At 62.8% G+C, this 42,362-nt stretch carries 44 protein-coding genes and 1 pseudogene; 22 read left to right on the forward strand and 23 right to left on the reverse strand.

Annotation, left to right across the window (positions count from 1 at the left end; genetic code table 11):
* On the reverse strand, nt 1–590 hold a 590-nt coding region (locus E5W70_RS06415; protein ID WP_366509673.1), incomplete at its 3' end, for an endonuclease/exonuclease/phosphatase family protein.
* A 133-nt stretch (nt 591–723) separates the two neighbouring features.
* On the opposite strand from E5W70_RS06415, the gene E5W70_RS06420 reads away from it, so the two are divergent.
* Together E5W70_RS06420 and E5W70_RS06425 are read left to right on the forward strand one after the other, a co-directional pair.
* On the forward strand, nt 724–1,626 hold the full coding sequence (locus E5W70_RS06420) for an alpha/beta hydrolase (protein WP_292655425.1): 903 nt from the start codon (nt 724–726) through the stop codon (nt 1,624–1,626).
* Nucleotides 1,627–1,689: 63 nt separating this feature from the next.
* Nucleotides 1,690–2,100, forward strand: a complete 411-nt coding sequence (locus tag E5W70_RS06425; RefSeq protein ID WP_292655427.1) for a DUF427 domain-containing protein — start codon at nt 1,690–1,692, stop codon at nt 2,098–2,100.
* A 31-nt stretch (nt 2,101–2,131) separates the two neighbouring features.
* Here the strand turns inward: E5W70_RS06425 and E5W70_RS06430 are convergent, their stop codons facing one another.
* The 4 genes from E5W70_RS06430 to E5W70_RS06445 form a co-directional block, all read right to left on the reverse strand.
* On the reverse strand, nt 2,132–2,548 hold the full coding sequence (locus tag E5W70_RS06430; protein ID WP_023677074.1) for an HD domain-containing protein: 417 nt from the start codon (nt 2,546–2,548) through the stop codon (nt 2,132–2,134).
* 106 nt (nt 2,549–2,654) lie between these two features.
* Nucleotides 2,655–3,026, reverse strand: coding sequence for an avidin/streptavidin family protein (locus E5W70_RS06435; protein ID WP_292655431.1), 372 nt, complete (start codon nt 3,024–3,026; stop codon nt 2,655–2,657).
* Nucleotides 3,027–3,101: 75 nt separating this feature from the next.
* Nucleotides 3,102–4,502 (reverse strand): PAS domain S-box protein, encoded by a 1,401-nt coding sequence (locus E5W70_RS06440; RefSeq protein ID WP_292655434.1) that lies wholly within the window; start codon nt 4,500–4,502, stop codon nt 3,102–3,104.
* 94 nt (nt 4,503–4,596) lie between these two features.
* Nucleotides 4,597–5,430, reverse strand: a complete 834-nt coding sequence (locus E5W70_RS06445) for a Ku protein (protein WP_292655437.1) — start codon at nt 5,428–5,430, stop codon at nt 4,597–4,599.
* Between the two features lie 125 nt (nt 5,431–5,555).
* Here E5W70_RS06445 and E5W70_RS06450 point away from each other — a divergent pair, with 125 nt between their 5' ends.
* On the forward strand, nt 5,556–6,020 hold the full coding sequence (locus tag E5W70_RS06450) for an NUDIX domain-containing protein (protein ID WP_292655438.1): 465 nt from the start codon (nt 5,556–5,558) through the stop codon (nt 6,018–6,020).
* Between the two features lie 54 nt (nt 6,021–6,074).
* Here E5W70_RS06450 and E5W70_RS06455 read toward each other — a convergent pair whose 3' ends face one another.
* Nucleotides 6,075–6,677: an alpha-ketoglutarate-dependent dioxygenase AlkB gene (locus E5W70_RS06455; protein ID WP_292655439.1), complete on the reverse strand. Its 603-nt coding sequence runs from the start codon at nt 6,675–6,677 to the stop codon at nt 6,075–6,077.
* Nucleotides 6,678–6,805: 128 nt separating this feature from the next.
* Between E5W70_RS06455 and E5W70_RS06460 the strand changes: the two genes are divergently transcribed.
* Nucleotides 6,806–7,021, forward strand: a complete 216-nt coding sequence (locus tag E5W70_RS06460; RefSeq protein ID WP_292655442.1) for a KTSC domain-containing protein — start codon at nt 6,806–6,808, stop codon at nt 7,019–7,021.
* A gap of 79 nt (nt 7,022–7,100) precedes the next feature.
* Nucleotides 7,101–7,388, forward strand: a pseudogene (locus tag E5W70_RS06465) (ATP-binding protein); the annotation flags it as partial.
* Between the two features lie 23 nt (nt 7,389–7,411).
* Here the strand turns inward: E5W70_RS06465 and E5W70_RS06470 are convergent.
* Together E5W70_RS06470 and E5W70_RS06475 are read right to left on the reverse strand one after the other, a co-directional pair.
* Nucleotides 7,412–8,593, reverse strand: a complete 1,182-nt coding sequence (locus E5W70_RS06470) for an acetate/propionate family kinase (protein WP_292655444.1) — start codon at nt 8,591–8,593, stop codon at nt 7,412–7,414.
* Nucleotides 8,593–11,004 (reverse strand): phosphoketolase, encoded by a 2,412-nt coding sequence (locus E5W70_RS06475; RefSeq protein ID WP_292655446.1) that lies wholly within the window; start codon nt 11,002–11,004, stop codon nt 8,593–8,595. Before E5W70_RS06475 ends, E5W70_RS06470 begins: the two co-directional genes overlap by 1 nt.
* Nucleotides 11,005–11,280: 276 nt before the next feature.
* Between E5W70_RS06475 and E5W70_RS06480 the strand changes: the two genes are divergently transcribed.
* Both E5W70_RS06480 and E5W70_RS06485 read left to right on the forward strand, forming a co-directional pair.
* Nucleotides 11,281–13,281 (forward strand): protein-L-isoaspartate(D-aspartate) O-methyltransferase, encoded by a 2,001-nt coding sequence (locus E5W70_RS06480; RefSeq protein WP_292655448.1) that lies wholly within the window; start codon nt 11,281–11,283, stop codon nt 13,279–13,281.
* A 44-nt stretch (nt 13,282–13,325) separates the two neighbouring features.
* Nucleotides 13,326–13,571: a hypothetical protein gene (locus tag E5W70_RS06485; protein WP_292655450.1), complete on the forward strand. Its 246-nt coding sequence runs from the start codon at nt 13,326–13,328 to the stop codon at nt 13,569–13,571.
* A 119-nt stretch (nt 13,572–13,690) separates the two neighbouring features.
* Here E5W70_RS06485 and E5W70_RS06490 read toward each other — a convergent pair whose 3' ends face one another.
* From E5W70_RS06490 to E5W70_RS06505, 4 genes are all read right to left on the reverse strand, one after another.
* Complete coding sequence (locus E5W70_RS06490) at nt 13,691–14,182, reverse strand: DUF1772 domain-containing protein (RefSeq protein ID WP_292655453.1); 492 nt, start codon at nt 14,180–14,182, stop codon at nt 13,691–13,693.
* Nucleotides 14,183–14,280: 98 nt separating this feature from the next.
* Nucleotides 14,281–15,819 (reverse strand): SpoVR family protein, encoded by a 1,539-nt coding sequence (locus E5W70_RS06495; protein WP_292655456.1) that lies wholly within the window; start codon nt 15,817–15,819, stop codon nt 14,281–14,283.
* Entirely contained in the window at nt 15,819–17,141 is a 1,323-nt protein-coding gene (locus E5W70_RS06500) for a YeaH/YhbH family protein (RefSeq protein ID WP_292655459.1), read from the reverse strand. The genes E5W70_RS06495 and E5W70_RS06500 overlap by 1 nt, the downstream gene beginning before the upstream one ends.
* A gap of 19 nt (nt 17,142–17,160) precedes the next feature.
* The gene (locus E5W70_RS06505; protein ID WP_292655462.1) at nt 17,161–19,110 is read right to left on the reverse strand and encodes a PrkA family serine protein kinase; all 1,950 of its coding nucleotides are present in this window, start codon (nt 19,108–19,110) and stop codon (nt 17,161–17,163) included.
* A gap of 269 nt (nt 19,111–19,379) precedes the next feature.
* On the opposite strand from E5W70_RS06505, the gene E5W70_RS06510 reads away from it, so the two are divergent.
* On the forward strand, nt 19,380–19,541 hold the full coding sequence (locus E5W70_RS06510) for a hypothetical protein (protein WP_292655465.1): 162 nt from the start codon (nt 19,380–19,382) through the stop codon (nt 19,539–19,541).
* Between the two features lie 16 nt (nt 19,542–19,557).
* Here the strand turns inward: E5W70_RS06510 and E5W70_RS06515 are convergent, their stop codons facing one another.
* Together E5W70_RS06515 and rocF are read right to left on the reverse strand one after the other, a co-directional pair.
* Nucleotides 19,558–20,625: an ornithine cyclodeaminase gene (locus E5W70_RS06515; RefSeq protein ID WP_292655467.1), complete on the reverse strand. Its 1,068-nt coding sequence runs from the start codon at nt 20,623–20,625 to the stop codon at nt 19,558–19,560.
* Between the two features lie 3 nt (nt 20,626–20,628).
* A complete protein-coding gene (gene rocF, locus E5W70_RS06520) occupies nt 20,629–21,549 on the reverse strand; it encodes an arginase (protein WP_292655469.1) in 921 nt (306 codons plus the stop codon).
* Between the two features lie 128 nt (nt 21,550–21,677).
* Between rocF and E5W70_RS06525 the strand changes: the two genes are divergently transcribed.
* Together E5W70_RS06525 and E5W70_RS06530 are read left to right on the forward strand one after the other, a co-directional pair.
* The gene (locus E5W70_RS06525; protein ID WP_292655471.1) at nt 21,678–22,115 is read left to right on the forward strand and encodes an Lrp/AsnC family transcriptional regulator; all 438 of its coding nucleotides are present in this window, start codon (nt 21,678–21,680) and stop codon (nt 22,113–22,115) included.
* Nucleotides 22,116–22,319: 204 nt separating this feature from the next.
* Nucleotides 22,320–22,643 carry a hypothetical protein gene (locus tag E5W70_RS06530; RefSeq protein WP_292655473.1) on the forward strand — a complete coding sequence of 108 codons (324 nt, stop codon included), beginning with the start codon at nt 22,320–22,322 and terminating at the stop codon, nt 22,641–22,643.
* 35 nt (nt 22,644–22,678) lie between these two features.
* Here E5W70_RS06530 and E5W70_RS06535 read toward each other — a convergent pair whose 3' ends face one another.
* The 7 genes from E5W70_RS06535 to cyoA form a co-directional block, all read right to left on the reverse strand.
* Nucleotides 22,679–22,900, reverse strand: coding sequence for a hypothetical protein (locus E5W70_RS06535; RefSeq protein ID WP_254815792.1), 222 nt, complete (start codon nt 22,898–22,900; stop codon nt 22,679–22,681).
* A 35-nt stretch (nt 22,901–22,935) separates the two neighbouring features.
* Nucleotides 22,936–23,307 carry an STAS/SEC14 domain-containing protein gene (locus E5W70_RS06540; RefSeq protein ID WP_292655478.1) on the reverse strand — a complete coding sequence of 124 codons (372 nt, stop codon included), beginning with the start codon at nt 23,305–23,307 and terminating at the stop codon, nt 22,936–22,938.
* Between the two features lie 101 nt (nt 23,308–23,408).
* A complete protein-coding gene (locus tag E5W70_RS06545; RefSeq protein ID WP_292655481.1) occupies nt 23,409–24,602 on the reverse strand; it encodes a DUF3182 family protein in 1,194 nt (397 codons plus the stop codon).
* 257 nt (nt 24,603–24,859) lie between these two features.
* Nucleotides 24,860–25,288, reverse strand: coding sequence for a cytochrome o ubiquinol oxidase subunit IV (cyoD, locus tag E5W70_RS06550; RefSeq protein WP_292655484.1), 429 nt, complete (start codon nt 25,286–25,288; stop codon nt 24,860–24,862).
* Nucleotides 25,285–25,938 carry a cytochrome o ubiquinol oxidase subunit III gene (cyoC, locus tag E5W70_RS06555; protein ID WP_292655487.1) on the reverse strand — a complete coding sequence of 218 codons (654 nt, stop codon included), beginning with the start codon at nt 25,936–25,938 and terminating at the stop codon, nt 25,285–25,287. Before cyoC ends, cyoD begins: the two co-directional genes overlap by 4 nt.
* On the reverse strand, nt 25,935–27,941 hold the full coding sequence (gene cyoB / locus E5W70_RS06560) for a cytochrome o ubiquinol oxidase subunit I (RefSeq protein ID WP_292655489.1): 2,007 nt from the start codon (nt 27,939–27,941) through the stop codon (nt 25,935–25,937). The genes cyoC and cyoB overlap by 4 nt, the downstream gene beginning before the upstream one ends.
* Nucleotides 27,942–27,943: 2 nt before the next feature.
* The gene (cyoA, locus tag E5W70_RS06565) at nt 27,944–28,867 is read right to left on the reverse strand and encodes a ubiquinol oxidase subunit II (RefSeq protein ID WP_292655491.1); all 924 of its coding nucleotides are present in this window, start codon (nt 28,865–28,867) and stop codon (nt 27,944–27,946) included.
* 300 nt (nt 28,868–29,167) lie between these two features.
* Between cyoA and E5W70_RS06570 the strand changes: the two genes are divergently transcribed.
* From E5W70_RS06570 to E5W70_RS06625, 12 genes are all read left to right on the forward strand, one after another.
* Nucleotides 29,168–29,419, forward strand: a complete 252-nt coding sequence (locus tag E5W70_RS06570; protein ID WP_292655495.1) for a hypothetical protein — start codon at nt 29,168–29,170, stop codon at nt 29,417–29,419.
* Nucleotides 29,420–29,467: 48 nt separating this feature from the next.
* Nucleotides 29,468–30,610, forward strand: a complete 1,143-nt coding sequence (locus E5W70_RS06575; RefSeq protein WP_292655498.1) for an extracellular solute-binding protein — start codon at nt 29,468–29,470, stop codon at nt 30,608–30,610.
* On the forward strand, nt 30,610–31,461 hold the full coding sequence (locus E5W70_RS06580) for an IclR family transcriptional regulator (RefSeq protein ID WP_292655501.1): 852 nt from the start codon (nt 30,610–30,612) through the stop codon (nt 31,459–31,461). The genes E5W70_RS06575 and E5W70_RS06580 overlap by 1 nt, the downstream gene beginning before the upstream one ends.
* Nucleotides 31,462–31,484: 23 nt before the next feature.
* Complete coding sequence (locus E5W70_RS06585) at nt 31,485–32,516, forward strand: sugar ABC transporter substrate-binding protein (RefSeq protein WP_292655503.1); 1,032 nt, start codon at nt 31,485–31,487, stop codon at nt 32,514–32,516.
* Nucleotides 32,517–32,654: 138 nt separating this feature from the next.
* The gene (locus E5W70_RS06590) at nt 32,655–33,638 is read left to right on the forward strand and encodes an ABC transporter permease (RefSeq protein WP_292655506.1); all 984 of its coding nucleotides are present in this window, start codon (nt 32,655–32,657) and stop codon (nt 33,636–33,638) included.
* Nucleotides 33,628–35,160, forward strand: a complete 1,533-nt coding sequence (locus tag E5W70_RS06595) for a sugar ABC transporter ATP-binding protein (RefSeq protein WP_292655508.1) — start codon at nt 33,628–33,630, stop codon at nt 35,158–35,160. Before E5W70_RS06590 ends, E5W70_RS06595 begins: the two co-directional genes overlap by 11 nt.
* 59 nt (nt 35,161–35,219) lie before the next feature.
* Nucleotides 35,220–36,215, forward strand: a complete 996-nt coding sequence (locus E5W70_RS06600) for an ABC transporter permease (RefSeq protein ID WP_292655510.1) — start codon at nt 35,220–35,222, stop codon at nt 36,213–36,215.
* 1 nt (nt 36,216) lies between these two features.
* Entirely contained in the window at nt 36,217–37,002 is a 786-nt protein-coding gene (locus E5W70_RS06605) for an SDR family NAD(P)-dependent oxidoreductase (RefSeq protein ID WP_292655512.1), read from the forward strand.
* Between the two features lie 17 nt (nt 37,003–37,019).
* A complete protein-coding gene (locus E5W70_RS06610) occupies nt 37,020–38,225 on the forward strand; it encodes a CaiB/BaiF CoA-transferase family protein (protein ID WP_292655515.1) in 1,206 nt (401 codons plus the stop codon).
* Between the two features lie 2 nt (nt 38,226–38,227).
* A complete protein-coding gene (locus E5W70_RS06615; protein ID WP_292655518.1) occupies nt 38,228–39,013 on the forward strand; it encodes an enoyl-CoA hydratase/isomerase family protein in 786 nt (261 codons plus the stop codon).
* Nucleotides 39,010–40,785, forward strand: coding sequence for a CoA-transferase (locus E5W70_RS06620; RefSeq protein WP_292655520.1), 1,776 nt, complete (start codon nt 39,010–39,012; stop codon nt 40,783–40,785). Before E5W70_RS06615 ends, E5W70_RS06620 begins: the two co-directional genes overlap by 4 nt.
* Before the next feature lie 14 nt (nt 40,786–40,799).
* Nucleotides 40,800–41,633 (forward strand): SMP-30/gluconolactonase/LRE family protein, encoded by an 834-nt coding sequence (locus E5W70_RS06625; RefSeq protein WP_292655523.1) that lies wholly within the window; start codon nt 40,800–40,802, stop codon nt 41,631–41,633.
* Between the two features lie 32 nt (nt 41,634–41,665).
* Here the strand turns inward: E5W70_RS06625 and E5W70_RS06630 are convergent, their stop codons facing one another.
* Both E5W70_RS06630 and E5W70_RS06635 read right to left on the reverse strand, forming a co-directional pair.
* Complete coding sequence (locus E5W70_RS06630) at nt 41,666–42,007, reverse strand: hypothetical protein (protein ID WP_292655526.1); 342 nt, start codon at nt 42,005–42,007, stop codon at nt 41,666–41,668.
* Between the two features lie 148 nt (nt 42,008–42,155).
* Nucleotides 42,156–42,362: EF-hand domain-containing protein (locus E5W70_RS06635; RefSeq protein WP_292655528.1), on the reverse strand; the 207-nt coding region annotated here is incomplete at its 5' end.

Raw genomic sequence — 42,362 nt, forward strand, 5'->3', positions numbered from 1 at the left:
CGCCGCAGCAAGCCAAAATGTGCGGCTATGATCCTGAGGGAGACGCCCTTCAGTTCCAGGTCCACGATGACCGCACCGCGCGGCTCGAGGCCGGGCAGCCGGATCTGGTTCACGCTTTCGACCACGCCGCGGCGTGCCAGGATCAGATTTCCATGCCAGCCATGGCTGCGGCGGTTTTCCGGGATATGTGTGGGGACGAGGTCGCTGTCCCGCTCGAGCGCCGCGAGATCCAGCAATCCCTGCCTGCTTCCGGTTCTTTCGTCGGCCTCCTGCAAAGCAATGATATCGGCGTCGAGTTCCCTAACCACGGCTGCGACCCGCTCCGGATCGAACCTGCCGTCGGTGCCGACGCATTTATGCACATTGTAGGATGCGACCGTGGTGCACGAAATTTCATTGCCGGGTACCGTAAACCGCGGCACTTCCCTTCTTAGCGCAGCGCCAAGCGACCTTGGAAGGGTAGGCGATCGATCCAGCATGTGATCCATTTGCTGTTGAGTCGGCGAGTGGCGGCCATTGCGATTATGGCGCGTGCGGAGGTCTGAAACAACGACGACCTTGCAAAACCGTTCCCGTCGGTCTTCTTCCATCGGGAACAGCGGTGAGGTTCCATTGGCAGTCTGCCTCTCTCATGGAACAATCGCAGCCGCGCGAGGTTCAGCAAACTTGCGCCGAAGACGATCTGACGCCATTCGGCGTGATCGAAACGGGATGGCCGGATCCATGGAAACACCCGCCTTCTGCACCACGCCCTTACTGCGCATCGCGTACATCGCCGGTGGCCCTGAGGCCGGCGCGCCCGTTCTGCTTCTCCACGGCTGGCCGGACGACGCAACCACCTTCACGCGCATTGCGCCTGTCCTGCACCGTGCCGGCTTCCGCACCTTTGCGCCGTGGCTGCGTGGGTTCGGCAACACCGCCTTCCTGTCGGACGACACCATGCGATCCGGTGAAATTGCCGCCATGGCCCAGGATGCGATCGATTTCGCCGACGCACTTGGCCTCGGACATTTTGCGGTCGTCGGCCACGATTGGGGCGCTCGTATCGCTTACCTGCTCGCCTCGGTATTTCCCGAAAGGATACGGTGCTGCTCGGCATTGTCGCTTGGCTGGCAGCCGGGCGAACTCGCGACGCCGCCGCTGGGCCAGGTCAGGGCATTCTGGTACCAATGGTTCATGGCAACGGATCGCGGCGCCGAGATCGTTCGCCAGCAAGGCAAGGCGTTCGCGCATTTCCAATGGGAAAGCTGGAGCCCGCCCGGCTGGTTCGAGGAAGAGCTTTTTGACAGCGTTGCCGCTTCCTTCGAAAATCCCGATTGGGCCGACGTGACATTGCACTCCTACAGGGTTCGCTGGGGTGAAGCCGATCCCGATCCGCGCTACACCGATCTTGCCCGGCGCCAGATTTCCGCCAAGTCTATTCCCGCGCCTACTCTGACGATCCACGGCGATGCCGACCGCGTTGTCCTGCCGCAATCGTCCGAAGGCAAGGAACGGCACTTCACGGCCCATTACGAGCGCCAGCTTCTGGCTGGCATCGGCCACTTTCCGACGCGCGAAGCACCCGAGCGCGTTGCCGATCACCTTGCCGGGTTCCTCGACAGGTTCGGAAGAGGAGAGGCGTAGAGCTGGAACTCTGACGGGCAACAGCACGTTTCGGGAGGGCAGCGCAGTCAACGGAGAAGTCGAATGCAGTCCTTAGCCGCAAATTCCGCCCCCCGCCCAGGCCCGCTCAGCATTGTCCCGTTCGATGGAACCGTAACCGTTCGGTTCTCCGACGCCATCATTGCGTCGAGCGAGCGGGCAAAGCTGCTCTACGAAGACGGTCATGATCCTGTCTTCTACATACCCTTCGAGGACATCTATTTCGACCTTCTGGAGAAGACGAACACAACGAGCCACAGCCCGCTGAAAGGCACGGCAAGCTATTGGCGTGTTCATGCGGTCGGTTCGTCGGCAGAAGACTTCATGTGGGCCTACGAGACGCCCGACACCCCGGCATTGGCGATCGCCCGCCACGGCGCGTTCGATCCCGGCCGGGCGCGGATCGAGGCCGATCCCGCGGAGGACAAGCGGCATACGCCGCACGTCACCGAGTAAACTCATATCGGCGACAGGCGCTAGCTTTCCGTCAGCTCGCGAATTCTTCTCTGAGAATGCGCAGGCCGTCTTCGTATTTCGCTGTCGAGGCCCCGATCTGCCGTGCCTGCCACAGATTGTCGGCGAGATCGGCGCGCTTGACCGGCAATGCCAGCGGGTTGGCCGCGGCCCTGCGAACGAAAGCGGCATCGTCCTCGTTCGGCAGCCGCGTCATGGCATCGACGGCAGACACGATGGACGGCCCGAATCCGGCCGCCTCAAGCCGGTCGCGGTTCCAGCCGTCGCCTTTTTCGATGACGTCGTGAAGATAGGCGATGGCTTTCTGGTCGAGCGTTTCGACGGCATCGACGACCCGGCGGCAATGTTCGATATAAGGCCGCCCTGTCTTGTCCGTCTGCCCGGCATGGGCCTGTTCGGCGATTTTCGCTGCGCGATAAAGCACGCTCATTGGTTCGGTCCCGTAACGAACAGCGCATGTCCTGATGCACCAACGCGCCATCGTCAGCGCCAGTTCCGATGCACTGCCTCACTCGCGAGCTGAATGCCCGCGACAGTCAGGAGACGCGTTCAAAACTGTCGAGGCTGGTTCCAAAAGCGCGCCAGGCGGGGAGTTGCCTGGCTCGGGCCGGGGCACCTTCCTTTTCAGCCGACAAAGCGGCATCCGCAACGGTGTGCCACAGCATCTCCAGCTTCCCATCCCTGAGGATGCCGGTATAGCTCACCGCCGCGGCTCCGACCCGCCCTTCGGCCGCGCAGGTGAATCCGATCACGTCTCCATGGCAGGCACCGAACAGCGGCACCGTCATGCCGAAGAAGGCGCTGTCCTCCAGTGCCGTCCTGAAGGTTCCGCTGATCCGTCCGCCCTCTTCGCTGGTCAGTTCGACCACCGACCCGTACTGATTCCGCCAAGTGCCCAGCCAACTCATAGCTGCTCCTCCTGATTGTCTCCAAAGGGATTGCGTTGCCACACGGCCGCCAAGCCGCGGCCGAGATAGCGGCCTTCAATCAGCCGAAATGCCAGCCATCGACATCTGAACGAAGCGCAGCGGCGCTTCCAGCGTCCAGGTGATGCCATGCCTCTCAAATTCCAGGCGGCCGGTGCCGCTGAGCGCCTGCGGGGTGACGCGTTTGAGCACGACCGTTCCGAAACCGCGTCGCGTGTTTTCATCGACCAATGGTCCGTCCAGTTCCCGCCAGACAAGGCGGAAGCCATCGCTGCCATCGGCGGCTGGCGTCACGGTCCATTCGACCTCGACCCGTCCGTCAAGGCGCGACAGCGCTCCGTGCTTTACCGAATTGGTGGCCAGCTCGTGAAAGGCAATGCCGAGATATTGCACCGCGTTCGGCTGCAGCATGATCATCGGCCCGCTCATCGACAGCCTGGCCTGTGTCGCGAAGGCCTTGGTCTGGGCATGGATTAATTCGCCGATAGTCGCGCCACGCCATTCGGCATCGACTAGCAGATCGTGTGATTCCGAAAGTGCCATGATGCGTTCCCGGACCTGGGAAAGGAAAGCCTCTGGCGTACCCGCCAGCTTGCTGGTCTCGCGGATCATCGAGACGATCACCGAATATTGGTTTTTGACGCGATGATTGACTTCGCGCATGAGGGTGCGGATGCGCCGTTCACTCTCCTTGTGCGGGCTGATGTCGCGCGCGATCTTGGAGGCCCCGACGATACGCCCGATGCCGTCGCGTATCGGCGAAATGGTGAGCGAAACCGGGACCAGGGTGCCGTCCTTGCGCTGCCGGATAGTCTCGTAGGAAGGAATCCGTTCGCCGGCGCGAATGCGGCTGATGATCATGGCTTCCTCATCCAGGTGGTCGGGCGGGATGAGGATCGTCACCGGGCGGCCGATCGCCTCGGCGGGCGTGTAGCCGAACAGGCGTTGTGCCGCGTCGTTCCAGCTGGTGATAATGCCGTTCAGGTCTTTCGACACGATCGCGTCCATCGAGGATTCGACGATGGCAGCGAGCCTTATGCCGGCGTCGTCAGCCAGCGCCTGGGTGCGCAGGTCGAGCAGGGTGTTGATGGCGCCGACGACCTCACCGCGCACATTGCGAAGCAGGACCGGGTGCGCGCTGAACGGGATGAACTGACCGTCCGGCCGCTCGGCGATCGCCCGGCCCCCACGAACGTCCCGCTCCTCCAGCAAGGCAACGGCCATCGGACATTCATCGTGCGCCATCGGTCGCCCATCAAGGTGGCGAAGCTTCCATGATCCGCACCAGCGGTCCTGGCCAACCATCGGACGATGTCCCCAGAGATCGGCAGCGGCTTCGTTGAAGAAGGTGATGTAGCCTTGTTTGTCGGTGGTGTAGACGGCGACAGGCAACGCCTGCATCAGATCGGCGGAGGAAACTTGCGGGATCCCGCCAGTCCTTAGTTCAACGACGTCCACCAGTCCCCCGCTCCGCTTAGCTTTGCCGACGGATTGCTACGTCATCTAAATGCGCGCGAGTGTTTTCGGTTCCGTTCGATCTGCTTTCGGACATTCAGGCCGATTTGCGTTTCGCCGTCGCCCTCGGACTTTTGTTCGGAGCCTTGCCGCCCTCCTGCGCCAGGCTCTTGCGCAGAACATCGGCGAGATTGACGACGTTCGTCCTCGGCTCGGGTGCCGGCTTGGGCGGTTTCTTGCCCTTGCGCTTGGCTTCGATCATCGCAACCAGCGCCTGTTCATAAGTGTCTTCGAACTTCGACGGGTCGAATTTGGCCGGCTTCTTGCCGATCAGCAATTGCGCGATTTCCAGCATCTCGGGATCGACCTTGCGAGCCTTCAGCCCTTCGAACACCGCGTCCGCCGCGACCACTTCATTGTGGTTGCGTAGTTCAGTCATCACCATGCCCTTGCCCAGCGGCTGGATCAGCACCTCTCGGCCACGCTGGTACAGCACGACGCAGGAGCGGGCTGCCACTTTCTTCCTGGCCATGGCGTCCCGGATCACCGCGAAAGCCTCCGTGGAGGGCACATCGGCCGGGACCAGATAATAGGGCTTTTCGAGGTAGCGTGCATCGATTTCGGCGGTGGGCACAAACTCGCCGATCTCGAGCGTATGCTGCGATACCATCTTAAGTTTCTTAATTTCGTCCGGCTCTATGCGGATGAATTCGCCCTTCGCCACCTCATAGCCCTTTACCTGCTCGGCAGCCTCCACCGCGTCGCCGGTCTCCTCGTCGACATAAGCGCTCTTGACCGGGAGACCGTCCTTGCGGTTCAGGATCCTGAAATGCACTTTCTCGGCCTCGCTGACGGCGCCGATGATCTTGACGCCACAGGAAACCGATCCGACTTTCATAAAGCCCTTCCAGGCAGCTCGCGGCGTCGCCATGTCAATCACTCATTTGCCGAACGGACGGAACGGCTGCGAGCGGAAATCGTTCCGCCGTGGCAGGCTGCTCCATAGGCCGGCCCGGACGAGAACGTTCGTTTCATTTTCGTCAGGGGAATAGCGGAATGGCCAAACGCAGCGCGGGGTTGCTCATTTATCGCCAAAGCAGAGGTTCACTTCAGGTGTTGCTGGTGCATCCGGGCGGACCATTCTGGGCGAAGAAGGACGACGGCGCATGGTCGATCCCGAAGGGTCTGGTCGACGAGAACGAGGACGAGCTGGCGGCGGCAAAACGCGAGGCCGAAGAGGAACTCGGCGTCGCCATCGATGGAGTTTTCGAACACCTTGGCAGCTACCGGCAGCCGGGCGGCAAGCTCGTCGTCGCATGGTGCGTCGAAGCGGACTTCGACAGCAACGCCATAAGCAGTAACACCTTCGTCATGGAATGGCCGCCAAGGTCCGGCTCGATGAAGGAATTTGCCGAAGTCGACAGAGCGGGCTGGTTCTCCCTGCCTGAAGCCAACCTCAAGATCCTGAAAGGCCAGCGCGCCATGTTGGCGGACTTTGCCGGTCGGCATGGCGACGGATGAACTTGTTTCAGCCTGGTCCTTAGGGCATCGCTTGGGCTTCCCCACCGCCCTGCTTTAAGCGCGTTGCGGTCGCAGCGTGCGCAAGGTGATCGAATAGCGGTGCTCGGCGACCGGCGGAATGCTGTGCTCCCATTCGTTGCGCGCAGCGCCCGTCATCAGATAGGCCGATCTTGGCTCGACGGTGACCGTCTTGCGATCCCATCGCGTGCCGTTTTTCCGGCGCAGGCGAAAGCTGCAGGCGGCCAGCAGCGAAACGCCGGCGACCGCTTCGAAATGAGGCTTGTCGCGGTGCCAGCCGATACCGGCGCCCGGCAGGTACTCGTTGATCAGCACCTGCACGAAGGTTTCGGCCGGCAGGCGGGCAAAGGCTGCAACCTTTCCCCTGAGCGGCAGCAGAAAGCCGGGTATCGGCGGTGCCTCGACGACTTCGAGCCGATCGTAGTCGTAACGCAGCCCGAAGCCGACCACCCGACGGTTTGCCAGATGGCCGTGAAAGTCGAAGGCCTGAAAAGGCAGGGTTGCGAGCTGGCTTGCCAACGCTGCTTCTTCGTCCGGCGTGATCAGTTCAGGCTGGTAGTGAAATCCTTCCGGCAGGTCGTCGGTGGCGGCAAAGAGATCGCCCTGGCGGGCTGCAGCCGATGTCTTGAGCGGTGGCATCAACCGTATTTGGTGAAGCCGGCCCGTAGCGGCAAGGCTGCTTCGGCAGGAAGGAACCTCGCTCTCCGTGCAGGGTTATTCACACGATTGCCTGGATTGGAGCACTGCCGAGCATTGGACCTGTCGAGATGCCTTCAACTGCGATCAGAAGCATCGATTACCAGCCGGTGACGAGGGTACTCTCCGTATGGTTCGTCCCGAGCGGAAACCGCTATGACTACGAGGACGTGCCGCCGCAGGTCCACGCGGCATTCCGCAAAGCCTCGTCGAAGGGCCGGTTCTTCAACACGCATATTCGCGACCGGTATAAATACCATCTGGTCGAGCAGAGCCATTCGAGCTGAGCCTTCAGGCGCTTCCCACCCATCATCTCGGCTCTCCGCCATGCGTGGCCGCGCCGGGACTTCGCAGTTGGCGAGTGACCTCAATGAGCTTTTGACGAACGTGCTGAAGCACGCCTTTCTGGGTCGCGAAGGCGGCACGATCACGCTGCGCAGCGTCGTCGATGGCGACGGTTTTCGCATCGTAGTCGGCGATGATGGCATCGGCCTGCCCGAAGGCGAGACCTGGCCGAGACCCGGCAAGCTCGGAGCGCTGATCGCTCAATCGCTGACCGAAAATGCCAAAGCGCGGTTCGAGGTGGATTCGACCCCTGGCAACGGAACGCGGGTGACCATTGTGTTCAACAGATCGGCCGCGCTCGCGACGTAGCCGGTCGAGCAAGGCCATCCGCATCAGCCGGGCTCCTCCATTACCTTGCGCGTGTGGCGGGCGATGACACCTTCTTCGTCGGTTGCGACGACGCGGACTTCGACCTTGCTGTCCGCCTGGCTTATGAGCGCTTCATGGGATTTGTTGGCGGCTTCGTCGATCGCCACGCCGAGCCAGCCAAGCCTCTCACAAATCGCTTTTCGGGCCGGGGCAGAGTGCTCGCCGATGCCGCCGGTGAACACCAGGCATTCCAGCCCGCCCAGCGTGTTGGCGAGGGCGGCAACTTCCCTGGCGGCGCGGAAGGCGAAAAGCTCCACCGCTTCGCGAGCCCGGCGGTCGTCGCTGGCCTCCAGCGTGCGCATGTCGCCGGAAATGCCGGACACGCCGAGCAGGCCGGATTCCTCGTAGAGCATGTCTTGCAGCGCCTCTCCCGAAACGCCTCTTTCCAACAACAGGTACAAAAGCACGCCCGGATCGATGGCGCCGCAGCGTGTGCCCATGACCAGGCCGTCAAGCGCTGAAAAGCCCATCGTCGTATCGACGCTTCGCCCGTCGCGCATGGCGCACAGGCTCGCCCCGTTGCCGAGATGCGCGACGATGGTTCTTTTCGCCGCCAGATCGGGCGATATCTGCTTGAGCCGGCCGGCGACATATTCGTAGGAAAGCCCGTGAAAGCCGTAGCGGTGGATGCCGTCTGCCTCATAGCGGCGCGGCAGCGCGAAACGGCTGACCAGAGGCTCGATGGTCCGATGAAAGGCCGTGTCGAAACATCCGACCTGCGGCAGGTCCGGCCGCAGCGCAGCAAGCGCCCGGATTGGTGCGAGACTGCGCGGCTGGTGCAGTGGCGCAAGCGGGGTCAGCCTGTCGAGAGCCTCGATAACTGTCGGCATCAGGCGGACAGGTTCGACGAACTCGCGTCCGCCATGGACGATGCGATGGCCGGCGGCGATCAGTTTCCTTCCGCCAAGTTCCTTCTCGATCCATTGCAGCATCTGGCCGATGCCCATGTCGCGTGATGCGTCTGCGGCAAGTGGCCGATCGCACTGCAGCTCCCCATCGGCGGCTTTCGCGGTCAGCCTTGGCGCATCGCCCAGATCCAGTGAACCGCGCGAGGCAAGATCCAGCTCGGCGGACGCTGCAAGATCGTAAAGTCGGAACTTGATGCTCGACGAGCCGGCATTCAACGCAAGGATCGATCGTCGCATCAATCGCCGGCCTTCGTCGCGCCGTCCTGCGGCCAGGACCATTTCTGGATCTCGGGCATGTCCTCGCCATGTTCGCGGACATAGGCCGTGTGCTCAGCCAATTTCCCATGCAGCGCCGCGGCAATATCCTTCGCCCGCTCGGCCAGCCCCGGCACGCGGGCGATCGCGGCGAGCGCCAGATGATAGCGGTCGAGCTGGTTGAGCACCACCATATCGAACGGCGTCGTCGTCGTGCCTTCCTCGCGAAAGCCATGCACATGCATGTTGTCGTGGTTGGCGCGCCGGTAGGTCAGACGGTGAATAAGATAGGGGTAGCCGTGATAGGCGAAGATGACCGGCTTGGCCTTGGTGAACAGTGCGTCGAATCTGTCGTCGGCAAAGCCATGCGGATGCTCGGAATTCGACTGCAAAATCATCAGGTCGACGACATTGACGACGCGGATCTGCAGGTCCGGAATGCCCGAGCGCAGGATGTCGGCTGCGGCAAGCGTCTCCAGTGTCGGCACGTCGCCGGCGCAAGCCAGGACCACATCCGGATCTTCGCCCTTGGCAACCGTCCCGGCCCATTCCCAGATGCCCGCGCCGACCCTGCAGAGCGCTTCCGCGTCTTCGGCGGACAGCCATTGCGGCGCCGGCTGCTTGCCGGCGACGATGACGTTGATGCGGTTGTAGGTTTTCAGGCAATGGTCGGTGATCCACAGCAGCGTGTTGGCATCCGGCGGGAAATAGAGCCTTACCGTGTCGGCCTTCTTGTTGGCGACGAAATCGGCAAAGCCCGGATCCTGATGGCTGAAGCCGTTGTGATCCTGCCGCCAGACATGCGAGGTCAGCAGGTAGTTGAGCGAGGCGATCGGCTTGCGCCAGGCAAGTTCGCCGGAGGTCTTCAGCCATTTGGCGTGCTGGTTGACCATGGAATCGACAATGTGGACGAACGCCTCGTAGCACGAGAACAGGCCGTGGCGGCCGGTCAGCAGATAGCCCTCCAGCCAGCCTTGGCAAAGGTGCTCGCTGAGCACTTCCATGACGCGGCCGTCGCGGGAAAGATGGACGTCGTAGGGCTCGATCCGCTCCATCCAGACCCGGTCCGTAACCTCGAACACGTCGTCGAGGCGGTTGGAGGACGTCTCGTCCGGTCCCATCAGCCGGAAATTCCTGGCATCGGCGTTCAAGCGGATCACATCGCGAAGATAGCTTCCGACGGTCCGCGTCGCCTCTCCGACGGTACCGCCCGGACGCGGTACGTCGAGCGCCAGGCCTTTCCAATCCGGAAGCACGAGGTCTTGTTTCAGCAGGCCGCCATTGGCGTAGGGGATTGCGCCCATGCGTCTTGACCCCGTAGGCGCCAGCGCCGCGAGTGCCGCCAGGAGATGCCCGCCTTTATCGAACAGTTTTTCCGGCTCGTAACTGCGCATCCAGTCTTCGAGGATCTGTCGGTGCACCGCGTCGCCGCGTGCGTTCGACACCGGTACCTGGTGCGAACGCCAGAAATCCTCGACCTTCTTGCCGTCGACCTCTTTCGGCCCGGTCCAGCCCTTGGGGCTGCGCAGCACGATCATCGGCCACAGCGGCCGCTCTCCCTTCCAGCCCGCGGCTCGTGCAGGCTCCTGGATGGAGTGGATCCGGTCGAGCACGGTATCGAGCGTGCGGGCCATCTCCCGATGCATCGGGGCAGGCTCATGGCCTTCGACGAAGAAGGTTTCGTAGCCATAGCCGAGGAACAGGCTGCGCAACGCCTCGTCTTCCATGCGGCCGAGGATCGTCGGGCTGGCGATCTTGTAGCCATTGAGATGCAGGATCGGCAGGACGGCACCGTCGGATGCCGGGTTCAGGAACTTGTTGGAATGCCAGGCCGCGGCGAGCGGGCCGGTCTCGGCTTCGCCGTCGCCGACGACGCAGGCAACGACAAGGTTCGGATTGTCGAAGGCGGCGCCGAAGGCATGAACCAGCGCATAGCCGAGTTCTCCGCCTTCGTGGATCGAGCCGGGCGTCTCCGGAGCCGCGTGGCTCGGCACTCCGCCGGGAAACGAGAACTGCCGGAACAGCTTTCGCAGGCCGTCTTCGTCCCCGCCGACCTCGGGATAGATCTCGCTGTAGGTGCCCTCGAGCCAGGTGTTGGCGACCATTGCCGGGCCGCCGTGACCCGGCCCGCAGATGAACAGAACATCGAGACCACGTTCACGGATGATCCGGTTCAGATGCACATAGATGAAATTGAGGCCGGGCGTCGTGCCCCAATGGCCGAGCAGCCGCGGCTTGATGTGCTCGGGCCGCAAAGGCTCGCGCAAGAGCGGATTGTCGAGCAGATAGATCTGGCCAACCGAGATGTAGTTCGCGGCGCGCCAGTAGCGGTCCATCAGATCGATCTGGTCAAGGCCGGTTGTCTGCGCAGTGGTGCGGGCCTCGTCGTTCATGGAAATGCCTCCGGAATACCCTGGTCCGTCGGTATCTGGAGTGGCGTCGCCTCGGAGAAAGGATTTGCCTCGAAATAAGTTTGGGCGGGCGCTGCCCCTCGCCAGCAAAAGCCGGTCGGTCACTTGGGAACCTCGAGGCTCGCCAACGGTTAGAGAGACGTACGGAATCCAGGAATTCACGGGACCGCAATTCCAGGGACGTACGGGACATGAACCTAGTTGCCCTTGAGGACGCTTGGTTCATTGGGGCGGAGGGGTCTGCAAAAGGAGCAAAAAATGCTCGATCTCTCCGATGCCCGTGATCGTATGGTGGACGTCCACCTAAGCCGCCGTGGCATTCGCGACCGCAATGTCCTGCAGGCGATGCGGGAGGTTCCGCGCGAGGCTTTCGTCGATCCGGGCTTCGAAGAGTTCGCTTATGAGGATGGGCCGCTGCCGATCGCCGAAGGTCAGACGATATCGCAGCCCTTTATCGTTGCGTTCATGATCGAAATGGCGGAGATCGGAGCTGGGGACCATGTTCTCGAGGTCGGCACCGGCTCCGGCTATGCGGCTGCCGTAATGAGCCGCGTCGTCGAACGCGTCTACACGATCGAGCGCCACGCCGCGTTGGCTGAAACGGCAAGGCAACGGTTCAAAAAGCTTGGCTACGACAATATCGAAGTCCGCACTGGCGACGGCACCAAGGGCTGGCCCGAAGCGGCGCCCTTCGATGCGATCCTGGTTGCCGCCGCTGGACCCGGCGCACCGCTCGCTCTGCAAGAACAGCTCGACGTCGCCGGCCGGCTTATCATCCCGGTCGGCGACGAATTCGACGCGCAGCGCCTGCTCAAGGTCACCCGGACCGGCGCAGCAACTTACACCGAGGAGGATTTCGGCGGCGTGCGGTTTGTTCCGCTGATCGGCGAGCAAGGCTGGGGCGAGCCAGGCAGCGACAGCCAAATAGCGGCCGATCTTCCGCACCGGCATCAGCGCAGGAGCAGCCTGCCGCAGATGATAGCGGCAGCAGCCGAACCGCTTCCGGATTTCGACGATCCGGCCTTCGGTGCGCTGTTCGACCGGTTTGCCGACCGCCGCGTCGTCTTGCTCGGCGAAGCCAGTCACGGTACGTCGGAGTTCTACCGTGCGCGCGCCGCGATCACTCGCAGGCTGATCGAGAAGCATGGCTTCACCATCGTCGCGGTCGAGGCCGACTGGCCCGATGCCGCGGCGATCGACCGTTACGTCCGCCATCGGCAGCCGCGGCCGGGCGCCGCGCCGCCGTTCCAGCGCTTTCCCACCTGGATGTGGCGCAACACAGACGTCGCGGCGTTCGTCGACTGGATGCGAGAGCATAATGAGCGGATCAGGATATCCTCCCGGCGGGTCGGGTTCTATGGCCTCGACATCTACAATATGGGCGGATCGATCGCGGCGGTCCTGCAATATCTCGACCGGGTCGATCCGCAGGCGGCAAGGATCGCACGCGAACGCTACGGCTGCCTGACCCCGTGGCAGAACGACCCGGCCACCTATGGCCGTGTCGCACTCACCTCCGGCTACCAGAAATGCGAGAAGGCCGTGCTCGAGCAATGCCGGGAACTGCTTTCCAGAGAGCTCGACTATGCGCAGCAGGACGGTATCGATTTCCTCGACGCCACCCAGAACGCCCGCCTGGTCGCCTCCGCCGAGCGCTATTACCGCACCATGTATTACGGCGGCGCGCAATCCTGGAACCTGCGCGACACCCACATGTTCGAAACGCTGGAGCACCTGCTGCAGGCCCGCGGCCCGAATGCCAAGGCGGTGGTGTGGGCACATAATTCCCATATCGGCGATGCCCGCTACACCGAGATGGGGATCGTCAGGGACGAAGTGAACATCGGCCAACTCTGCCGCCAGCGTCTTGGCGACGAGGTTGCCTTGATTGGGCTCAGTACGCATTCCGGGACGGTGGCCGCCGCCACCGACTGGGACGGCGACATGGAAGTGAAACCGGTTCGGCCTTCCCACAACGACAGCTATGAGCGGCTTTGCCATGACAGCCGCGTCTCGCCTTTCCTGCTCGATTTCGAGCGCGACGACACGCTGCGCCAACGGCTTCTGGAGCGCCGGCTGGAACGCTTTATCGGCGTCATCTACCGGCCCGAGACCGAGCTCCACAGCCACTATGCGGACGCCTCGCTCGCCCGCCAATTCGATGCTTTCGTCTGGTTCGATGAAACCAGTGCCGTGACGCCGCTTGGGCCGGAACATGCGGGGACAGGCCTTCCCGAGACCTATCCTTTCGGGCTCTAGCAGATTGGACCTGGGAAGCGGAAATAGAAAGAAGGAGGTCACCGATGGCCGGAAGAAAGACTCATGAGCAGCAGTTGCGCATCATCGAAGAGCGCGAGAACACGAAAAACGCCGGCAAGGATTTCGACGCCGAAGCGGATTTGAAAAAGACCAGGCAAGAGCGCGAGGCGTTCCGGCGCGGTGCCGAGCTCAGATCGGACCCGAAGGACATTGCCGATCCCGACGACCGCAACATCATCCGCGGCGAGCACCAGGAAAGCGCCCACAACAAGCATCGCGCCAACCGCTGAACGGCCGGATCGCTTGACGTCAAGACAATACGGCGCCGGGTCCGTTCCCTGATCTGACGGATGCAGCGTTCGTAGCCCGCAAATTGGCAAACGAGGACGCCGTCTTGATCTCCTCGGCGCTATTCGGCAAAAAATGTCGCGGCGACAGCAATTGAGACGAGGCTCAGCATCGCCAGGCCTGCCCTGGCGATATGCGAAGCCTCCCAGACGTTGCGCAAATCTCTCCAGTCGCCGGTCTGCTTTCGAGAGAACATAGAAAAAAACGTCGCGGCTGATTTCGGCATGGCAGTGTCTTGCACCCAGAAATTATTGACGGGATGCGTGACCAACCAATAGGTCGCATGCTGCGCCAGCAAGAAGACAAGCGCCGCCAAGGTCCACCAGAATCGGGCGCTTGGATAGGGCGTCAGGTAAAGCAGGACGGCGAGTGCAATGATGCCGCCGATCTCGGCGAACCCGCCGATCGTGAAGCCGGGATAGTAGATCGCCTGCACTGATCTGTAGGTGGCCTCCTTGAGGCGCAACTTGCCGGGCAATTCCAGTGCGTGCGCGAGCGAGAGCGCCATCGAGACGGCGACCAGAAGAAGGGTGGCGATCATCAATGCGCGCATGTTCCTGCTCCCGACCATGCCAATGTGCGCGCGTAGATAGGGCCATTGGTGATCCGGTAAAGGCTATGACACCCGACGTCGCCGGCAAGCCGGTCGGGTCATTCCCCGATTTGGCTGGTAGACCGTTCGTGGAGCGTGGCGCCGGTCTGCGCGTCGACCGCGACCATGCTGACCTCGTAGCCCCAGAGCTTGCGGATGTGGCGCAGCGTGGCGTCGCGGCTGCCGCCTTCCAGCACGATGCCGTCCTTGACCTTGTGCTGCAGGCGCAGATGCCGGTCGCCGAGCAGGTCCACATCCACCACCTGGATGTCGGGCCGGCTGGCGCCGATGTCGTAGCTGTGGGCGAGTGCTGCGCGGACGCTCTGGTAGCCGCGCTCATTGTGTATCGAGGCGACTTCGTAATGGGGGTCGTTGGCAGCATCGGCAAGCACGAAGAACCGCCATTTCCGTATCAGGGTAGGGCTCAGATATTGGCGGATGAAGGACTCGTCTCGATGGTTGGCCCAGGCGTCAAGCAAGGTCTGGCGCCAGTCGCCGTTGCCGGCGATATCGGGGAACCAGTCGCGGTCCTCGGCCGTCGGCGCGGTCGAGATGCGCTGGATGTCCTGCATCATGTCGAGACCCAGCGCGTAAGGGTTGATACCGGAAAAGCGCGGATCGTCGAACCCTGGCTGGAAGATCACGTTCGAATGGTTGCGCAGGATTTCCAGCATGGCACCTTCGCCGATCAGGCCGCGATCGAACAAAAGGTTCATCAGCGTGTAATGCACGAAGGTGGCGCAGCCCTCGTTCATCACCTGCGTTTGCCGCTGGGGATAGAAATACTGCGCGATCACGCGGACGATCCGGATGACCTCACGCTGCCACGGTTCCAGGATCAGGCTGTTCTTCTCCAGGAAATAAAGCAGGTTCTCCTCGGGCAGCTTGAGCGATTTCTTGCGCTCCGCCATGGTGTCCGTCTCGCGGACCTTGGTGCCGTCCTTGGACGGCGGCAGCGTGCGCCACAGATCGTTGTAGGAACGCTCCTCGTATTCCAGGCGCTCGCGAAGGCCCTCGCGCTGCTTTTCCGACGACAGCTTCGGCGGCCGGTGATATCTGAACACGCCCTGTTCCATCAGCGCATGTGCGGCATCGAGGATCTCTTCCACCGCATCGACACCATGCCGCTCCTCGCAGCGGGCAATATAGCCCTTGGCGAAGTCGAGATAGCTGAGGATGGCGCCGGCGTCCGTCCACTGCCGGAAAAGATAATTGTTCTTGAAGAAATGGTTATGCCCGAGTGCTGCGTGCGCCGTCACCAGGGCCTGGAGGGCCATGGTGTTTTCTTCCATCAGATAGACGATGCAGGGATTGGAATTGATGACGAGTTCATAGGCGAGCCCTCGCCCGCCTTTGCGATAAAGCAATTCCTGGTAGAGGTAGTGCTTGCCGAAGGACCAGTGCCGGTACATCAGCGGCATGCCGACCGAGGAATAGGCGTCGAGCATCTGTTCGGACGAGATGATCTCCATCTGCACCGGATAGACATCGAGGTGGAGCTCTTCGGTGGCGATCGCCTCGATGGTCTCGTAGGCGCGCGACAGCGTCCTGAAATCCCAGTCGGAACCGGAAAACAGCAGCCCGGATATGCTCGCCATCAGCCCCCTCTTTCACCGCTCTTTTGATAGCCCGGCTGTCTGGCGAAGAGCCGGCGGAAAACCGGATAGATGTCGGCCGGGGTCGCGATGCGGCTCATCTGGAAGTTCGACCATCTCAGCTTGACCGCACTGTAGGCACGCCACAGCGACGTGCCGTTGTCGGTAGCGCCGAAGATGTGGCTCTCGCGTTCGTCGAGGATCTCGACATAGGCGAAATACTGGCAGAGCCGCATGATCTGTTCGTCGAGCAGGGCGATGCAGCGCTCGGAATCGGTGACGAAATTGTCGCCGTCCGAAGCCTGGGCGACATAGATGTTCCATTCGCGGCTGGGATAGCGTTGCTCGACGATGCGGTGCATCTCCTCGAGCGCCGTGGAAACTACCGTGCCGCCGCTCTGGGTGTTGTAGAAGAAGGTTTCCTCGTCCACCTCCTGCGCCTCATGCGTGTGGCGGATGAAGACGACCTCGGTCCGGTCATAGCGCCGTTTCAGGAACAGGTGCAGCAGCACGAAGAAGCGCTTGGCCAGATCCTTCTCGCGTTCGCCCATCGAACCGGACACGTCCATCAGGCAGAACATCACTGCATTGGCGTTCGGCACCGGCTGGGCGTCGAAGCGGTTGAAGCGAATATCGACCGGATCGACAAAGGCGATCCGCTTGCGGCGGCGCTCCAGCCGCTCAAGCTCTTCCTGCAGCGCCACGATGCGCTGGCGCATCTCGGCGTTTTGGGGCTTCGCCTCCAGCGACGCAATCTCCTGCGCGACCGCGTCGAGTTCCTCCTGCTTGGGGCGCCTGAGCGCTATGCGGCGGCCGTGGCTGTTGCGCATCGTGCGCCCGACATTGATGTTGGTCGGCGAGCCGGTCGCGGCGAAGCCGGCCCGGCGCGGCTTGAAGGCGAGGATCTCCTTCAGGTTGAGCTTGACCATATCAGGCAGTTCGAGGTCTTCGAAAAAGAGGTCGAGCACCTCTTCGCGCGACAGCACGAAACGGAAATCGTCTTCCGATTCGGTTCTCCCCGGGGCGGACCCCATGCCGCCGCCCTGGCCGGGCTTGGGCAGCCGGTCGCCTGGGGCGAAATGCTTGTTGCCGGGCAGGACGTGCCGGCGGCTGCCGCTGTTCCTGGCATCGTTGAAGCTCGGCTCGCCGGTGCCCCGCGCCGGCATCGAAACGGCATGCTCGGCGTCCACGTCGGCGATCTTTCCGGTGCGGATCTGATCGCGGATGGTGCGCTTCAACTCTTCGCGAGCCCGCCGCAGGAAACGCTGCCGATTGCCGAGGCTTTTGTCCTTCGGGTTCAGTCGGCGATCTATGAAGATCGGCATATGTTACCCCGGGCTGGCTTCAACCCGCCTTGTTCACCCGCATGTACCAGTCCACCAGCCGGCGGACCTGGCGTTCGGTGTAACCGCGCTGGATCATCCGCTGCACGAATTCGGTATGCCGCTTCTCCGTCACGCTGTCCTGCTTGGAGCCGAAGCTGATCACCGGCAGCAGATCCTCGACCTGCCCGAACATCCGCTTCTCGATGACTTCGCGCAGCTTTTCATAGCTTGTCCATGAGGGGTTGCGGCCATGGTTTCTGGCCCGCGCGCGCAGCGTGAACTTCACCACTTCGTTGCGGAAGTCCTTGGGATTAGCGATGCCGGCCGGCTTTTCGACCTGCGACAGTTCGTTGTCCAAAACCTCGCGATTGAGGATCTGGCCGGTATCGGTATCCTTGTAGTCCTGATCCTCGATCCAGGCATCGGCATAGGCGATGTAGCGGTCGAACAGGTTCTGGCCGTATTCGCTGTAGGATTCCAGATAGGCCTTCTGGATCTCGTGGCCGATGAACTCGGCATAACGGGTGGCCAACTCCGATTTGATGAAATCGAGATAGTCCGCCTCTGTTTCCTTCGGGAACTGCTCGCGCTTGATCGCCTCTTCCAGGATGTACATCAGATGCACCGGATCGGCGGCGACCTCTTCGGTGTCGTAGTTGAAGGTCTGCGACAGGATCTTGAAGGCGAAGCGGGTGCTGACGCCGGTCATGCCTTCGTCGACACCGGCCGCGTTTCGGTACTCCTGGACCGACTTCGCCTTGGGATCGGTTTCCTTGAGGTTCTCGCCGTCATAGACGCGCATCTTGGTGTAGAGCGGCGAATTGTCGTGTTCGGCCAGGCGGGTCGAAACGGTGAACCGGCTGAGGATATCGAGCACTTCCGGAGCGCAGGGGCTGTTAGCCAGTTCGCTTTCGCGCAACAGCTTCTCGTAGATCTGCCGCTCTTCGGTGACGCGCAGGCAATACGGCACCTTGACCACCAGAATGCGGTCGAGGAACGCCTCGTTGTTCTTGTTGTTCTTGAACTGCAGCCATTCCGATTCGTTGGAATGGGCAACGATGATGCCCTGATAGGGGAAAGCGCCGAAATTCTCGGTGCCGTTGTAGCTGCCTTCCTGGGTCGCGGTCAGCAGCGGATGCAGCACCTTGATCGGGGCCTTGAACATCTCGACGAATTCGAGCAGTCCTTGCGTGGTCCGGTTCAGCCCGCCGCTATAGGAGTAGGCGTCCGGATCGGACTGGCTGAAGTTCTCCAGCTGCCTGATGTCGACCTTGCCGACCAGGGCCGACACGTCCTGGTTGTTCTCGTCGCCCGGCTCGGTCTTGGCGATGCCGATCTGGCGCAGCCTGGACGGGATCAGCTTGACGACGCTGAATTTGGAGATGTCGCCGGACAATTCGTCGAGGCGCTTGGCCGCCCAGGGCGAGATCAGGCCGTTCAGCCGCCGCCGGGCGATGCCATATTTGTCCTCCAAAAGGTCGCCCATGCGGTCGGGATCGAACAGCCCGAGCGGGGATTCGAAGACCGGGCTGACCTGGCCGCCGACCTTCAGCGTATAGATCGGACGCTGCTCCATCAGCCTTTTCAGCTGCTCCGCAAGCGAGGACTTGCCGCCGCCGACCGGGCCGAGGAGATAGAGGATCTGCTTGCGTTCCTCGAGCCCTTGCGAGGCATAGCGGAAATAACCGGCGATACGCTCGATCGTATCCTCCATGCCGTAAAAGTCGGCGAAGGTTGGATAGATCTTGATCGTCCGGTTCGAAAAAATACGGCCGAGCCGCTCGTCCTTGCTGGTATCGACAAAGGTCGGCTCGCCGATCGCCTCGACCATCCGCTCGGGTGCCGAGGCGTACATCGACTTGTCCTCGCGGCAGGCAAGCAGATATTGCTGGAGGCTTATCTCCTCCTGCGCCGCATTCTTGTAGACCTCGGAAAACAGATCGAAGACGTCGGATTGATTCTCACGCATGGTATTCCTAGCCCCGGAGCCGGTGTGGCTGCACGTTTGTCTCTTGAACAACCAAATGTTGGAAAGCCCTTGTGGTTCCCTTCACTTTGCAGAGAGTGCATGTGACCGAATGATAAGAGTTAGATAAGCGCGTCCTGAGTGCAGACAAGGCGTGGACCGTCCTGCTCGAGGCACAAAATCCTGAATCGCACCACGTCCTGCGGGCGACATCCAACAAGACGGAGGAACGGTTCGGGTCCTTTCCGGTTGTGAGGGAAAGGAGACGGTCGATGTCTGGGAATAGTTTGTGGTTGCTCGTTGTTGCAGGCGGTCCACTGCTTCTGGCAATTCTGATCGCCTACGCCCTGCTCACGCAGCGCCGTCGCGGCCCGGCGGAGCGCAGGGAAAGCGAGCGTGCGACCGAGCGCCTGTATCAGGAAAAGAAGGACTGACCGACGGGATCGCCGCTCAGCTGCCGGCAACCGCCAGCCCGGTCGCTTTTTCGGCGCGCAGCAGCATGCCAAACAGGTCGCGCGGCTCATCGGGATCGGCCAGAAGGTCTAGTTCCTCGTAAAGGCCGGTCCGCTGCAGCTGATCGCGGACGTAGCGCAGCGCGGAAAAATCCTCGATCGCAAAGCCGACGGAGTCAAACAATGTGATCTGTCGGGCGTCCGTGCGGCCTGCTGCCTTTCCTGTCATCACCTGCCACAATTCGGTGATCGGATGGTCCGCATCGAGCTGCTGGCTCTCGCCTTCGATGCGCGTTTGTGGCGGATATTCGACGAAAATGTCCGAGCGCAGCAGTATGTCGCGATGCAGCTCGGTCTTGCCCGGGCAGTCGCCTCCCACCGCGTTGATGTGCACGCCGGATCCGACCATATTGTCGGTCAGGATTGTTGCCGACCGCTTGTCGGCGGTAACCGTGGTGATGATCTCTGCACCTTCAACGGCTTCCTGCGCCGACGCGCAGAGCTTGATGTCGAAACCCATGCCGGCAAGGTTCTTCATGCATTTCGTCGAGGCCGCCGGGTCGATATCGTAGAGCCGCAGCCTGTCAACGCCAAGCAGCGCCTTGAACGCAATCGCCTGGAATTCCGATTGCGCGCCATTGCCGATGATCGCCATGCACCTGGCGGCCTCGGGAGCGAGGTATTTCGCCGCGACGGCCGAGCTTGCGGCGGTTCTGAGCGCGGTCAGGATGGTCATTTCCGAAAGCAGCATCGGATAGCCGTTGCCGACATCGGCAAGCACGCCGAAAGCGGTCACGGTCTGGCGGCCGTCACGCGTATTCTTCGGATGCCCGTTGACGTATTTGAAGCCGTAAAGCTGCCCGTCGCTAGTCGGCATCAGCTCGATGACGCCGTCAACGCTGTGCGAGGCGACGCGCGGCGTCTTGTCGAACAGCTCCCAGCGCCTGAAATCCTCTTCGATATAGGCGGCAAGCTCGACCAGGAAGCGCTCGATGCCGATGGCAAGCACCAGCTTCATCATGCGGTCGACGCTGACGAACGGGACAATGTTCAAATTCACCGTCATGGCTCAGAACCCCCTCGTCGGGCGATCCATGATCCGCCGGCCCATCAGGCTCGCGGTCAGGTCGACCAAAAGCGTGGCGGTGCGGCCGCGTTCGTCGAGAAAAGGGTTGAGCTCGACCAGGTCGAGACTGGTGACGAGGCCGCTGTCATGCAGCATTTCCATTGCCAGATGCGCCTCGCGGAAGGTGGCGCCGCCGGGAACGGTGGTGCCGACCGCCGGGGCGATCGACGGGTCGAGAAAATCGACGTCGAGGCTGACGTGCAGCATGCCGTTGGCGGCGCTCACCCGTTCGAGAAAGGCGCGAAGCAGTTGCGCAATGCCGTGCTCGTCGATCGAACGCATGTCATGGACCGTCACGCCGGCTCTGCGCAACGCTTCCCTTTCCGCCAGGTCCACGCTGCGGATACCCAGCGCGCATATGCGAGCCGGGTCCACCTGCGCTGCAAGGCGGGGGAAATAGCCCTCGAATCCGGGCTGCCCGCTGGCATAGGCCAGCGGCACACCATGCAAATTGCCGCTGGTCGTCGTGTCAAGCGTATGAAAATCGGGGTGGGCGTCGAGCCACAGCACGAAGAGCGGCCGGCCGGCATTCGCCGCCCGGCGGGCAATGCCGGCGAGCGTGCCGGCCGAAATGCTGTGGTCGCCGCCGAGAAAGATTGGCATCGCGTCGGCGCTCGCGGCGTAGGCCGTTTCGCTGATTGCTGCCGTCCAGGCGGCAATTTCCGGCAGCGCCTTCACCGCCGCGTTGCCATGTACGACAGGACGCATATCGGCAGGAACGATGGTTCCGAGGTCGGTCAGCGTGTGGCCGAGTTCGGTCAGCGCACCGGCCAGGCCGGCCGTGCGCAGCGCACTCGGCCCCATCTCGCAGCCCATGCGGCCCGAACCCGCCTGGATCGGCGCCCCAATGATCGTGCAATGCATGCTCATGCCCCACCAAATTACGATACCTTATTGAAGCCGGCATTGCTGGCAGAATGAACATGTCAAATTGGCAAATTTGTCAAAGTGTCTTACCATACTGGCATCATCTACTTCCGTTGTGAGCAATCATGGACCAGCTCGACGAGCAGATCATCACCTCTTTGCGGCACGACGCCCGGCGCAGCATTTCCGATCTTGCCATCAGCCTGGGTGTCTCCCGGGCAACGGTAAGGTCCCGGATCGAGCGACTTGAAAGGGACGGCGTCATCGTCGGCTACACCGTCATTCTGCGCGCCGATGCGGTCGATCAGCGCGTGCGTGGCATCATGATGATCGAGATCGAAGGCCACGCCGCCGATCGCGTCATCCGGGCGCTGGGCGGCTTCTCCGAGGTCTCGACCATCCACACCACCAATGGCCGCTGGGATCTGGTGATAGAACTCGGAACGCAGACCCTGAGCGAGTTCGACGCGGTGCTGAGACGTATCCGCCTGATCCCCGGAATTACCGGCAGTGAAACAAGCCTGCTCCTGGCAACGCCGCGCACCACCAAGGCGCGGCTGTGATCTTCGCCCTTGACCTGTAGCGGTAACGAAATCCGAAGCCACGGAACCTTCAATTGCCGCCGCGGTTAGAGCAATTCCAGGAAAAGTGTGGAACGGTTTTCCGTTCGGAATTGCGTCAAAACAAAGAGATTGAGCGGTTCAGCGTTTCCGCGAAACGACGAACCGTTCCAGGCCCGGACAGGCCTTCTTCGAGGGAGAACAAGCATGGCTCACGCCCAGCAGGAACTCGTCGAATTCGTTATCAGCAAAGCCTTCAATCCGGTCATGCGGGCCAAACCCGACGGAAAATCCGATGCTGAGCGCAAGACGCTCGAACATGTCCAGCAGGCCACGAAGACCGAGATCGAACGCTATCGCCGTTACGGCTCGGCCGAGGAGGTCGCGACCAATTTCAAGCGCGACCTGAATTCCGACGCTGCCAAAAAGTTGCACGCCCAGCTGCGGCGACTGCATCTGCCGACGATCGAGGACATTCGTGACGACTTCGAGGACAAGGCCCGCAAGCTCGGGGTCAAGACCTCGTCGTAGATCCGCGACCGGTCGCCTCGGTGACGTCCCTCAGGTCACAATCCGTCCTTGGTCGGAGGCCACCCTGACCGAGCTGTCTCGGGGATGTTGTCGGACGTCAGCTCGCCGCGATTGAGCTTTTCAATCGCTTCATCGGCTTCGCTTTCGTCGAGACCGGAAAGCGGCAACCCATCAACCACGACGGCTTCGTCGCTCTCGCTGTCATAGACTTCCCAGAGGCCTTCCGGATCCTGTCGTTTGTCGTAAACGGTTGGCATGGCCATTTCCGTAACCACTCCTGCAGACAAGATAGCTATTGCACGCCCGCCACCCATTTCAGGGCCTTGGCTTTTTCGTCCTCCGGGAACACCCGCGCCTCGATTTGCGGAAACAGCGCGTCCGTCATTTCCGTGGCGGCCTTGATCCACTGCTTGTCGGAAATCGCCGCGGCACGTTTGAAGCGGTGGAGCTCGCCAAGTTTGCTCAGCCCATACTGCAGGTCGCGCCGCAAGGCGCCAGCCGTCATGTCCTCGAAATCGGTAAGATCGGTCAGGACGCCGATGTCCTTATGATCGCTCAGTTTCGCTTCGATTGCCGGGATGACTTTGTCGTAGTCGTCCGCCGTCACGGTGCCGGCGACACGAAAGGCGGCTACGCTCCGGGGGGCGGAAATAATCTCGATCATTTTTTTCCTCCGGTCTCTGACTTGCTGCCCTGCCCGAGACAAACTCGGGCCATTCGCGGATGTTCCCGGCCGGGGGCGTGTTTCGCCCCGACCTGACATGGCTAAGATGACGATCGCCCGGCTTCCCCGATCGGCCCTCGGATCGCCTGGGTGACGACGGTATAACGCGTGATCTGACCCTCCTCGGGGTCCTCCCCGTGGAAATGGATTTCTGCGTTCAGCGGCAGCGGCGCAGTGCTGCCGAACTGCTTGACGGCGGAGACATGCATGATCTGCATGTAGGGGTCGCGATTCATGGCGTCCATTGCTGCCAGCTCGGCGCTGCTGCTGCCACCGATCCGCCAACTGGCTTCCAGCACACCCGATCGCCAGATGCCCAAGGAATCGACACCTTGGCCGATGTCGTAGTTGCGTCGCGAGGCGAAGAATCCGGGATAACCATCCATCGCTGCGTCATAGGTTCTCGCCTGCGCCACGGCCAAACCCAGCGCCGGAGATAGCCGCAGCTCATCCAGCGCCTCCCATCCGCCGCGCACGACAACCAGATCGGATCCGCCGTAAACGGGCTGTCCGTCGTTGTCGGTCGTCGTCCGCTGGGTGCCGTAATAGCTGACCGACAATTCGTCGATCGTGGTTCTGCCAACGCTCAGCGTAACGATGTCGCGAAGCTGCGTTTCGAGAACAAGGCCGTATTCGCTTAGGTCAGAGGATGGATATTGGTCCAGCAGCCTTTCGAGATCGCCGACCGTCGCGGCGGTGTGCTGGTCGCGGCCCCGCGAAGCGCGGGGTGGCTTGAACCGGACCAGCCCGAGCTCCAGCAGACGTTGCGCTGCGCGCAGCGCGTCATGGCGTGAAAATGCAGTGTAGCCGGGCAGTACGGCCGCGGCGACGGCGCTGCCGAAGCCGGCGGGCCATTCTTTTGGCCGTGCCGCCGACCCGTCCACCAGCTCGTGGGTTATGGCCTTGGTGGTTGCGAGGCGCCAGGGCACCACGCCGCCGAAGAGGTCGTCGGGCCCGTTGATGCCCAGTTGGGCCGCATCGGCAGCAAGCAGGCTGTCGTCCGGCACGAAATACAGCCCGCCGCTGTCACCGCCGCCATCGCGCAGGCCCTGGCGGAAGGAAAATCCCTTCAACGCTGCGATCGTGCGCGCGACGGCAGCGACGGTTTCCCATTCGTGCGCGTAGATGGCTTCGCCGCCCGGCGCGGAGAATGCGACCACAACACCTTTCGTCCCGCTTGGTTGCTTACCGCTTAGCCCGGTCATGTCGCGCCCTTCGTCCATTGCCGAGCCCATCGCCGTTTCCGCGGCGATGCGTCCGAACCGAAAAACCCGCTTCCTCGGCGAATGTTCCGGGCAACGGCGCGCTATCCGGTTTGACCGAGTTGCGGCGATCGGAACATCGGCGGCTCATGGTTTTTATGCGGGAGCCTCAGACAGGGAGATGGATGTGCTCAAGGAGGCCGCGCCGCGCGCCCTGGGAGAGGCCGAGGTCGTCCGCTCGAGACCGAGCTCGCTGTCGCATGAACTGCGGCCAACGGCCGGAATAATCCCTAGCGGTTCATGTCCATGTTCGCGTTCATCGGCATCAAATTGTGGTCGAGATTGGCCATGATCCAGATCGAGCCGCCGATCACCAGCACAACGATCAGCACGCCGAAGGCAAGTGCCAGGGCGTTGTTCGTGTTGTCCGGCCCCGTCGTGATGTGCAGGAAGAAGACGAGATGCACGCCCATCTGGGCGATCGCAAGCACGACCAGCGCCACCGGAATGCCGGGTGCCCATATCAGGTTCGTTCCGGGCAACCAGAATGAGGCGATGGTCAGCAGCGTTGCCAGCCCGAGGCCGATCACATAGCCGCGGAGCCCGGATCCGACCTCGGCGTCGCCGAGGTATTCGTCACCCGGCGCCGTATCGATGTCGTAGCGCTCCAGGCCATCGATGTCGCGCCGTTGCGCGTGGCGATCGTCCGCATTGCTCATCGACTTGCTCCCAGGAGATAGACCACCGTGAACAGGGCGACCCAGATGATGTCGAGGGCGTGCCAGAACAGGCTGAAGCACATGAAACGCCGAAGAATATCGTCGCGGAATCCCTTGGCGAAGATCTGCGCCATCATCGTGAGCAGCCACAGCAGCCCCGCCGTGACGTGAAGGCCGTGGCATCCCACCAGCGTGAAGAACGCCGACAGGAAAGCGCTGCGCGTCGGTCCGGCACCGCTGGCAACCATATGCGCGAACTCGCGCAACTCGAGCAGGATGAAGGTGGCGCCGAGCACGAAGGTGACAGCCATCGCGACATAGAACCAGGAGCTTCGTCGCGCTGTCACGGCGAGGCTGGCGAGACCGCAGGTAAAGCTCGACAAAAGCAAAGCGGCAGTCTCGATCGCGACGTTGCGCAGGTCGAACAGCTCGGCTCCGCTTGGTCCGCCCGCCGTCTTGCCCGCCAGCACGGCGTAGGCCGCGAAGAAGGCCGAGAACATCACGATGTCGCTCAGAAGGAAGATCCAGAAGCCGTAGCCCACGACGATCCGGATCGGTGCCGGGCCGCTGTCGCCGTGGCCGGGTGCATGGCCGTGGCTGCGATGGCCGAGGCGGTAAGGGTCACGCTCTCGAACGTCGATCGCGGTCATGGCCTTGGCCCCGTCTGAGTGGCCAGCGCCTCGCGGCGGGCACTTCGGTTGGCGCGGTCGATCCGGGCGACTTCGGCGGCAGGAATGACGTATTCGGGGATGTCGCGCCACGCGAATACGACGAAGGTGGCGAAAGCACCGAGCGCGCCGAGCGCCACCATCCACCAGATGTGCCAGATGAGGGCGAAGCCCATCACGGTCGCAAAGAAGGCGCAGATGAACCCGGTGGGACTGTTGCGCGGCATCTCGATCGGCTCGTATTCAGGCTCGTCGCGCAGCCGGTTTTGCTCGCGTGCCCGCTGCTTGATGTTCCAGTAGGGCTCTTCGCCCTCGACATGCGGAAGCGCGGCGAAGTTGAAGACCGGCGGCGGCGAGGGCGTGGCCCATTCCAGCGAGCGCCCGTCCCAGGGATCCCCGGTGGCATCTCGAAGCGCCGCACGCTGCCGGATGCTGACGACGAGTTGTATGATCTGCGCGACCACGCCGGCGGCGGTGATTAACATGCCGGCGCCGGCAACCAGCACCCAGGGATACCAGGCCGGCACGTCGAAATGCTGCATGCGGCGGGTCATGCCGAGCAGGCCGACAGCGTAGAGCGGCACGAAGGTGGCGTAGAACCCGATCAGCGTCAGCCAGAAGGCCAGCTTGCCCCAGCCCTCGTGCAGCCGGAAGCCGAATGCCTTGGGAAACCAGTAGGTATATCCCGCGAAGGCGCCGAACAGCACACCGCCGATGATGACGTTATGGAAATGCGCCACCAGGAACAGGCTGTTGTGGAGCAGGAAATCGGCCGGCGGCACGGCCAGCAACACGCCCGTCATGCCGCCGATGACGAACGTCACCATGAAGCCCAGCGACCACAGCATTGGCGTCGCAAAGCGGATGCGGCCGCCATACATGGTGAACATCCAGTTGTAGATCTTCACGCCGGTACCGACAGCGATAATGCTGGTGGCGATGCCGAACGCGGCGTTGACGTCGGCGCCGGCGCCCATGGTGAAGAAGTGGTGCAGCCACACCATGAAGGAGACGATGCAGATGAAGAGCGTCGCGGCCACCATCGAGCGGTAGCCGAACAGCGGCTTGCTGGAAAACGTGGAGATGACCTCCGAGAAGATGCCGAACGCCGGCAGGACAAGGATGTAGACCTCGGGATGGCCCCAGGCCCAGATCAGGTTCACGAACATCAGCATGTTGCCGCCGGCTTCATTGGTGAAGAAATGAAAGCCGAAATAGCGGTCGAGCGTCAGCATCGCGAGCGTCGCGGTGAGGACCGGGAACGCGGCGACGATGAGCAGGCTGGCGGCGAGTGAGGTCCAGCAGAACATCGACATCCTGAGGTAACTCATGCCGGGCGCCCGCATCTTCAGGATCGTGGTGACGAAATTGATGCCGGTGAGCAGCGTTCCGACGCCCGCTATCTGCACTGCCCACAGATAATAATCGACGCCGACGCCCGGCGAGTAGGCGGTCTCGCTGAGCGGCGGATAGGGCAGCCATCCGGTGCGCGCGAATTCGCCGATCACCAGCGAGATGTTGACCAGCAGCGCACCGGTGGCGGTGAGCCAGAAACTCACCGAGTTGAGCGTTGGAAAGGCAACGTCGCGGACGCCGAGCTGCAGCGGCACGACCAGGTTCATCAGGCCGATGACGAACGGCATCGCCCCGAAAAAGATCATGATGGTGCCGTGGGCGGAAAAGACCTGGTTGAAGTGGTCGGGCGGCAGATAGCCGGGCGCCTGGAAGGCGAGGGCCTGCTGGGACCGCATCATGATGGCGTCGCTGAAGCCGCGCAGCAGCATCAGCAGCGCCAGCAGCGTGTACATCACGCCAATCCGCTTGTGATCGACGCTGGTGATCCATTCGCGCCACAGATAGGGGAAATGGCCTGCCAGGAACACCCAGGCCAGCACGCCGAGGATTGCCAGGGCGACGACCGCCGAGGCGATCATCGGCAGAGGCTGATCGAACGGAATGACGTCCCAGCTCAATTTTCCGAGCATTGTCAGCCTCCTGTCTTGGGCAATACGCTCGGCTCGGGGCGACCGGCCTGGGGGCCGGGCGCGGGCGGAACGCCCTGCGTCGCGATTTCATGGAAAAGGTCCGGCTCGACCGAGCGATAGGTCGAAGGCGGCACGTCCAGGCTCTGTCTGGCCAGTTCCTGGTAGCTGGCCTTGTCGAGTGCCTGTCCCTGGTTTCGCGCCGAATTGACGAATGCATCGAAGGCGTCCGCCGCGACGGCATGCAGCACGAATTGCATGCCTGGAAAACCGTCGCCGCTGAAATGGGCCGACCGCCCATAGAATTCGCCCTGCTGATCCGCCTGCAGGTGAAGCTGCGTCGTCATGCCGTTCATCGTGTAGATCATGCCGCCGAGCTGAGGCACGAAGAACGCGTTCATGACGCTTGCCGAGGTGAGCGAGAAATGCACCGGCCTGCCCGCCGGCACCACAAGCTGGTTGATGCTCGCGACATTCTGCTCGGGGTAGATGAACAGCCATTTCCAGTCGAGCGAGACGACCTGCACCTCAAGCGGCTTTTGCTGGGAATCCAGCGGCTTCATTGGATCGAGGTCATGTGACCCGATCCAGATGATGCCGCTCAGAAACAGGATGACGAGGATGGGGATCGACCAGACGACCAGTTCGATGCGTCCGGAATAGGCCCATTCCGGCAGATACCGCGCTCTTGTGTTGGTCTCACGGAACCACCAGGCAAAACCGAGCGTCGCCACGATCGTCGGGACGACGATGGCCAGCATGATGGCGACCGAATTGAGCAGGATCGTGCGCTGCGCCGCGCCGACGGGCCCTTGCGGGTCGAGCACGCCGCCCTGGCAGCCGGCAAGCAGCCCGGCAAGAAGCATCGTCGCACCGACGCGGCCAAGACGGATGACGGCACAATTTCGAGCGATCGCCCTCAGCAACATGAGATCTCGCCATTTCCTGAAAACCGATTGGAACGTTGCAGGCAGCGTGGCTGCCAACCCCGAATGTGCGCGCCGGTGTGCTCCTGGCGACAGTTTCGTCACGCATGCGGCTCCGGCTGGCAGAACCACATGCGGCGGACGTCATCGTTAAGCGGTCGACCTGTCGAGAACCCCTCCAAATCCTAACGAACCAGTGGCAAATCCCAAGAGACCAGAGCCAAATTCTAAGAAACCAGAAACAGGACCCAGATCGAAGTTATCGCCAGAAACGTGGCGAATGCCAAGGCGGTAAACCGGTTCATGGCCGCGCCCACGGTTGGTCCATTTGGCCCGCTCTCTGCGACGTGGCTATTAATTCCAGTGATGCTGCTCAAGATGGTTGCGCCAACCGAACGAATGTTCGTCGCGAAAGTTCCAAAAAGCCAGACCCGTCGCAGCCTTTGGTTGCAGGCCGGCGGCAACGCGATGCGCAACCAGCGGCCGTTGGGAGGCTTTCCTGCCAAACGGAAAAGCGAGGCGTTTTGCGTATGTAAAAATTACTTGTCTAGGTGAAAATACTTGCTACTAATCGGCTGGGCCGGTTCAGGGAGGAATTTCGGCATGACAAGACTGCGCGGCCTCGCGTGGGATCACCGACGCTGCTGGGGTCCGCTCGACGCCAGCATCGGGCCGTACTGTGCCGCCAATCCCGCTCTTGAGATCGAATGGGACCGCCGCAGCCTCTACGAGTTCGGCGAGGGCGCGCTTGGTCCGGTGCTCGGCGCCTATGATCTTGTCGTGTTCGATCATCCGTTCATCGGCGATATTGCCGAAGGCGGGCTGATGGTGCCGTTCGATTTGTCGGCTGAGCAGCGCCGCGGCTTCGAACGGGATTCGGTCGGCGCATCCTGGCAATCCTACGCAAGGGACGGGCGCCAATGGGCGTTGCCGATCGATGCTGCCTGTCAGGTTGCCTCGTATCGCCCCGATCTCATGGAGCGCTACGGACCGCTGCCGCGCAGCCATGACGAGGTGCTGGAGCTCGGCCGGCGCGTCTTGAAGGACGGCAAATGGCTTGGGCTGCCGTTGGTGCCGACTGACGCCATGTGCCTGCTTTTGACGCTCAGTGAGCCCAGCGAAAGCGACGACGAGTTCATCGCTGGGGAAAAAATCGAGCAGGCCGTCCGGCAGTTGCGCCAGCTTGCGGCGCTGTCGCATCCGAACTCGCCGAAATGGAACCCGATCCGCTGCTACGATCATATGATCGCGCATGACGACGTGGTCTACGTGCCGTTCGCCTTCGGCTATGTGAACTATGCCTCCAAGGCAGACAGGCCGTATCTGCGCTTCGCCGACGTGCCGACGCCGCGATCCGCCGGCGCCTTGCTCGGTGGCGCCGGCATCGGCGTCAGCGCCCAATCGAAACACAAGCAGGCAGCCATCGATTACGCGCTGTTTCTGTGCTCGCCCGGCTATCAGCGCGGCGACTATGTGAAATCCGGCGGACAGCCGGGATCGCTGGCGGCATGGCAAGATGGCGAGGTCAACGCTCTCTCAGGCGGCTTCTTCGCCTCGACGCTGGCGACGATCGAAGCCTCCTATCTGCGCCCGACCCATCCGGGCTTCATCAGCTTCTTCCGCCAATGCGCCCCTCATGCCGCGGCGGCCATCGCCGGCGAATTGCCGGCGGCGGAGCTCGCGGACCGGCTGAACCGGCTCTATCGCGAGACCAGGCATGGCCAGCCGCAAAGGAGCGTCGCGTAATGGCCACCGATATTGCCCAGATCGTCGACGAAGGCGAAAGCGGCCGCAACGGCTACCGCGTGCCTGCGGTGGAGAAGGCGCTCGACATCCTGGAATTCATGGCTGCCAGCGGCGAGCCGCTGACCCAGACCGAGATCGCCACGGGAATGGGGCGCTCCATTCACGAGATCTACCGCATCCTGCTGCTGCTGGAGAAGCGCGGCTACATTTTCCGGACGCAATCGGACCGCTTTCGCCTGTCGCTGAAGCTGTTCGAACTGGCGCATATGCATCCGCCGGTAAACCGCCTGGTCGAATGTGCGCTGCCGGTGATGCGCGGCCTCGCCGCCAATGCCGACCAGAGCTGCCATCTGGTCGTGCGCGAAGGCGAGAGCGCACTGGTCGTGCTGCAGATCGATTCGCCTTTGCCGATGCGATATTCGGTTGCCCTCGGCTCGCATTTCCCGATCCTCGAAACGAGTTCCGGCGCGGTGCTGCTGGCGCATTCGAGCCGCGCCGAGCGCGACCGCATCGTCGAGCGGATCGTCGCTGCAGGCGAAGGCCAAGGCAGCCGGGTGGAAATCGAAGCGCGGCTGAACGAAGTCGCAAGGCTCGGCTATGAAATGCGCGCCTCGCTGGCTGTCGAGGGCTGCACCAACATCTCGATGCCGGTGCGCGACCATACCGGCGCCGTCATTGCCGCGCTCACCGTCCCCTTCCTGCCGCAGAAGGCCGCCCGCTTCGATCGCAACACCGTCTTCGAGCGGACGAAGGCGGCGGCCGAGACGATATCGGCGGCGCTGGGCGCGGGCGAAGCTGCCGCCTCTTCACATGCCGACCCGGAACGGCGGGACTATCCGTTCAGCAACTGACAAGAAATACAGGGAGAAGAAACATGAACTGGTCCAAATCGATGCTGTTTGCCTCGGCGGCCGCGCTGGCTCTGAGCGCCGCCGCAGCACACGCCGAAAACATGCCTAAGCGCATCGGCTACGTCACCAATTATGCCACGCACGAGTGGTATCAGAACGTCATCAAGGGCATGCAGGCCCGCGCCAAGGAACTCGGCATCGAGCTCGAGGTGCAGGACGCCAATCTCGACATCGCCAAGGAGGTTTCCGCCGCCGAAGACTTCATGGCCAAGGGCGTCGACGTGCTGATTGTCACGCCCGTCAACGAGGAGGGCGTGGTGCCGCTGCTGCGCCAAGCGAAATCCAACAACGTTCCGGTCGTGCTCGAAGGCAATCCGGTCAAGGGCATGACCACAATGGTCGCGATCTGCGACTACGACACCGGCTACACCGCCGGCGCCGAAGCCGGCAAATACGCCAAGGAAAAGCTCGAAGGCAAAGCCAAGGTGATGAATGTCGGCCTGCCGCTGCTGTCCGCCACGGTGCTGCGGTCGCAGGGTTTCATGGACGGCCTGAAGACCATCATCCCCGACGCGGTCATGGTCCACGACCTCGATGGCGGTGGCAATCCCGATCGCGCGCTCGAGGTCTCTTCGGCGGCACTTGCCAAGAACGCCGACATCAACATCATCTACGGCATCAACGATTCCTCGTCGCTCGGCGGCCTTCAGGCCTGGAAAGCGGCCGGCAAGTCGCAGGACAGCCTGTTGACGGTCGGCACCGGCGGCGAAGGCCTCGCCTTCATCAATGCCATGCAGAACGAGCCGTCCTATCGAATCGAGGCCGCGATGTTCCCGGAAAAGGAAGGCTACACCGCCATCGATGCAGCGGTTAAGCTCTTCAACGGCGAAGAGGTGCCGGAACACATCGTCAGCCCGACCGCGCCGATGAACGGCGACGACTGGAAGAAGTTCTACGACTACGACGGCACCACACGAACGATCAAATGGGACGCCGTCAATGCGCTTCAGCCGCCGGAAAAATGCATGAAAACTTCCGCCGACCTGAAGAAGTAAGGAGTCCGGGTAGCCCTTCCCGCACGGCGGGAAGGGCATCGGATCGGATGCAGACGGCAAAACAGGTCAACCGCCCTGTTTTGGCCGGCAGTTTCCAAACGGCGACGGCACCCGATGCGGCCCCGAAATGAAATGGACATGAGCGAGCTTACGCAATCCTCCGCGCCAAGCCGTTTCATCGGCGGCCAGCTGCTGGGCAGCAGCCAGCTGGTGCTCGGCGTGATCCTGGCCGTGCTCTGCATCGCCATCTCGATTGCGGCGCCGCAATTCTACTCCGAGGCCAACATCATCGCCATCCTGCGCCAATGCGCGCTGGTGCTGATCGTTGCCTCCGGCATGACGATGCTGATCATCACCGCGGAGGTCGATCTGTCGGTCGGTGCATCGCTGGCTTTTGTCGGCTGCATCGGCATGGCCGTGCTCAATTCGACGCACAGCCTGACGCTCGGGCTGCTGGCGGCGCTCGCCTTTTCCGGTGCGGTCGGCCTGTTCAACGGCCTGGTTGTCACCAGGCTCAAGGTGAACTCGCTGATCGCCACCATCGGCACCATGATGATGCTGCAGGGCGGCGTCTATCTGTTCACCCGCGAAGCGGTGCAGAACCACCACCGGCTTGCAAGCTTCACCGATCTCGGCGCCGGCTATATCGGCGCGATCCCGCTGCCCGTGGTCATTGCCGCGCTGATTTTCGCGCTGGCCGCGGCAACGCTGCGCTTCACCACGCTCGGCCGCTATCTCTACGCTGTCGGCGCCAATGAGCGCGCGGTTCGTCTCTCCGGCGTGCGTTCGGAACGGCTGAAACTGTTCGCCTTCGTCGTTACCGGCCTTTGCGTCGGCGTGGCCGGCATGATCCTGTCGTCGCTGATGAATGCCGGCCAGCCGACCGCCGGCCGTGGCTTCGAGCTGACGGTGATTGCCGCCGTCATCCTCGGCGGCACCAGCCTGCTTGGCGGCCGCGGCTCGCTGCTCGGCACGCTGCTTGGAGTGCTGGTGCTGAAGGTCATCGACAACGGCATCATCATCCTCGGCTGGAACCAGGACCTGCAGATGGTGGTGCCGGGCATCGTCATCATCCTGGCGACCTATCTCGACATCGTGCGGAACAGAGCCAATGTCGGTTGATTTCCTTCACCCCGGCGAAACCGTGGCTATCGACAAAAGCGTGCCGGCGCTGGAGATGCGCGGCATCGGCAAGCGCTTTCCCGGCGTGGTGGCGCTGGACAATGTCGACCTCACCCTGGAGCCGGGCAAGATCCACGCTTTGATGGGCGAGAACGGCGCCGGCAAGTCGACGCTGATCAAGATCATGGCCGGGGTCTACGGCAAGGATGCCGGCACCGTCCGCCTGCGCGGCCGCGAGGCCGATATCAAGTCGCCGCGCGACAGCCTGAAAGAGGGCATCAAGGTGGTGTTCCAGGAGATCGCTCTGATCGCCGAATTCAGCGTCGCCGAAAACATCTTCCTGGAGGGCTATCCGACCGGCAAAGGCGGCTCGATCGACTGGAAGAAGATCCGTGCCGATGCGGCCGCTCTGTTCAAGCGCATCGGCTTCAACGTCGACCCGGCGGCGCGCACGGGATCGCTGCCGGTCAGCCAGCAGCAGATGGTCGAGATTGCCCGCGCGCTCGCCCACGAAGCCCGCGTCGTGGTGATGGACGAGCCCACCTCCTCGCTGACGCCGAACGAGGTCTCGCTGCTGTTCACCGTCATTCGCCGGCTGGCCGCGCTCGGCATCGCCGTGCTCTATGTCAGCCACAAGCTCGACGAGGTCTTCGAGATCGCCGACACCGTGACCGTCCTGCGCGACGGCCGCCATGTCTCGACCAGGCCGATCGGCGAACACACCAACGACACGCTGATCCAGGACATGATCGGCCGGCGCATCGAAAACCTGTTCCCGCGCAAGCGCGGCGCGCCGGGCAGCAAGGTCGCGCTTTCCGTTGAAGGGCTCAGCACCGCCAAGAAGCTGAAGGATGTGTCGTTCGAGGCGCATGCCGGCGAGGTCCTCGGCTTCTTCGGCCTGATGGGGGCCGGCCGGACCGAGCTCGCCAAGGCCATCGTCGGCTACGACCCGATCACTTCCGGCACCATAGCGGTCGATGGCAGCCGGCTGCTGCCGCATGACACCCACACCGGCGTCCGGCTCGGCATCGGCCTGCTCACCGAGGACCGCAAGAGCGAGGGGCTGATGGGCGAGTTGCCGGTCTACCAGAATGCCAGCCTCGCCTCACTCAGCGCCTTCGCCAGAATGGGCTTCGTCGACAAGGCCAGCGAACGCAAGGCGGTGCAGGATTATGTCGACCGTTTCCGCATCCGGACGCCCAGCCTGTTCCAGCAGGTCAAGAACCTGTCCGGCGGTAACCAGCAGAAGGTGCTGATCTCGCGCTGGCTGATGCGAGGTCTCAAGGTGATCGTCGTCGATGAACCGACCCGCGGCATCGACGTCGGCGCGAAGTCGGAGATTTTTGCGCTCATCGACCGGCTCGCCGGCGAAGGCCTGGCGGTCGTCATGATGACGTCCGAAATGCCCGAGCTGCTGGGGCTTGCCGACCGCATCGCGGTGATATGCGAAGGCCGCCTCACCGCGATCATGCCTCGCGACAAGGCCACGCAGGAGAACATCCTCAATGCGGCGATCGGATAGATGATGCTTCGCGACAGCATTCCCTGTCATTCGGCCGACGCTTTCGAAGGGACCAAGCGATGAGCCTGGTAAGCACCGACACCATGAAACCTGGGCCGTCCATGCTGGCGCGGCTCGTCGCGCGGCAGGAATTGGCATTGCTCCTCTGCCTCATCCTGGTGATCGCGTTCTTTTCCTTCACCGCCGAGAATTTCTTCTCGGTGCGCAACATCACCAATGTGCTCGGTCAGGCTTCGCTGGCGCTGACCGCCGGCATCGGCTGCGCCATCGTCTTCATGTCCGGCGAGGTCGACATCTCGATAGGCTCGCTGCTGGCGACCATCGCGCTGCCGCTGATCATCATCATGAACGACACGAATTCGCTTGTGCTCGGCATCGGCGGTGCGCTGCTGTTCGGGCTGATCATCGGCGTTGTGAACGGCTATCTGACTGCCTATGCCGGCATCAACTCGCTGATCGTGACCCTGGGCACGATGTTCATCATGCGCGGCGGCGTTTATCTCTATACCGGCCAGCGCGCCATTCCAGACGATGCCGCGCTCGACAGCTTCATCGCGCTGTCGGACGGCCGCCTGTTCAATATCATTCCCTATTCGGCGGTTATCGCCATCGTCCTGCTCGCCGTCTTCGCCTACATGATGCAGCACCGGCCGTTCGGACGACAGATCTATGCCGTCGGCGGCAATCCGGAAGTGGCACGGCTGGCAGGTTACGACGTGCGCCGCGTCAAGTTCATCTGCTTCATCATCAGCGCGCTGCTGGCAACGGTAGCCGGCATCATCCTGGCAGCCCGCGTCGGTTCGGCGCAGCATACGGCCGGGCTGAATTTCGAGTTCCAGGTCGTCGCCGCCACCGTGCTCGGCGGGGTGAGCCTTGCCGGCGGCATCGGCAGCCTGACCGGCATGGCGCTCGGCGTGCTGATCCTGCAGTTCCTGTCCAACGGGCTGCGCGGTCTCGGCCTGCCGACCGAGTGGCAACTGGTCATCACCGGCATGATCATCATTGCCGCCGTCGCCTTCGACGAAGCAAAGCGCCGGCGCGCCATTGGAGGCTGATATGGATCGTCTCAAAGGGAAAACCGCAATCGTTACCGGCGCCGCCGACGGCATCGGCCATGCGATCAGCGAGGCGATGGCAAGGGAAGGCGCGCACGTCTTCCTCGGCGACATCGCCGACGAGAAGGGTGAAAAATTCGCCGCGGAACTGCGCACCGCCGGCCATCGCGCCGACTACGTCCATTGCGACGTGGCGGAGGAGGCCGACATCGCCGCCCTGATCGACGCAGCCGTCGGCAAGACCGGCCATCTCGATATTCTCGTCAACAATGCCGCCATCGCCATCGGCGGCATGCCGGTTCACGAAATGAGCGACGAGCAGTGGCACCGGCTGATCGCGGTCAACCTGACCAGCGTGTTCCGCGGCTGCAAATATGCGCTGCCGCACATGATCGCGCAGAAATCGGGCTCGATCGTCAACATGGCCTCGGCACAAGGGCATATAGGGCTCGACGGCTGGACCGCCTATGCCGGCGCCAAGGGTGCGGTGATGGCGATGACGCGCCAGATGGCGGTCGAGTTCGGCCCGCTCAACATCCGCGTCAACTCGATCTCGCCCGGCACCATCAACACGCCGATGAACGACAAGTTGGTCAAGGAGATCGGCGGCAATCTCGCCAAGGCCTGGGTCAAGATGCACCCGCTCGGCCGCATCGGCAAACCGTCCGAAGTGGCCGAAGCCGCCGTCTATCTGGCCTCCGACGCTGCCGGCTTCACCACCGGCACCGACCTGCGCGTCGACGGCGGCCTCACCGCAGCACCCCGCTACGTACCCGACCTACTTTGACAACCAACGAGACAAAAATGAACAAGGCCCTCGAAGGCGTCCGCATTCTCGATTTCAGCCATCTGCTGCAAGGGCCGTTCGCCACGCAGCTGCTCGGCGACATGGGCGCCGACATCATCAAGATCGAGCGTGCCGGCGCCGGCGACATGTTCCGCGGCATGACTTTCTTCGCCAAATGGGTCGGCGGCTCCGAAAGCCCGAATTTCCTCGCCTGGAACCGCAACAAGCGCTCCATCGCGCTCAACCTGAAAAGCCGCAAGGTGCATGCCATCATCATGGACATGGCCAAGAAGGCGGATGTGGTGGTGCAGAATTTCCGCCCCGGCGTGCTCGCCAGGCTCGGCTATGGCTACGAGGATTTCAGGGCGGTCAATCCCGGCATCATCTATTGCTCGGGCTCCGGCTATGGCGAGGAAGGCCCCTATGTCGAGCGTCCCGGTCAGGACATGCTGATCCAGGGACTGTCCGGGCTGATCTCCAACAGCGGCCGCGGCGATCAGGCTCCTGTTCCGGCCGGCGCCGGCCTGGCCGACCAGATCGGCGCCATGAACATGGTCTACGGCATCCTGTCGGCGCTCTACTATCGCGAGAAGACCGGCAAGGGCCAGAAGATCGAGGTCAATCTGCTCGCCGGCATGCTGGCGCATCTCAATCAGGAATATGTCGCCGTGCTCAATCTCGGCGAGGATTTCGTGCGCCCGAATTCAGGCATCGGCCACCCCGGCATGCAGGCGCCGTTCGGTATCTACGAAGCGAAGGACGGCGGCTATGTGTCGATCGCCATGAGCCCGTTCAAGACGCTGTATGAAGTGCTGGAGGCGCCGCAGCTTGCCGTCTACGACGATCTGAAGACGCTGTTCGACAAACGCGACGAGGTGTTCGACAAGGTCAACGCCGAGACCAGGAAGTTTGCGACGCAAGACCTGCTGGCGCGGCTGCTGGCGGCCGACATCTGGTGTGCCGAGGTGAAGGACATCCGCCGCGCAGCCGAGGACCCGCAGGTCAAGCACCTGGGCATGATCACCAGCTACGATCATCCGCGCGGCGGCAAGGTCAGGGTGGTCGCACCGGCAGTCAAGATGAGCGAGACGCCGGCCACCATAGAGCGGCCGGCGCCGCTGGTCGGCCAGCATGGCCGCGAGATACTGGCCGAGTTCGGCCTCTCCAGCGGCGAGATTGCAGCACTTGAGGCGTCCGGCGACATGACCGTGGATGCTGCCTGACGATGAGCGTTTACCAGACACTCACCTTGGAGATATCCGGGCGCGTCGCAGTCGTCACCTTCCGGCGCGCCGATCAGCTCAACGCCATGAACCGGCTGATGCAAAGCGAGATCACCGAGGTTTTCGAGGCGCTGTCGCGGGATGACGGGGTCGGCGCGATCGTGGTGACTGGCGAGGGGCGCGGCTTCATGGCCGGCGCCGACATCAAGGAATATGCCGCCCAGACAGCTATCGAGTTCGACGCCTTCCAGATGGCGGGCACGCGCATGTATGCGGCGGTCGAGAACAACCGCAAGCCGGTCATCGCCGCGGTCAACGGCTTTGCGCTCGGCGGTGGCATGGAGCTGGTGCTGTGCTGCGACATCGTCATCGCCAACCAGTTCGCGAAGCTCGGCCTGCCCGAGATCAAGCTCGGGCTGGTCCCCGGCGGCGGCGGCACGCAGCGCAGCGTCCAAAAGCTCGGCCGCAACCGCGCCAATTTGCTGCTGATGACCGGCGCCATCGTGCCGGCTTCCGAGTTCGTCGGCGCCGGGCTGGTCAACGAGATCGTCGATGCCGAAAGGCTGATGCCGCGGGCGCTGGAACTCGCCGAGATGATCGCCGCCGAACCGGCCGCAGCGATCGAGGGGCTGAAAGCGCTGACAGCGCATGCCGTGTCGGGCGATCTGGCCGGCGGTCTTGCCATGGAGCGCGATGTCCTGGGTGGCCTGTACCGCAGTGAGATCGGCCAGCGTCGCGTCAAGGAATTTGCTGAAAAGAGCGCGGCGCGGCCGAAGGCTGCGAAATGACGTCCCTGGTCAAGCCGAACCGGCCGCGCTTCACCGATGTCGAGGGCCTGGCTGCGATGGTCGGCGGCGGCGACGTCTTCGGTGTCGGTGGCCATCATTTTGCCCGGCTGCCGATCGCCTTGTTGCGGGCCATCGCCCGCTCGGGCGTCAAGCACCTTCGCTATGTCTGCTGGGCCGGCGGCCTGCCACTCGAACTGCTTCTCGAAGCGAATGCCGTGGCGGAGGTCGATATCTGCTTTTCGAGCCTCGATATTTTTGGCTTGCCGCCGCGCTTCCGCGCGGCTGCCGAGACCAATGCCGTGCCGGTCCGCGACTGGACGGCGCTGGCCATGATCCAGGCGTTGCGGGCCGCGCAGCAGAACCTGCCGTCGCTGCCGTTTCAGCTTCCGGAGGGTTCGGGCATGCTGGCGCGCGTGCCCGGCGCGATCGCCGTGCCCGATCCGATCGCGGGAATCACGACCGGGATCATCCCGGCCTTGCGGCTCGATACGTTCGTCGTCCATGCCCAGCGTGCCGACGAGAGCGGCAATGTCCAGATCATCGGGCCACGAGCGCTGGATTTCGCCATGGCCGGCGCGGCGCGCCAGGTGCTGGTCACGGTCGAGGAAATCGTCCCGGTCGGAGCGCTGCGGCATGACGGCCGGCAGAGCATTTTGACCCGCAATCAGGTGTCGGCCATAGCGCTGGCGCCAGGCGGCGCCTATCCCGCCTCCTGCCTGCCATTCTACGTGACGGATTATCAAGCGTTGGCGGGGGCGTTCGCGGCCAAGGAAATACCTTTGTCGGACAGCCTGAGTATGCCTTCGGAAGGCATGCCGGAGCGGGTTCAAGACGCTGCAAAAGTCCGCGCTGAAACAGTCCTCGCAATGCCCGGGCTCATGCACGGCGAAAAGGAGCCGTCCATCGACGAGATCATCGCCGCCCGCATCGCTGCCGAGCTCGACAATGAGAGCTTTGCCAGTGCCGGCGCGGTGTCGCCGCTGGCCAATGTCGCCTACCGGCTGGCCAAGGCGACGCACGCGCCGGACATGATCATCGCCACCATGAGTTGCGGCCATCTCGACATAGCGCCGAGCCCGATGATCCTGTCGCTGATCGAAAGCCTAGATTGCGAGACGGCGGTGGCCCATGCCGGCGGCGACGACACCTATTCGACCTATTACCAGGCCGGCGCAGTGACGCATGAGATTGTCGGTGCCGCACAGGTCGACCGCCGTGGGCGCGTCAACACCATTGCGCTGCGCAAGCGCGACGGCAGCCTCATCCGGCTGCCCGGGCAAGGCGGCATGGCCGATGTCGCCAACATGCATCGCGATTATCTGCTCTACGTCCCCCGCCATTCCGTGCAGTCGCTGGTCGAGGCGGTCGAGATTGCCAGCTCGGCGCGCGGCCTGCTGACACAAGCCGAACGCGAGCCGATGGGCTATCGGACCGGCGCGGCATTGGTGTTCACCGACCTTTGCATCTTTCGGCTCGACCGGCAGAGCCGGCAATTGGCCGTCATCGAGACCATGCCGGGCGTGACGCGCCAGCAGGTCCAGGATGCCACCGGCTTTGCCCTGACATTCGATGCCGATTGCCGCGAGGTTGCGCTGCCCTCGAACGAGACGCTCGACATCCTGCGAAACCGCATCGACCCGCTCGGCCTGCGGCGCCTCGAATTCGTCAGCGCCAAGGAGCGCGGCGCGCTGATTGCCGAGATCCTGGCGGCCGACCGGCTGATGGTCGAGCGCTGTATTGCCGCGCAGCGGTCGCATACCGCAACAGGCTGAAGAGGGGGCGGCGCATGGCAAAGCCGTTGCTCGAAATGTCGGCCGCGAAGGTCTTCTTCGATGGCATCTTCACCAGCCCGCGCGTCGCCCATCCGGAAGGCGTGGCCATCCATCGCGACGGCTCGATCTGGTGCGGCACCGAAACCGGCGACCTGCTGCGCCTCGCCGCCGATGGCAGCTCGGTCGAACGCATGGGCGGCACGGAGGGCTTTCTGCTCGGCATCGCCTTCGATAGCGCGGGAAACTGTTTTGCCTGCGATTTGAGACATTCGGCGATCTTTCGCTGGAATGCCGGAACGGGTCATATGGAACGCTTCGCCTCGGCTGGCATCCGCGTGCCGAACTATCCGATCGTCGACGAGACACGAGGCTGGCTCTACGTGTCGGACAGCGTAGGCGAAGACAACCGCTCCGGCATTTTTCGCTTCGATTTGAAGGCCGGCGAAGGCGGCCTGTGGTGTAGCGAGACCATGGCTTTCGCCAACGGCATGGCGATGGCGCCGGGTGGCAATGGGCTTTACCTCGTGGAAAGCCATGCAGCCTGCGTCAGCTATGTGCCGATCCGTGCCGACGGCACGGCAGGACCTCGCCAGCTCGTCGTGGACCGCGTGAATAACGTCCCCGATGGCGTCGCCGTCGGGCCGGACGGGTCGCTGTTCATCTCGTGCTACGAGCCGAGCCGCATCTATCGTTGGCGAAAAGATAGCGGGCTCGAGGTGCTGATCGAGGATCCGGCGGCAACGACGCTCGCCCATCCCACCAACATCGCCTTCAAGGGCGACAAGCTGTACACCGCAAATCTCGGCCGCTGGCACATCACCGAGATCGACTTGAGGGCGATTTCCTAGATCGGGCCGAAGCGGGCGGCGCTCGCCATGGGCTATTGCAGGCGACCGTGACTGGAGCGGATGCGCAACACCTGCACCCGCGACGGCAGCTCGATCAGGAACTCTTCGTCCCGCTCCAGATGGTGGATTTTCGTCGGATCGCCGCCGGTGAACGCCGCCATCGCCTCGACGTTTTCCCAATAGGAAATCGTCACGAATTCCGAATGGGTCGGCGTGTCCTCGCGAAAGGTCTGCACGCCCAGGGCCTTCTCGATCAGCGGCTTGATGCCGGCCTCGTAATTGTAACTCTCGTAGGCATTCGCCTTTTCAGGCACGGTTCTGCCGCGCCAGATACGAGCGATGGTCGGGGTTTTCTCAGTAGTTCTCTCTGTCATGGCCAACGAATCCCTGCTGGTCTGATTGGTCCGCCGGCGTTCGAGGGCCAGCCAAGGAACGCATCTCCCCGGCTGGCAGCCTGGTATCCAGTTGCCAGCGCTTTTCACCCTCCACGGCCGACAGGCCTCCTGCCGACCGGCAGGAGACTTACTCCTGATCCTCGGCGCCTGCTCCGTGGAAGAAGGACCGGATTTCCTGCATGTCGACGCTGCCGTCACCGTCCTCATCGACCGCGTTGAATATCCGCCCGACGAAATCCTGGACTTCGCTTTGAGAAAGCGCGCCATCGCCGTCCTCATCTACTATGGCGAACATCATTCGCATCTTCGCGCCATGCATCCCGCGTGCAATGCC

The organism is Mesorhizobium sp. (assembly GCF_005063415.1).
In the GTDB taxonomy this organism is placed as follows: Bacteria; Pseudomonadota; Alphaproteobacteria; order Rhizobiales; family Rhizobiaceae; genus Mesorhizobium.

Coding starts and splice junctions, on each gene's coding strand:
- E5W70_RS06510 (WP_292655465.1), top strand. CDS start 19,380: ATGTCTGGGAATAGTTTGTGGTTGCTCGTTGTTGCAGGCGGTCCACTG.
- cyoC (WP_292655487.1), bottom strand. CDS start 25,938: ATGACCGCGATCGACGTTCGAGAGCGTGACCCTTACCGCCTCGGCCAT.
- E5W70_RS06545 (WP_292655481.1), bottom strand. CDS start 24,602: ATGGGCTCGGCAATGGACGAAGGGCGCGACATGACCGGGCTAAGCGGT.
- rocF (WP_292655469.1), bottom strand. CDS start 21,549: ATGCATTGCACGATCATTGGGGCGCCGATCCAGGCGGGTTCGGGCCGC.
- E5W70_RS06445 (WP_292655437.1), bottom strand. CDS start 5,430: ATGGCGACGCCGCGAGCTGCCTGGAAGGGCTTTATGAAAGTCGGATCG.
- E5W70_RS06450 (WP_292655438.1), top strand. CDS start 5,556: ATGGCCAAACGCAGCGCGGGGTTGCTCATTTATCGCCAAAGCAGAGGT.
- E5W70_RS06490 (WP_292655453.1), bottom strand. CDS start 14,182: ATGCGCGCATTGATGATCGCCACCCTTCTTCTGGTCGCCGTCTCGATG.
- E5W70_RS06515 (WP_292655467.1), bottom strand. CDS start 20,625: ATGACGGTGAATTTGAACATTGTCCCGTTCGTCAGCGTCGACCGCATG.
- E5W70_RS06600 (WP_292655510.1), top strand. CDS start 35,220: ATGAGCCTGGTAAGCACCGACACCATGAAACCTGGGCCGTCCATGCTG.
- E5W70_RS06570 (WP_292655495.1), top strand. CDS start 29,168: ATGGCCGCGCCCACGGTTGGTCCATTTGGCCCGCTCTCTGCGACGTGG.
- E5W70_RS06585 (WP_292655503.1), top strand. CDS start 31,485: ATGAACTGGTCCAAATCGATGCTGTTTGCCTCGGCGGCCGCGCTGGCT.
- cyoD (WP_292655484.1), bottom strand. CDS start 25,288: ATGAGCAATGCGGACGATCGCCACGCGCAACGGCGCGACATCGATGGC.
- E5W70_RS06435 (WP_292655431.1), bottom strand. CDS start 3,026: ATGAGTTGGCTGGGCACTTGGCGGAATCAGTACGGGTCGGTGGTCGAA.
- cyoB (WP_292655489.1), bottom strand. CDS start 27,941: ATGCTCGGAAAATTGAGCTGGGACGTCATTCCGTTCGATCAGCCTCTG.
- E5W70_RS06615 (WP_292655518.1), top strand. CDS start 38,228: ATGAGCGTTTACCAGACACTCACCTTGGAGATATCCGGGCGCGTCGCA.
- E5W70_RS06540 (WP_292655478.1), bottom strand. CDS start 23,307: ATGATCGAGATTATTTCCGCCCCCCGGAGCGTAGCCGCCTTTCGTGTC.
- E5W70_RS06525 (WP_292655471.1), top strand. CDS start 21,678: ATGGACCAGCTCGACGAGCAGATCATCACCTCTTTGCGGCACGACGCC.
- E5W70_RS06485 (WP_292655450.1), top strand. CDS start 13,326: ATGGCCGGAAGAAAGACTCATGAGCAGCAGTTGCGCATCATCGAAGAG.
- E5W70_RS06610 (WP_292655515.1), top strand. CDS start 37,020: ATGAACAAGGCCCTCGAAGGCGTCCGCATTCTCGATTTCAGCCATCTG.
- E5W70_RS06495 (WP_292655456.1), bottom strand. CDS start 15,819: ATGGCGAGCATATCCGGGCTGCTGTTTTCCGGTTCCGACTGGGATTTC.
- E5W70_RS06460 (WP_292655442.1), top strand. CDS start 6,806: ATGCCTTCAACTGCGATCAGAAGCATCGATTACCAGCCGGTGACGAGG.
- E5W70_RS06470 (WP_292655444.1), bottom strand. CDS start 8,593: ATGCGACGATCGATCCTTGCGTTGAATGCCGGCTCGTCGAGCATCAAG.
- E5W70_RS06425 (WP_292655427.1), top strand. CDS start 1,690: ATGCAGTCCTTAGCCGCAAATTCCGCCCCCCGCCCAGGCCCGCTCAGC.
- E5W70_RS06530 (WP_292655473.1), top strand. CDS start 22,320: ATGGCTCACGCCCAGCAGGAACTCGTCGAATTCGTTATCAGCAAAGCC.
- E5W70_RS06455 (WP_292655439.1), bottom strand. CDS start 6,677: ATGCCACCGCTCAAGACATCGGCTGCAGCCCGCCAGGGCGATCTCTTT.
- E5W70_RS06605 (WP_292655512.1), top strand. CDS start 36,217: ATGGATCGTCTCAAAGGGAAAACCGCAATCGTTACCGGCGCCGCCGAC.
- E5W70_RS06620 (WP_292655520.1), top strand. CDS start 39,010: ATGACGTCCCTGGTCAAGCCGAACCGGCCGCGCTTCACCGATGTCGAG.
- E5W70_RS06480 (WP_292655448.1), top strand. CDS start 11,281: ATGCTCGATCTCTCCGATGCCCGTGATCGTATGGTGGACGTCCACCTA.
- E5W70_RS06535 (WP_254815792.1), bottom strand. CDS start 22,900: ATGCCAACCGTTTACGACAAACGACAGGATCCGGAAGGCCTCTGGGAA.
- E5W70_RS06580 (WP_292655501.1), top strand. CDS start 30,610: ATGGCCACCGATATTGCCCAGATCGTCGACGAAGGCGAAAGCGGCCGC.
- cyoA (WP_292655491.1), bottom strand. CDS start 28,867: ATGTTGCTGAGGGCGATCGCTCGAAATTGTGCCGTCATCCGTCTTGGC.
- E5W70_RS06475 (WP_292655446.1), bottom strand. CDS start 11,004: ATGAACGACGAGGCCCGCACCACTGCGCAGACAACCGGCCTTGACCAG.
- E5W70_RS06505 (WP_292655462.1), bottom strand. CDS start 19,110: ATGCGTGAGAATCAATCCGACGTCTTCGATCTGTTTTCCGAGGTCTAC.
- E5W70_RS06420 (WP_292655425.1), top strand. CDS start 724: ATGGAAACACCCGCCTTCTGCACCACGCCCTTACTGCGCATCGCGTAC.
- E5W70_RS06590 (WP_292655506.1), top strand. CDS start 32,655: ATGAGCGAGCTTACGCAATCCTCCGCGCCAAGCCGTTTCATCGGCGGC.
- E5W70_RS06575 (WP_292655498.1), top strand. CDS start 29,468: ATGACAAGACTGCGCGGCCTCGCGTGGGATCACCGACGCTGCTGGGGT.
- E5W70_RS06630 (WP_292655526.1), bottom strand. CDS start 42,007: ATGACAGAGAGAACTACTGAGAAAACCCCGACCATCGCTCGTATCTGG.
- E5W70_RS06595 (WP_292655508.1), top strand. CDS start 33,628: ATGTCGGTTGATTTCCTTCACCCCGGCGAAACCGTGGCTATCGACAAA.
- E5W70_RS06430 (WP_023677074.1), bottom strand. CDS start 2,548: ATGAGCGTGCTTTATCGCGCAGCGAAAATCGCCGAACAGGCCCATGCC.
- E5W70_RS06500 (WP_292655459.1), bottom strand. CDS start 17,141: ATGCCGATCTTCATAGATCGCCGACTGAACCCGAAGGACAAAAGCCTC.
- E5W70_RS06625 (WP_292655523.1), top strand. CDS start 40,800: ATGGCAAAGCCGTTGCTCGAAATGTCGGCCGCGAAGGTCTTCTTCGAT.